This is a genomic window from Intrasporangium sp., assembly GCF_035688975.1.
In the GTDB taxonomy this organism is placed as follows: domain Bacteria; phylum Actinomycetota; class Actinomycetes; order Actinomycetales; family Dermatophilaceae; genus CALMNV01.
This window is the reverse complement of record NZ_DASSMH010000132.1, coordinates 1-49439: the sequence shown is the minus strand read 5'-3', so window position 1 is coordinate 49439 and position 49439 is coordinate 1. Positions and strand designations below refer to the sequence as shown.

Annotated in this window: 40 protein-coding genes and 1 riboswitch; of the genes, 11 read left to right on the top strand and 29 right to left on the bottom strand. The window is 73.8% G+C overall.

Annotated features, from left to right (window positions below; translation table 11 throughout):
• Together VFJ94_RS14225 and VFJ94_RS14220 are read left to right on the top strand one after the other, a co-directional pair.
• Window positions 1–181: hypothetical protein (locus tag VFJ94_RS14225; RefSeq protein ID WP_325004880.1), on the top strand; the 181-nt coding region annotated here is incomplete at its 5' end.
• Between the two features lie 33 nt (window positions 182–214).
• Entirely contained in the window at window positions 215–739 is a 525-nt protein-coding gene (locus tag VFJ94_RS14220; protein ID WP_325004879.1) for a hypothetical protein, read from the top strand.
• Between the two features lie 109 nt (window positions 740–848).
• Here the strand turns inward: VFJ94_RS14220 and VFJ94_RS14215 are convergent, their stop codons facing one another.
• Both VFJ94_RS14215 and VFJ94_RS14210 read right to left on the bottom strand, forming a co-directional pair.
• Window positions 849–1655: a TIM barrel protein gene (locus VFJ94_RS14215; RefSeq protein ID WP_325004878.1), complete on the bottom strand. Its 807-nt coding sequence runs from the start codon at window positions 1653–1655 to the stop codon at window positions 849–851.
• Window positions 1652–2671 carry a Gfo/Idh/MocA family oxidoreductase gene (locus VFJ94_RS14210; RefSeq protein ID WP_325004877.1) on the bottom strand — a complete coding sequence of 340 codons (1020 nt, stop codon included), beginning with the start codon at window positions 2669–2671 and terminating at the stop codon, window positions 1652–1654. Before VFJ94_RS14210 ends, VFJ94_RS14215 begins: the two co-directional genes overlap by 4 nt.
• Window positions 2672–2779: 108 nt before the next feature.
• Between VFJ94_RS14210 and VFJ94_RS14205 the strand changes: the two genes are divergently transcribed.
• Window positions 2780–3790 (top strand): LacI family DNA-binding transcriptional regulator, encoded by a 1011-nt coding sequence (locus VFJ94_RS14205; protein ID WP_325004876.1) that lies wholly within the window; start codon window positions 2780–2782, stop codon window positions 3788–3790.
• A gap of 244 nt (window positions 3791–4034) precedes the next feature.
• Here the strand turns inward: VFJ94_RS14205 and VFJ94_RS14200 are convergent, their stop codons facing one another.
• The 11 genes from VFJ94_RS14200 to VFJ94_RS14150 form a co-directional block, all read right to left on the bottom strand.
• Window positions 4035–5534: a CoA-acylating methylmalonate-semialdehyde dehydrogenase gene (locus VFJ94_RS14200; protein WP_325004875.1), complete on the bottom strand. Its 1500-nt coding sequence runs from the start codon at window positions 5532–5534 to the stop codon at window positions 4035–4037.
• Window positions 5535–5588: 54 nt separating this feature from the next.
• Window positions 5589–6470, bottom strand: coding sequence for a sugar phosphate isomerase/epimerase (locus tag VFJ94_RS14195; protein ID WP_325004874.1), 882 nt, complete (start codon window positions 6468–6470; stop codon window positions 5589–5591).
• The gene (locus VFJ94_RS14190; RefSeq protein ID WP_325004873.1) at window positions 6467–7507 is read right to left on the bottom strand and encodes a Gfo/Idh/MocA family oxidoreductase; all 1041 of its coding nucleotides are present in this window, start codon (window positions 7505–7507) and stop codon (window positions 6467–6469) included. The genes VFJ94_RS14195 and VFJ94_RS14190 overlap by 4 nt, the downstream gene beginning before the upstream one ends.
• A 7-nt stretch (window positions 7508–7514) precedes the next feature.
• Entirely contained in the window at window positions 7515–8426 is a 912-nt protein-coding gene (locus VFJ94_RS14185) for an ATP-binding cassette domain-containing protein (protein WP_325004872.1), read from the bottom strand.
• Window positions 8423–9475: an ABC transporter permease gene (locus VFJ94_RS14180; RefSeq protein ID WP_325004871.1), complete on the bottom strand. Its 1053-nt coding sequence runs from the start codon at window positions 9473–9475 to the stop codon at window positions 8423–8425. Before VFJ94_RS14180 ends, VFJ94_RS14185 begins: the two co-directional genes overlap by 4 nt.
• 6 nt (window positions 9476–9481) lie before the next feature.
• Complete coding sequence (locus VFJ94_RS14175) at window positions 9482–10480, bottom strand: substrate-binding domain-containing protein (protein WP_325004870.1); 999 nt, start codon at window positions 10478–10480, stop codon at window positions 9482–9484.
• A gap of 74 nt (window positions 10481–10554) precedes the next feature.
• A complete protein-coding gene (gene iolD / locus VFJ94_RS14170; protein WP_325004869.1) occupies window positions 10555–12495 on the bottom strand; it encodes a 3D-(3,5/4)-trihydroxycyclohexane-1,2-dione acylhydrolase (decyclizing) in 1941 nt (646 codons plus the stop codon).
• A complete protein-coding gene (iolB, locus tag VFJ94_RS14165; RefSeq protein ID WP_325004868.1) occupies window positions 12492–13409 on the bottom strand; it encodes a 5-deoxy-glucuronate isomerase in 918 nt (305 codons plus the stop codon). Before iolB ends, iolD begins: the two co-directional genes overlap by 4 nt.
• A complete protein-coding gene (locus VFJ94_RS14160) occupies window positions 13406–14302 on the bottom strand; it encodes a Cgl0159 family (beta/alpha)8-fold protein (protein WP_325004867.1) in 897 nt (298 codons plus the stop codon). Before VFJ94_RS14160 ends, iolB begins: the two co-directional genes overlap by 4 nt.
• Window positions 14299–15288 (bottom strand): 5-dehydro-2-deoxygluconokinase, encoded by a 990-nt coding sequence (iolC, locus tag VFJ94_RS14155; protein WP_325004866.1) that lies wholly within the window; start codon window positions 15286–15288, stop codon window positions 14299–14301. Before iolC ends, VFJ94_RS14160 begins: the two co-directional genes overlap by 4 nt.
• A 1-nt stretch (window position 15289) precedes the next feature.
• Entirely contained in the window at window positions 15290–16198 is a 909-nt protein-coding gene (locus VFJ94_RS14150; protein WP_325004865.1) for a TIM barrel protein, read from the bottom strand.
• A 153-nt stretch (window positions 16199–16351) separates the two neighbouring features.
• On the opposite strand from VFJ94_RS14150, the gene VFJ94_RS14145 reads away from it, so the two are divergent.
• The 3 genes from VFJ94_RS14145 (at window position 16352) to VFJ94_RS14135 (ending at window position 22096) form a co-directional block, all read left to right on the top strand.
• Window positions 16352–17092, top strand: coding sequence for a GntR family transcriptional regulator (locus VFJ94_RS14145; protein ID WP_325004864.1), 741 nt, complete (start codon window positions 16352–16354; stop codon window positions 17090–17092).
• Window positions 17093–17260: 168 nt separating this feature from the next.
• Complete coding sequence (locus VFJ94_RS14140) at window positions 17261–20974, top strand: S8 family serine peptidase (protein ID WP_325004863.1); 3714 nt, start codon at window positions 17261–17263, stop codon at window positions 20972–20974.
• A 123-nt stretch (window positions 20975–21097) separates the two neighbouring features.
• Window positions 21098–22096 (top strand): aldo/keto reductase, encoded by a 999-nt coding sequence (locus VFJ94_RS14135; RefSeq protein WP_325004862.1) that lies wholly within the window; start codon window positions 21098–21100, stop codon window positions 22094–22096.
• A gap of 22 nt (window positions 22097–22118) precedes the next feature.
• On the opposite strand, the gene selD is transcribed toward VFJ94_RS14135, so the two are convergent.
• Window positions 22119–23132 carry a selenide, water dikinase SelD gene (gene selD, locus VFJ94_RS14130; protein ID WP_325004861.1) on the bottom strand — a complete coding sequence of 338 codons (1014 nt, stop codon included), beginning with the start codon at window positions 23130–23132 and terminating at the stop codon, window positions 22119–22121.
• A 21-nt stretch (window positions 23133–23153) separates the two neighbouring features.
• Here selD and VFJ94_RS14125 point away from each other — a divergent pair, with 21 nt between their 5' ends.
• Window positions 23154–23828 carry a head GIN domain-containing protein gene (locus VFJ94_RS14125; protein ID WP_325004860.1) on the top strand — a complete coding sequence of 225 codons (675 nt, stop codon included), beginning with the start codon at window positions 23154–23156 and terminating at the stop codon, window positions 23826–23828.
• Here the strand turns inward: VFJ94_RS14125 and VFJ94_RS14120 are convergent.
• Window positions 23825–26389: an AMP-binding protein gene (locus VFJ94_RS14120; RefSeq protein WP_325004859.1), complete on the bottom strand. Its 2565-nt coding sequence runs from the start codon at window positions 26387–26389 to the stop codon at window positions 23825–23827. The genes VFJ94_RS14125 and VFJ94_RS14120 overlap by 4 nt on opposite strands.
• A gap of 127 nt (window positions 26390–26516) precedes the next feature.
• On the opposite strand from VFJ94_RS14120, the gene VFJ94_RS14115 reads away from it, so the two are divergent.
• From VFJ94_RS14115 to VFJ94_RS14105, 3 genes are read left to right on the top strand one after another with little or no spacing between them, the layout of a single operon-like run.
• Complete coding sequence (locus VFJ94_RS14115; RefSeq protein ID WP_325004858.1) at window positions 26517–27557, top strand: iron ABC transporter substrate-binding protein; 1041 nt, start codon at window positions 26517–26519, stop codon at window positions 27555–27557.
• A 1-nt stretch (window position 27558) separates the two neighbouring features.
• Window positions 27559–29100, top strand: coding sequence for an iron ABC transporter permease (locus VFJ94_RS14110; protein ID WP_325004857.1), 1542 nt, complete (start codon window positions 27559–27561; stop codon window positions 29098–29100).
• The gene (locus tag VFJ94_RS14105; RefSeq protein ID WP_325004856.1) at window positions 29097–30155 is read left to right on the top strand and encodes an ABC transporter ATP-binding protein; all 1059 of its coding nucleotides are present in this window, start codon (window positions 29097–29099) and stop codon (window positions 30153–30155) included. The genes VFJ94_RS14110 and VFJ94_RS14105 overlap by 4 nt, the downstream gene beginning before the upstream one ends.
• Window positions 30156–30164: 9 nt before the next feature.
• Here VFJ94_RS14105 and VFJ94_RS14100 read toward each other — a convergent pair whose 3' ends face one another.
• The 14 genes from VFJ94_RS14100 to cobN form a co-directional block, all read right to left on the bottom strand.
• Window positions 30165–30986 carry an adenosylcobinamide-GDP ribazoletransferase gene (locus VFJ94_RS14100; protein ID WP_325004855.1) on the bottom strand — a complete coding sequence of 274 codons (822 nt, stop codon included), beginning with the start codon at window positions 30984–30986 and terminating at the stop codon, window positions 30165–30167.
• Entirely contained in the window at window positions 30983–31561 is a 579-nt protein-coding gene (locus VFJ94_RS14095; RefSeq protein ID WP_325004854.1) for a bifunctional adenosylcobinamide kinase/adenosylcobinamide-phosphate guanylyltransferase, read from the bottom strand. Before VFJ94_RS14095 ends, VFJ94_RS14100 begins: the two co-directional genes overlap by 4 nt.
• Window position 31562: 1 nt before the next feature.
• On the bottom strand, window positions 31563–33062 hold the full coding sequence (locus tag VFJ94_RS14090) for a cobyric acid synthase (protein WP_325004853.1): 1500 nt from the start codon (window positions 33060–33062) through the stop codon (window positions 31563–31565).
• Window positions 33059–34024, bottom strand: a complete 966-nt coding sequence (locus VFJ94_RS14085; protein WP_325004852.1) for a cobalamin biosynthesis protein — start codon at window positions 34022–34024, stop codon at window positions 33059–33061. Before VFJ94_RS14085 ends, VFJ94_RS14090 begins: the two co-directional genes overlap by 4 nt.
• Window positions 34025–34084: 60 nt before the next feature.
• A complete protein-coding gene (locus VFJ94_RS14080; RefSeq protein ID WP_325004851.1) occupies window positions 34085–35176 on the bottom strand; it encodes a hypothetical protein in 1092 nt (363 codons plus the stop codon).
• 92 nt (window positions 35177–35268) lie between these two features.
• A complete protein-coding gene (cobA, locus tag VFJ94_RS14075; protein WP_325004850.1) occupies window positions 35269–36384 on the bottom strand; it encodes a uroporphyrinogen-III C-methyltransferase in 1116 nt (371 codons plus the stop codon).
• Window positions 36381–38120 carry a nicotinate-nucleotide--dimethylbenzimidazole phosphoribosyltransferase gene (gene cobT / locus VFJ94_RS14070; RefSeq protein WP_325004849.1) on the bottom strand — a complete coding sequence of 580 codons (1740 nt, stop codon included), beginning with the start codon at window positions 38118–38120 and terminating at the stop codon, window positions 36381–36383. The genes cobA and cobT overlap by 4 nt, the downstream gene beginning before the upstream one ends.
• A complete protein-coding gene (gene cobC, locus VFJ94_RS14065; protein ID WP_325004848.1) occupies window positions 38117–39187 on the bottom strand; it encodes an Rv2231c family pyridoxal phosphate-dependent protein CobC in 1071 nt (356 codons plus the stop codon). The genes cobT and cobC overlap by 4 nt, the downstream gene beginning before the upstream one ends.
• On the bottom strand, window positions 39177–40241 hold the full coding sequence (locus VFJ94_RS14060) for a HoxN/HupN/NixA family nickel/cobalt transporter (protein ID WP_325004847.1): 1065 nt from the start codon (window positions 40239–40241) through the stop codon (window positions 39177–39179). Before VFJ94_RS14060 ends, cobC begins: the two co-directional genes overlap by 11 nt.
• The gene (locus VFJ94_RS14055) at window positions 40238–40621 is read right to left on the bottom strand and encodes a cobalamin biosynthesis protein (protein WP_325004846.1); all 384 of its coding nucleotides are present in this window, start codon (window positions 40619–40621) and stop codon (window positions 40238–40240) included. Before VFJ94_RS14055 ends, VFJ94_RS14060 begins: the two co-directional genes overlap by 4 nt.
• Window positions 40618–42042: a cobyrinate a,c-diamide synthase gene (locus VFJ94_RS14050; RefSeq protein ID WP_325004845.1), complete on the bottom strand. Its 1425-nt coding sequence runs from the start codon at window positions 42040–42042 to the stop codon at window positions 40618–40620. Before VFJ94_RS14050 ends, VFJ94_RS14055 begins: the two co-directional genes overlap by 4 nt.
• Entirely contained in the window at window positions 42039–42653 is a 615-nt protein-coding gene (gene cobO / locus VFJ94_RS14045; protein WP_325004844.1) for a cob(I)yrinic acid a,c-diamide adenosyltransferase, read from the bottom strand. The genes VFJ94_RS14050 and cobO overlap by 4 nt, the downstream gene beginning before the upstream one ends.
• Window positions 42653–44701: a VWA domain-containing protein gene (locus VFJ94_RS14040; RefSeq protein WP_325004843.1), complete on the bottom strand. Its 2049-nt coding sequence runs from the start codon at window positions 44699–44701 to the stop codon at window positions 42653–42655. Before VFJ94_RS14040 ends, cobO begins: the two co-directional genes overlap by 1 nt.
• Window positions 44698–48330 carry a cobaltochelatase subunit CobN gene (cobN, locus tag VFJ94_RS14035; protein WP_325004842.1) on the bottom strand — a complete coding sequence of 1211 codons (3633 nt, stop codon included), beginning with the start codon at window positions 48328–48330 and terminating at the stop codon, window positions 44698–44700. The genes VFJ94_RS14040 and cobN overlap by 4 nt, the downstream gene beginning before the upstream one ends.
• Before the next feature lie 48 nt (window positions 48331–48378).
• A riboswitch (adenosylcobalamin (AdoCbl) riboswitch) is annotated at window positions 48379–48453 on the bottom strand.
• 97 nt (window positions 48454–48550) lie between these two features.
• On the opposite strand from cobN, the gene VFJ94_RS14030 reads away from it, so the two are divergent.
• Window positions 48551–49439: hypothetical protein (locus VFJ94_RS14030; protein WP_325004841.1), on the top strand; the 889-nt coding region annotated here is incomplete at its 3' end.

Genomic DNA, 49439 nt, shown 5'->3' with positions numbered 1-49439 from the left:
CACGCTGAGATTCGACCCGGTCGAGGCGGGCACCCGCATGCGATGGTCCGGACACGTGCGGCCGAAGGGTGCGCTCCGACTGCTGGGACCGCTGATCACGTGGATGGGTGTCCGCCAAGAGCACCGGATCTGGTCGAGCCTGAAGAGGCACCTCGAGGGCGCGCCGGTCGCTGGGGCGTAGTGGGAGATGGGGCCAGGTCCGTGGGCTGGAGGCGTGGCTGCGATCCTGGCCGCGGCGATGCTCCTCGCCGGCATCGCGGGCCTGGTCACCCGCAGTCCCCGTGGACGTCCCTGGTTGACCGTCCTCTTCGGCATCAACGCCGGGTACGGCGAAGTCTCTCCCGACACGTTGCGGACGGTCCAACCAGTCGACGTCCTGCTGCTGGTCCTTGCCGGGGTGACCTACAGCGGGTTCTGGCCGGGACCCGGTGCCGGCCACTTGGCGTGGATCGTCTTGGCAATCGCCCAGCCTGTGCTCGGCATCGCGATCCTGCTGGTCACCCGGCTGTGGGGTCGGTCAGGCCTGATGGGCGGCGCCCTCGTCCTGTCGTTCCTCATGCTGATCGACGACACCTGGACCGCTGCCGGCTGGCTGGGAGTGACCGCGAGCGTGCTCCTGCTGGTGGGCGACTTCGCCACAACCGGGGCCCCCCGCCGCCCGCTGGCGTGGGTCCTCGCGGCCGGCTACGCAGCGCTGACCCTCTGGTTTGGATGGATCGGGGGGATCCTGCTCACGTAATCGAGCTCGTGCCTGCCGCCACCATCGACGCGTGAACCCGAGCTGTGGTGCGCCCGTCAGGGCTTCGTCGGTCGGTCGTCGAGGCGACTGCTTCGTGCCTGATGCTCGACTAGACCGGAGGCAGATGCGGTCCCGCGACGCTGAACGCCTCGCGGAACCGGTGGAGCGCCGCCTCACTGTCGCCGGACGCGAACGCCTCGAGGCCGACGGTGCCGCGGTAGCCCATGTCCGCCAGCGCCCGCGCCACCGAGGGGTAGCTGATCTCGCCCGTCCCCGGCTCGCACCGTCCCGGCACGTCGGCGACCTGGACCTCGCCGATCGCCGGGCCGCACCTGCGGACGAGCTCGATGAGGTTCCCCTCGCCGATCTGGGCGTGGTAGAGGTCGAGCATGAGCCGCAGGTGCGGGCTGTCCACCGCCTCGACCAAGGCCAACGTGTCCTCGGCCCTCGCGAAGGGCACCCCGGGGTGGTCGACCGAGGTGTTGAGGTTCTCGAGGACGAACATCACGCCCTCGCGCTCCCCCAGCGCCGCGATCCGCTCCAGGGTCCGCGCGGCCGCAACCCACTGTGCGCCAGTCGGATCGGGGAGTGCCTTGACGGGCAGGCCCCGCCCGTCGAGCCCCGTGCCGTGCAGGTTGAGCCGAGGGATGCCCAGCTTCCTCGCGACGGGGATCGACTGCTCAGCCGTCCTCAGGAGCTCGTCGGAGCCGTCTCGGTCGACGAGGTCGCCGGTGACGTAGCCCGTCATCGAGGAGAACCTCGCTCCCGTCGCGACGAGGGCGTCGATGTCGTGCCGCGTCCAGTCCCAGATCTCGACGTCGAAGCCGAGCGCGTCGATCCGCCGCACGCGCTCGTCGATCGGCAGGTCGGTGAAGACCATCTCCGCACACACCGCGAGCGTGAACGGCGAGCTCATCGCAGCACCCCTGCCTCCGCGACCGGCGCGGGCCGGTGCGTCTGGACCGACTCGATGCAGGCGAGCGCGACGGCCAGCGCCCGCCGCGCGTCGGCCCCGGTCACCGACGGAGCGCGCCCTTCGCGGACCGCGGCGGTGAACTCGACGAACTCGGCGGCATACGCCTGCCCGAGCAGCTCGACGTCGCCACGCGCCGTGTCGTGCGAGAGCCCACCCGAGGTGTAGAGGCGCATGCTGCTGCGAGCGCCGTCACCGGCGGTGACCATGCCGCGCGAGCCGAACACCTCGCCGCGCACGTCGTAGCCGTATGCCGCCGAGAAGCTGGCCTCCGCGACGGCTCGGGCGCCGTTGTCGAAGGTGATGACGACGACGGCGGTGTCGAGCAGGCCCTGCTCCTTGAACTCGGGCGCGACGAGCGCATCTGCCGTCGCGTAGACCTCGACCGGCTCGGCCCCGGGGTTGAGCCACAGCAGCGTGTCGAAGTCGTGGATGAGCGTCTGGAGGAAGATCGTCCACGGCGGGACGGCGCCGGGGTTCGCCAGACCCGGGTCGCGGGTCAGCGACCGCATGAGCTGCACGGTGCCGACCGCGCCGGACGTCACGGCGTCGTGGGCGGCGCGGAAGCCGGGGTCGAAGCGGCGGTTGAAGCCGACCTGGAGGATGACGCCCGCCTCCTCGGCGGCGGCCAGGGCCCGGTCGGCGTCGCCGAGGGTGAGCGACATCGGCTTCTCGCAGAAGACCGCCTTGCCGGCCCGGGCTGCGGCGACGACGAGGTCGGCGTGGGCGTCGGACGAGGCCGCGATGACGACGCCCTGGACCGCCGGGTCGTCGATGAGGGCGAGCCCGTCGCTGAAGGCACGCGCGCCGTGCCGGTGTGCCAGCGCCTCGGCCGCTGCGGGCCGGGGGTCGGCGACGGCCACGAGGCGGGCACTGGGGACGTCCTGCGCGATGACGCGCGCGTGGGAGGTGCCGATGCGACCGGCGCCGATGAGGCCAAGCGAGACGGGCTCGTCCATGTGATAGTCCTTTCCGGGAAACTAGAGCGCTCTAGTATCCGCACATCGACGGGCCAGGGTCAAGGCCGGGGCGTCCAAAACATGGAGCGCTCTAGCTATGCTCTGTCCATGGCTCGTCCAGTGACGATGGAAGACGTGGCGGCGCGCGCCGGCGTGTCGCGCGCCCTGGTCTCGATCGTCTTTCGTGGGGCCCCTGGGGCTGCGGAGGCGACGCGAGAGCGGGTCATGGCGGCCGCGCGTGAGCTCGACTACCAGCCCGACACACGCGCGAGCCGGCTCGGCCGGTCGCGGACGCGCACCCGAACGATCGGGGTCGTCTTCGGGGTGGGCCACGACTTCCACGGCGACGTCATCGACAGCATCTACGCGGCAGCGGGACCGGCCGACTACTCAGTGGTCCTCAGCGGCGTGACCCGTCGGCGCTCGGAGGAGGCGGCCATCAGGGCGCTCCTGGCCGAGCGCTGCGAGGCGCTGCTGCTCCTGGGCAGCCAGCTGCCTGCGCTGGAGATGGGGCGTCTCGCCACGTCCGCTCCGGTCGTCAGCCTGCTCCGGCCCGTGCGCGCACCGGCGGTGGGCGTGGTCCGCAGCGACGACGCGGACGGCCTCGGGCAGGCGGTCCGTCACCTCGCCGGCCTCGGCCACGTGCGGATCGCCCACCTCTACGGCGGCAGGGTCGCCGGGGCCGCAGAGCGTCGTCGCGGCTTCCGGGCGGCGATGTCGAGGCTGGGACCCGCCGCGCAGCCGGTCGAGCTGCCCGGCGGCCTGACCGAGCGGGACGGCGCGGCCGCGGCCGAGGCATTCCTCGCGCTGCCACCGGGTCGCCCGACGGCGGTTGCGGCCTTCAACGACCGCTCCGCCCTGGGCTTCGTCGACGTGGTCCGGCGCGCCGGAGTCCGGGTGCCGGAGCAGGTGTCGGTCGTCGGGTTCGACGACATCGAGCAGGCGGCCTACGACCACGTCTCGCTGACGACCATCCACCAGGACGTCGAGGCGCTGGGCCGGGCGGCGGTCGAGCACGTCTGCGCCCGGCTCGACGGCGTGTGCGACCCCGTCAGGGAGACGGTCATCACCCCGACGCTCGTCGTGCGCGGCTCCACGGCGAAGGCGCCTTGCGGGTAGGGACTTGCCCCGGCGCCTGGACGGTCTTGCGTCACTCGACCCGCACACTCGAGTGGCCACTTGCGTGCACTCCCCGCCGTACCGAAGTGGCCACTCGACGGGGGCTTGAGGGACAGCAGGCACCTGGGACGGCGGCCGCGCGCCCCCTTCACTCGCCGGCTGTGGGGTCATGGGCACTCCGTCGGCCGGGCAGGGCGCAGGCCCGGCGGTCAGGAAGCCAGGCCGGGCCTGCGCGGTCGGGTGCTCAGGTGTTCTGCGGGAAGCCGAGGTTGATGCCGCCGTGGCTGGGGTCGAGCCAGCGGGAGGTGACGACCTTGCCCCGGGTGAAGAAGCTCACGCCCTCCATGCCGTGGGCGTGCGCGTCGCCGAAGAGCGAGTTCTTCCACCCGCCGAACGAGTAGTAGGACACCGGCACCGGGATGGGCACGTTGACGCCGACCATCCCGACCTCGACGCTGTGCTGGAAGCGCCGCGCCGCGCCGCCGTCGTTGGTGAAGATCGCCGTGCCGTTGCCGTAGGGGTTGGAGTTGATGAGCTCGAGCCCCTCGTCATACGACCTGACCCGCAGGACCGAGAGCACCGGCCCGAAGATCTCGTCGCGGTAGATCGACATGTCGCGGCCCACGCGGTCGAAGAGCGTGGGGCCGAGGAAGAAGCCGCCGTCACCGCCGTCGAAGTCGTCGTCGCGGCCGTCGACGACGAGCGTCGCCCCCTCGGAGACGCCCGCCTCGACGTACGACGCGACCTTGTCGCGGTGCGCCTTGGTCACGAGGGGCCCCATGTCGCAGCCCTTCGACCCGTCACCGGTGCGCAGCTTGCCCATCCGGTCCTTGATCTTCTCGATGAGCTCGTCCGCGATGGGCTCGACCGCCACGAGCGCCGAGATGGCCATGCACCGCTCCCCCGCCGACCCGAAGCCGGCGTTGACAGCGGCGTCGGCAGCGAGGTCGAGGTCGGCGTCGGGGAGCACCAGCATGTGGTTCTTGGCGCCGCCCAGCGCCTGGACCCGCTTGCCGTGCGTGGTGCCCGTCTCGTAGACGTACTGCGCGATCGGGGTCGACCCGACGAAGGAGACCGCCTTGACGTCCGGGTGGGTCAGCAGCGCGTCCACCGACTCCTTGTCACCGTTGACGACGCTCATGATGCCGTCCGGCAGCCCGGCCTCCTTCCACAGCGCCGCGATGGCGATGGCCGCCGACGGGTCCTTCTCCGACGGCTTGAGCACGACCGCGTTGCCGCAGGCGATGGCGATAGGGATGAACCACATCGGCACCATGGCGGGGAAGTTGAACGGGGAGATGACCGCCACGACGCCGAGCGACTGCCGCATCGAGTAGACGTCGACGTTCGTCGACGCGTTCTCGCTGAATCCCCCGCGCAGCAGATGCGGTATGCCGCAGGCGAACTCGGCCACCTCGAGGCCTCGGGTCACCTCGCCCAGCGCGTCGGAGAGCACCTTGCCGTGTTCCGCGGTGATGAGGGCGGCGATCTCCTCCTTGCGCGCGTCGAGGAGCTGGCGGAAGGCGAACAGCACCTGGGTGCGACGGGCGAGCGACGTGTCGGCCCAGCCGGGCCAGGCCGCCTTGGCCGTGGCGACGACCTCACCGACGAGCTCGGTCGAGGCGAGGTCGAGGACTCCCGTCTGCTCGCCGGTGGCGGGGTTGAAGACCGGGGAGGTCCGCTCGGCGGTGCCGGTCCACGACTGGCCGCCGATGAGGTGAGTGATGCGGGTGGGCGTGCTCATGGGGAGTTCCTTTGCCTTGCAAGTGAATTGAGAGGTATGCCGTCGAGCTGGCTGTCAGGGGGACTCGAAGGTGGGCGACGTCGACCACTTGTCGAGGTAGGAGCGGATGGTGTCGCGCATGAAGGTGCTCGACTCGCGAGCGCGCTCCTCCCAGGCGAAGACGCAGGTCGTGACGATGCCGTCGAAGCCGATGCGCTCGAGCCCGGAGAAGAACTCGTCGAAGTCCACCTCGCCCTGGCCGATGTCGAGGTGCTGGTGCACGGTGACCTGCGACCCCGGTGGGTTGACGATGTAGCGCAGGCCGGAGGAGCCCCGGTGGTCGAAGGAGTCGGCGACGTGGACCATCGTCAGCAGGTCGCCTGCCTTGTCCATGATCCCCGCGCAGTCGTCGCCCTGGTGGAACGTGTGCGGCGCACAGTAGAGGAACGACACGTCGGACGAGTTGATGCCGCGGATGAGGTCGACGGCGCGCTTGCCGTCCTCCTCCCAGTCGTCGGGGTGCGGCTCGAGGACGAGCCGGATGCCCTCCCTCTCGAAGAGCGGAAGGAGCTCGTCCATCGAGCGCCAGAACTGACGCTCGCACACCGCCGCCTCACGGGGGTTGCCGTTGAACTCGGAGTTCATCGTGTCGACGCCGAGATCCGAGGCGATCTGGATGGCCCGCCTCCAGTAGCGGACGGCCGCCTGGCGGTCCTCCTCGTCGGGGCCCGACCACCGGTAGAGGGGCAGCACCGACGCCACCCCGACCCCGGCCGACCGCAGCGCCTTCTTGAACTGGCCCACCGTGGCGTCGTCGACGCGGGGGTGGTTGAAGAACGGCGTGAAGTCCTCGCGGGGCGACAGCTCGATCCACTCGTAGCCGAGCTCGGCGACGAGGGCGGGGAGCTCGAGCAGCGGCGTCTCGCGGAACATGTAGGGGTCGAGCGCCAGCTTCATCGACGTGCTCCGTCCAGGAGGGCGGTGCGCTCGGCGAGCTGCACCTTCACCGGCTGACCGGTCGCGAGGGACTCCATCCCGGCCGTGCACACCGCTGTGGCGGCATACCCGTCCCACGTGCTCGGGCCCACCACCTCCCCGCGTCGGGAGGCGTCCACCCAGGCCTGCACCTCGAGGTCGTAGGCGCGCGCGAAGCGGGCCCGGAAGTCCGGGGGCACCTGGCCGCCCCAGTAACCGCCGTGATCGTCCGCGACGGTGCTGTAGAGGCCCGTGCTGTTGCGGCCTGCGACAACGGTGCCGCGCTCGGCCACCGCCTCACAGCGGACCTCGTAGCCGACCTGGCAGTTGACGAAGACCTCGGTGGTCGCCATCCCGCCGCCGGCCATCCGGAAGAGCGCGACCTGCGGGTCGAGGACGCCCTCGGCGGCCACGCCCGTCGGGGCCGGTGCGAGCACCGTGATCTCGGTGATCTCCTCCCCGAAGAGGAAGCGGGCGACGTCCACCTCGTGCACGAGCGAGTCCCGCACGATCATCTCGGAGCGGAACGACTCCGGCACCGCCTTGTTGCGGTGCGTGTTGTGCAGGAGGAGGGTCCGCCCGAGCTGCCCGCTGTCGAGCATCGCCTTCATCGCGGCATACTCCGGGTCGAACCGGCGCATGAAACCGACCTGCACGAGCGGCGGTCCGGCGGCGGCCTCGGCCTCGACGATCCGCAGCGAGGACTCGGCGTCCATCGTGAGCGGCTTCTCGCAGAGGGCGTAGGTGCGGTGCTCGATGCACGCGAGCACCTGCTCCTCGTGGACGAATCCCGGTGAGGCGATGACGACGGCGTCCACCCCGTCGTCCGCGATGAGCTCCAGCGGGTCGCCGACGCTGCGCACGCCGTCATACCGGCTCGCGAGCTCTGCCGCCCGGGCGGTGTCGGGGTCCGACACCGCCACGAGCCGCGCGCCGGCCGTGCGGGTGACCAGCCGCTCGGCGTGGTCCGCGCCCATCATGCCGACGCCGATGACGCCGACCCGAAGTTCCGAGGCCATGGGGCTGCTACTCCTTGTCGCTGCTGGTGACGTGGTCGGCATGGGGCTTGCCCGGGCCGGCGAGCTCGGCCTCGGGGTGCTCGGGGTCGACGACCTTGGCAGGGTCGATCCCGCGGAGCTCGTGGCTCAGCTCGGCCAGCTCGTTGCCCCCGGCCATCTCGGCCGTCAGCTGGTCCAGCGTCAGCTCGTCGCGGTGTGCGTCGAGGACGACGCGGCCCAGCTTGAGGATGACGAAGTGGTTGCCGACGAGGAAGGCGTGGTGCGGGTTGTGGGTGATGAAGACGACCCCGAGGCCCGCGTCTCGGGCCTTGACGACGTACTTGAGCACGACCCCGGACTGCTTGACGCCGAGGGCCGCGGTGGGCTCGTCGAGGATGATGACCTTCGCGCCGAAGTAGATGGCCCGGGCGATGGCGATGCACTGGCGTTGCCCGCCGGAGAGGCTCCCGACGGGACGCTCGAGGTCGGGGATGACGATGCCCATCTTCGTCAGCTCCTCCCCGCAGATGCGCTTCATCGTGTCGATGTCGAGGCTGCGCAGCAGTCCCCGGCGCAGCTCGTTGCCCAGGAAGAAGTTGCGCCAGACCGACATCAGGGGCGCGAGCGCGAGGTCCTGGTAGACGGTGGCGATGCCCGACGCCTGGGCGACCCGTGGGGAGCCGAAGTTGCGCTGTATGCCGTTGAGGCGCATGACGCCTTCGGTGTAGTCGTGCAGCCCCGCCATGATCTTGATCAGCGTCGACTTGCCGGCCCCGTTGTCGCCGAGCACGCAGGTGACCTCCCCCTGGCGGACCTTGAGCGAGACACCGCGCAGGGCGTTGACGTTGCCGTAGCTCTTACCGACGTCCTCCATCTCGAGGATGGGGGTGTCGGGGTGGTCGGGCCTGTCGACCGAGCGGTCGAGCGTCGTGGTGCTCATCGGGCGTCTGCCTTCCGCTTGACGTAGGAGTTGACGATCGTGGCGAGCAGGAGCATCACGCCGAGGAACGTCTTGAACCAGTCGGGGTTCCACCCGGCATACGTGATGCCGAGCTGGGTCATGCCGAAGATCAGCGCGCCGACCGACGCCCCGACGACGGAGCCGTAGCCGCCGGTGAGGAGGCAGCCGCCGATGACCGCGGCGATGATGAAGATGAACTCCTTGCCGACGCCCTCGCCCGACTGGATGCTGTCGTACTGGAACAGCAGGTGCATGCCGGAGAACCAGGCGCAGAAGCCCACCGCCATGAAGAGGCCGATGCGCACGCCCTTGACCGGCACGCCGACGGCCCGGGCGGCCTTGTCGTCGCCGCCCACGGCGAAGATCCAGTTGCCGATGCGCGTGCGCAGCAGGAGGTAGGTCGCCACGAGGGTGAAGATCAGCCAGTAGAGGATCGGGATCTTGAGGTTGATCGAGCCGACGGTGAACTCGGACGCGAAGACCGCCTTGGCCGTCGAGTAGCCGTCCATGTCGTCGAGCGGCGTGGAGGCGACGGTCCCGGACACGAGTCGGGTGACACCGAGGTTCGCCCCGGACAGGGCGAAGAAGGTGCCCAGCGTGACGAGGAAGCTCGGTAGTCCTGTCTTGTTCAGGAGCCACCCGTTGAAGGCGCCGATGCCGAGCGAGACGACCAGGGCGAACAGCACGCCGACCCAGACGTTGAGCCCGAAGTTCCACGACAGCAGCGCGGCCGACAGCCCGGACGTGGTGACCGCGACCCCGGCGGAGAGGTCGAACTCGCCGCCGATCATGAGCAGGGCGACGGGGACCGCCATCATCCCGATCGTCGCCGAGTTGTAGAGGATCGTGCCGACGGCCCCGGCCCCCCGGAAGCTCGGGGCGACGGCGACGAAGAGCACGGCGATGACGACCGCGCCGATGAGGGAGCCGACCTCGGGACGGCTCAGCAGGGTCGCGGCGAGCGACCGGTGAGCAACCCGGTCATCCCGCCCCGTCTCCTGCTTCGGCGCCGTGACTGTGGTGCTCATGTCAGCTCACCGCGTCCCACGCTTGGCGTACTCGTTGACCTTGTCGACGTTGGTCTTGTCGACGAACGACGGACCGGTGAGGACGATGTCCCCGCCGCCGAGGATGTTGCCGTTGGTCTTGTAGAACCACAGCGAGTCGATGGCCATGTAGCCCTGCATGTAGGGCTGCTGGTCGACGGCCCACTGGACGTCGCCGGCGGCGAGGGCCGCCACGAGCTGGGCGTTCGTGTCGAAGGTCGCCAGCTTGGCGGACGAGCCGGACTCCTTGATGGACTTGACGGCGGTCAGCGCGAACGGCGCGCCGAGCGTGACGACGCGGTCGATCGACTTGTCGGCGAGCTTGCCGGTGATCTTCGTCTGCACGTCGGGCATGTTCGTGCCCTCGACGTAGAGCTTCTCGACGGTGCCGCCGGTCATCCCCTTGGCCATCCCGTCGCAGCGGGCCTCCAGCTGGGACTGGCCCTGCTCCTGCTCCACGCACAGCACCTTCTTGGCGCCCTCGTCGGCGAGCCGCTTGCCGGCGGCCTCGCCGGCGACGCTCTCGTCCTGGCCGTAGTACATCAGCGCGCCGAGGCTCTTCCAGTCCTTGGCGCCGGCGTTGAACATGACCACGGGAATGCCCGCGGCGGTGGCCTTGGCGAGGACGTCCTTGACCGCGCCGGTGTTGGGGATGGAGACCGCGATGCCGTCCGGCTTCTTGTCGATGGCGGCCTGGATGAGCTTGGACTGCTCCGACGGGTTGCTGCTCGCGGAGTACTCGTAGGTGACGTTGTCCTTGCCCGCCGCCGCGTCGGCGCCCTTGCGGATGATGTCGAAGAAGGTGTCACCCTGCGGCGCGTGCGTGATCATGGCGAACTTCATCGCGGGGGTGCTGGCCTTGCCGGCGTTGCCGGCGCCGGCGTCGGCGGTGGTCGTCTTGCCGCCCGAGGAGGAGCAGGCGGTGAGCGCGAGCACGGCCGTGGCGCCGACGGTGACGAGAGCTGCACGGGAGGTGGTGCGGATCATTGCGGGTCCTGCCTTTCGGTCCGTCTCACCCTTGAGACGGGATGGATGTGCCGGGTCGCGGGATGCGCACCGGGTCAGGGAATCTGGTTTGCGGGAGCGACCAGCGGTCGCTGGGCGGCCTTGCGGGAGACGTACTCGGCGTATGCCGTCCGCGTGGAGTCGAGCTCGGACACGGCGCTGACGGGGACGTCCCACCAGCCGTGGCCGTCGGGCGCGTAGACCGTCGGGTCCGTCTCGACGTGGATGACGACGGGACCGCCGTCGGCGGGCGCCGCCTTCGCCTCCTTGATCGCCTGCTCCAGCTCGTGCCGGGAGTGCACCTCGATGACGTGTGCCCCGAGGCTGCGTGCGTTGGCGGCGAGGTCGACGGGCAGCCGCTCCCCCTCGAGCCTTCCGGTCGAGGCGTCACGGAAGCGGTACTTCGTGCCGAAGCGCTGGGAGCCGAGCGACTCCGAGAGGGAGCCGATGGAGTGGAAGCCGTGGTTCTGGACCAGCACGACGATGACCTTGAGCCGCTCCTGGACCGCCGTCACGAGCTCCGTTGGCATCATGAGGTATCCGCCGTCGCCCACCATGGCGAAGACGTCGCGGTCAGGGTGGGCGAGCCGGATGCCGAGCGAGGCGGGGACTTCGTAGCCCATGCACGAGAAGCCGTACTCGACGTGGTAGGCCTTGCGGTCGCGCACCCGCCACAGCTTGTGCAGGTCGCCGGGCATCGACCCGGCGGCGCACAGGACGACGTCGCGGGGGTCGCTCAGCTCGTTGACGGCGCCGAGGACCTCGCCCTGCGTGAGCAGGCCGTCCGCCAGCGCGCCGGTGACCTCGGCGGACGGGTGGTAGGCCGCCTCGACGTGCGCGTCCCACTCGGCCCAGAGCGCGGCCTGCCGCTCCCGGTAGGCGGGCTCGACGGCATACCCGGTCAGGGCGTCGGTGAGGGCGGTGAGTGCCTCGCGGGCGTCGGCCACCACGGGCAGCCCGGCGTGCTTGCCGGCGTCGAAGCGGGCGACGTTGATGTTGACGAAGCGCACGCCCTCGGCCTGGAAGGCGGTCCGCGACGCCGTCGTGAAGTCGCTCCACCGCGTGCCCACGCCGATGACGACGTCGGCCTGCGCCGCAAGGGCGTTGGCGGCCGACGTCCCGGTCGAGCCGATGGCGCCCATCTGCTGCGAGTGCCCGTGGGGCAGCGAGCCCTTGCCCGCCTGGCTCTCCCCGACCGGTATGCCGGTCCGCTCGCAGAGCACGCGCAGCGCCTCCTCGGCGCCGGAGTAGTGCACGCCTCCCCCGGCCACGATCATCGGGCGCGTCGCGGAGCGGATGAGCGCGGCCGCGTCGTCGACGTCGACCTGCTCCGGCACCGGGCGGGCGACCCGCCACACCCGGTCGGCGAAGAGCTCGACCGGCCAGTCGAAGGCCTCCGCCTGCACGTCCTGCGGCAGGGCGATCGTGACCGCCCCGGTCTCCACCGGGTCGGTGAGGACGCGCATGGCGCCGAGCAGCGCCGAGGCGAGCTGCTCCGGCCGGTCGACCCGGTCGAAGAAGCGCGAGAGCGGGCGGAAGGCGTCGTTGACCGTGACGTCGGCGGCATAGGGCTGCTCGAGCTCCTGGAGCACCGGGGCGGACACGCGGGTCGCGAAGGTGCCCGAGGGCAGGAGCAGGACGGGGATCCGGTTGACCGTCGCGAGGGCGGCCCCGGTGAGCATGTTCGTCGAGCCGGGGCCGACGGAGGCGGTGCACGCCCACGTCTGCAGGCGGTCCTTCTGCCGGGCGTACGCGACGGACGTGTGCACCATGGCCTGCTCGTTGCGGGCGAGGACGTAGGGCAGCCGCTCCGTGGCGTCGGCCTCGAGCTCGTTCTGCAGCAGCGCCTGCCCGATCCCGGCCACGTTGCCGTGGCCGAAGATGCCGAAGCACCCGGCGAAGAGCTTCTGCCGCTGGCCGTCCCGCTCGCTCCACTGGTGGGCGAGGAAGCGGATCACGGCCTGGGCGACGGTCAGTCGCATGGTCTGGTGGGTCATCGATGGCCTCCGAGCGGAAGTCGTGGGTCGAGGTGCTGGGCGGCCCAGGTCCCGCGCACCCAGGCATGGGCGGGGTCGTCGCAGATGAGCCAGGCGCGCTCGCGGCCGGGCCCGGCCATGACGTTGAGGTAGTAGAGGTCGTAGCCCGGGGCGGCCATGGCGGGCCCGTGCCACCCGTGCGGCACGAGGACGACGTCACCGGTGCGGACCTCGGCGAGCACGTCGATGGGACGCCCCTTGGTGCCGTAGACCCGCTGGTACCCAACGGGATCCGTGCCGCTGCCCTCAGGAGCGCCCGCCTCGGGGGCCAGCTCGAAGTAGTAGATCTCCTCGAGCTGGGTCTCGAGCCCGGGGCGCTCCTCGTCGTGCTTGTGCGGGGGCCACGAGCTCCAGTTGCCGGCGGGGGTGATGACCTCGCAGGCGATGAGCGAGTCGGCGTCGAGGACGCCCGGGGTGCCGAAGTTGCGCACCTCGCGGCTCGACTGGCCCGCACCGCGGAGCTCGACCGGCACCTCGTCGGCGCCGACGTGCCGGAAGGACAGCGCGCGCTCCGACGTCGTCCGGGCCCACACCAGCGCGACCCGAGCGGCGCCCCGGCCGGACAGCGACAGCTCGGCCCCCCGGGGCACGTAGGCGACGTCCGTGGGCCCGGCGAAGACCGAGGGCCGGCCGGCCAGCTCGGCCTCGTGCTTCTCGCCTGATGTGTCGACGCACGTGACGCCGACCGCACCGGACAGCGGGACGACGACCACCTCCCCGTCCCCGGTCTCCAGCGACCGCGTCTCCCCGTCGGCCAGCCACCCGGCATACAGGCCCGTGTGCTCCCAGCCCTCGTCGTCGGGGCTGATCGCCACGTCCCAGCCGTCCCCTCCGGCCGTCCCGAGCGGCCGGACCCACCGCGCGTTGTCGGTCACGAGGCGTTCCCGTGCACGAGCCCGGCGGCCACGTCGACGGCGGAGGCGACGTCGCCGTCCGGCGGGTAGAGCAGCGCCCGGCCGACGACGAGCCCCCGCACGGGCGGCAGTCGCAGCGCCCGGCCCCAGGCGGCATACGTGTCGTCGGGGTGACCCTGCGGGTCGCCACCGAGCAGCAGCGTCGGCAGGGTCGTCGCGTCCATGACCCGCTCGAGCTCGTCGACGACGGGCAGCTTGAGCCAGGTGTGGGCGCTCGACGCGCCGAGCCCGGCCGCGATGTGGATCGACTTGATGGTCGAGTCGGGGTCGAGCAGGTTCAGGACCCGGCCGTCGTTCCACACCGACAGGAAGGGCTCGACCATGGCCATCACCCCGAGCCGGGCGAGCTCGGTGACGGCGTGGGCGCTGGCCTCCAGCGTCGACGCGGTGCCCGGGTCGTCGAGGCAGATGCGGGTGAGCATCTTGCCGCCGTCGAGCCCGCACTCGGCGATGTCACGGGCGCCGTATGCCGTGAACCGGTCGTCGAGCTCGAAGGTGGCGCCCTGCAGCCCACCGCGGTTCATCGACCCGATCACCACCTTGCCCTCGAGCACGCCGAGGAGCAGGAGGTCGTCGAGGATGTCCGGCGTGCCGAGGACGCCGTCGACGCCGGGTCGGGAGACCGCCACCGCGAGACGCTCGAGCAGGTCGCTGCGGCTGGCCATGGCGGTCGCGCCGCCGCGCACCCCGAGCGCTCCCCGGGCGGGGTGGTCGGCCGCGACGATGAGCAGGCGCCCGTCCGCGCCGACGAGGTCGCGGCGGCGGCGGGAGCGCCAGCTCTCGGCGATCCGCTGCGGCTCGCGCACCCGGATGTCCGTGAGCCCGGCAACGGACACGGTCAGGTCGGTGGTCATCGCGCCTCCTCGGCGGCCGGCACGGCGACGCGGTGGGCGAGCCGCTGCTCGACCTCTGCCGTCGTGGGCATGGCGGTGGAGCACTCGAGCTTGGCGGCGACGAGCGCCCCCGCGACGTTGGCGAACTCGAGCACGCGGCGCAGGTCCCAGCCGCTCAGCAGGCCGTGACAGAGGGCCCCGCCGAAGGCGTCCCCGGCGCCCAGGCCGTTGACGACCTCCACCGGGAAGGGCGGCACCTCGACGCGCTCGTCGCGCGTCGCGGCGAGCACCCCCTTGGGGCCCTGCTTGACGACGGCGATCTCGACGCCGCGCTCGAGGAGGGCATCCGCGGCCCGCTGCGGGTCGCTCTCCCCCACGGCCACCTCGCACTCCTCCCGGTTGCCGACGGCGACGGTGACCTGCTCGAGGGCCCGCTCCACCTGGGCGCTCGCGTCGGCCCGGTCGGCCCAGAACATCGGCCGGTAGTCGAGGTCGAGCACGGTGTGCTGCCGACGCTCGCGGGCCCGCCAGGCGGCGAAGTGCGCGGTGCGGCTCGGCTCCTGGGACAGCCCGGTCACCGTGGCCCAGAAGATGCCGGCCTCGCGGATCGCCTCGAGGGGCAGCTCCTCGGCCTCGATGAGCAGGTCCGGCGCCGTGGGGTAGCGGTAGAAGTAGAGCGGGAAGTCGTCGGGCGGGTAGACCTCGCAGAAGGTCACCGGGGTCGGCGGGCCGTCGACGGCGGAGACGAACCGGTCGTCGACCCCGAAGTCGCGCAGCGCCAGGTGGATGTAGCGTCCGAAGGAGTCGCCCCCGGTGCGGGTGATGAGGGCCACGCGACGGCCGTGCCGGGCCGCGGCGACGGCCACGTTGGTGGCGCTGCCGCCGAGGAACTTCTGGAAGGTGTCGACGTGCTCGAGCCCGACGCCGTGCTGGAGCGGGTAGATGTCGACGCCCGTGCGTCCGATGGCGACGACGTCGTATGCCGTGTCGGTCGAGGTGGGTGCCACGTCAGATCCCCACACCGGAGCGCTGGGCGGCGAGGCCGAGGAGGTGGTAGAGGCTCGTGCGGACGTCCTCGACGGGACCACCGCCTCCGGGGTCTCCCGCGAGGACGGTGTCCTGCTCGAGGACGTACCAGCCGGCATACCCCTCGTCCTCGAGGGTGGTGACGATGGCGTCGACGTCGACGTCGCCCTCGCCGAGGGCGACGTACATGCCCGCCCGCACGCCCTCGGTGTAGGTCAGCTCACCGGAGCGGACGCGGTCGGCGACGTCGCGGCGGACGTCCTTGAGGTGCACGTGCGCGATGCGGTGCGGGTGGCTGCGGGCGACCGCCACGGGGTCCCCCCCACCGATCAGCAGGTGCCCGGTGTCGAGGCAGAGCCCGATGCCGCTGCCGGCGAGGACCCGGTCGGCGTCGGCACCGCTCTCGACCATGGTCCCCACGTGGGGGTGCAGGGTGGCCACGAGGCCGGCCTCGGCAGCCGCGGCGGCGATGCGGTCGAGGTTGCGCAGCAAGGTGTCCCAGCCCGCGTCGTCGAGGACGGGGCGCTCGTCGTAGCCCTCCTGCCCGGTCGCCGCTGCGAGCACGAGGGTCGAGGCGCCGGCGGCGACGAGGGCGTCCATGGTCGAGCGGAGCTCGGGCAGCGGGTCGTGGCCGCCGTCGTGGAGCACCACCGGCACGAACTGGCCGACGGCCCGCAGCTCATAGGCCGCGAGCGTCCTGACGAGCTCCTCCGGCCGGGACGGGAGGAAGCCCTCGGGGCCGAACTCCGTCGCGGCCAGGCCGAGGTCGCCCATCTGGCGCAGCACGGTGGCCGCGTCGTACTGCCAGCCCCAGCCGGGCACCTCGGACACCCCCCAGGAAATGGGGGCACCGGCAACGCGTTCCTCAAGCGGCGGGATGGTGATCCTCACGGCGGCTCCGTCTCGTCGGGTCGCACGGGCCCTGACGGCCCCGCGGTGGACAACTGCAGACCAGCCTGACGGCGACCGGCCGTCCTGTCAACCATTTGTTCTTACATTCGGACGTCCTATCCATCTGACACCCGGCCCGATACCCTGCTACGCATGGCGAAGCAGCTGGACGTGCGCATCGACCGGGACTCGCCGATCCCGCTCTACCACCAGCTCGCCGAGCAGCTGAGCGCCGCCATCAGCGACGGCGCCCTCCAGCCCGGGGACGCGTTCGAGAACGAGATCGCCCTGGCCGACCGGATCGGGCTGTCCCGCCCCACCGTCCGACGGGCCATCCACGAGCTGGTCAGCCAGGGGCTGCTCCTGCGCCGTCGGGGTCTTGGCACCACCGTCGCGCGGCGGCAGATCCACCGCCGCGCCGAGCTGACAAGCCTCTTCGACGACCTGACGCGAGAGCACGGGACCGCCCCCCGCACGACGGTCCTCTCCCACGAGGTCGTCTGCGACGAGGCTGCGGCGTCCGCGCTCGCGCTCGCGCCGGACACTCCCCTGCTGTCCGTCGTCCGGCTGCGGCATGCCGGGGAGCTGCCCCTCGCCGTCATGCACAACTGGCTGCCGCCCCAGCTCGGCGACATCACCGCGGACGAGCTCGTCGACCACGGCCTCTACGAGCTCCTGCGCGAACGCGGTGTCCGTCCGGTCGTCGCGCACCAGACCATCGGCGCGCGCATGCCGACCGCGACCGAGCGCAGGCTGCTCGGCCTGCGCTCGACGCAGCCGGTCCTCACGATGACCCGCAGCGCCTTCGACGCGGTCGGCAACCCCGTGGAGTACGGCGACCACTGCTACCGGGCCCAGGACTACAAGATCGAGGTCATGATCGACGAGCGGTGACATCCGGCGACTCGCCGGACCGTCAAGTTATCCGTTTTCGCCAGTTCTCCCTCCGCCGGGGGCTAGGTTCGCAGACGGCGCGGCAACCAGTGGAGGCGCGGGTCCTCCACGACCTCGGAAGGCACGGGGCCGGGGCCATGGTCGGGACGCCGCCCGAGGAGGATTTCAGTGTCGAATCGCAACTCAGGGCCACGCCGAGGGCGTGGCCTCGTCGCGGCAGTCGGCGTCGGGGCCATCTCCGCGCTCGTCGCCGCCACCGTGGGGGCCGCGCCGGTGTCGGCCAGTCCCACCGCGGCCACGCAGCAGCCCGGCCGGCAGCAGGTCCCGGACGGCGTGCACGGCGCCGGTTCCGTCGGGCTCGGCACCGTCCGCTCCGGCTCGGGCAAGGTGGACTCCGCCCTCGCCGCCGCGAAGGGCCGGGTCGACGTCATGATCGAGCTCGACGTGGCGCCGGCGTCCCAGGCCTTCGGCCTGGCTCGGGCGCGTGGTGCCTCCGCCGCGGCGGCGGCCGCCCGCAGCCAGACCGCCGCGGTCAAGCGCGCGCAGGCGAGCGTCGAGGCGCGCTTCGCTGCGCCCGCCACCGCGGCGCAGACGCTCTACCGCGCACACGCGGCCTACGCGGGAGTGGCCGTGCGCACCGACGCCGCCCGCCTCGCCGCCCTGGCCGCACTCCCGGGAGTCCGGGCGGTGCACCGCCTCATCCCCAAGAAGACGTCCAACAGCTCGTCGGTGCCGCTCATCGGCGCGCCCAAGGCCTGGAAGGCCCGTGGGCAGACCGGTCAGAACGTCCGCGTCGGCATCATCGACACCGGCATCGACTACACGCACGCGGACTTCGGCGGCCCCGGGACCGCTGCCGCCTTCGCCGCCGCCAAGGCCTCCCCCACCTTCACCCGGACCCCGAAGGTCGTCGGCGGATACGACTTCGCCGGCGACGCCTACGACGCCGACATCGGTGCGCTGCCGGACCCCGACCCGAACCCGCTCGACTGCAACGGCCACGGATCGCACGTCGCCGGCACCGCCGCGGGCTTCGGAGTGACGAGCACGGGCGCCACCTACCGCGGTGGCTACGCCGTCGACATCGACCCGGCGAGCCTGCGCATCGGTCCCGGCGTGGCCCCGAACGCCCTTCTCTACGCCCTCAAGGTCTTCGGCTGCGAAGGGTCGACGAACGTGGTGACCCAGGCGCTGGACTGGGCGGCCGACCCCAACGGCGACGGTGACGTCTCCGACCACCTCGACGTGGTCAACATGTCGCTCGGGTCGAGCTTCGGATCGCCCCAGGACCCGGACGCGACCGCCTCCAACAACCTGGCCGCCCTCGGCACCGTCGTCGTCGCCTCCATCGGCAACTCCGGAGACGTCTACGAGGTCGGCGGCTCCCCGGGCAACGCGACCCGCGCGCTGGCCGTCGCGGCGTCCGACGACGGCAACGACGTCCTCGACGGGCTCAAGGTCGACACGCCGCCCGGCATCGAGCCGGCCGACACCATCGACGGCAAGCGGGACAACGTCTTCGCCGCGATGAAGTCCGTCGCCTACGACTGGGCCACCAAGCCCGGGGTCACCAACACCCCGGTCGTCGAGGTCGGGGACTGGTCCAAGGCGCCGTCGGACACCAACAACATCGACGGCTGCTCCACCTACTCGGTCGCCGACGCGGCCAAGGTCAAGGGCAAGATCGTCCTGCAGATGTGGCTCGACGGCGAGGGACGCCGATGCGGCTCGGCCACCCGCACCGCGCGGGCCCGCGAGGCGGGCGCGGTCGGGGCCATCCTCGGCAGCGACGTCAACTCCTTCTCGGCCGGCATCACGGGCGACACCGATCTCCCCGCGATGCTCACGATCAACCAGGCCACGAAGGCGATCCGGGGCAAGCTGGAGGCCGCCACCCCCGTCGAGGTGCGCGCCACCCTGACCAACGCGCTGCGCAACTCGGTGCAGCTGCGCAACCGGGCTGCGGTGGACCAGCTCGCGGGGTTCTCCTCGCGCGGTGTCGGCGTGGCCGGGGGCGTCAAGCCGGACGTCGCAGCTCCCGGGGTGACCACCTTCTCGGTCGCGGTCGGCACCGGCAACGAAGGCACCTCCTTGAGCGGCACCTCCATGGCCTCCCCGCACGTGGCCGGTGAGGCCGCGCTCGTGCGCGGCGCCCACTCGGGCTGGACCGTCGAGGAGGTCAAGGCGGCGATCATGAACACCGCCACCCAGGACGTCTTCCTCGGCCCCAACCACACCGGCGCCGTCTACGGTCCTGAGCGGGTCGGCTCGGGCCGGGTCGTCGCGGACCAGGCGGTGGCGACGACGTCGCTCGCGTATGTCCAGGAAGACGCGGGCGCCGTCAGCGTGTCCTTCGGTCCGGTCGCGGTGACGGAGGAGACGACGACCCTGACCAAGACCGTGGCCGTGGTCAACAAGCGCCCGGTCGGATCGGCGTCCTACACGATCGCCTACCAGCCGGCGCACCCGACGCCGGGCGTGACGTACTCGTTCAGCCCCAACGAGCTCACCCTGCCTCCGGGCGGGAAGGCCAACGTCAAGGTGACCGCCACCATCACGCGGTCCGCGCTGCGCGCCGTCGCCGACCCGACGACCTCGACCGACCCGCTCCGCATCGGGATCAAGCGGAGCCTGCGCACCGACGCCAGCGGCCGGATGGTGCTGACCCCGGTGGGCGACACCCCCGGTGGGGCGCTGCGGGTGCCGGTGTGGTCCGCGCCGCGGCCGGCCTCGAAGCTCGCCGCCCCGGCGTCCGCCACCGTGACCGGCACGGGCCCCGTGAAGACCGGCAGCCTGCGGCTCGCGGGCGTCGGCGTCGCCCAGGGCACGGGGACGGTCCGGTACGAGTCGAGGGTCTCGGCCTTCCAGCTGCAGGGCACGAGCCCGGCGTTGCCGGCCTGCTCCCCGACTAAGGTCACCGGGTGCGTCGCCACGAGCGACAACCGGTCCGCGGACCTGCGCTACGTCGGTGCCGCCTCGGACGCGCCGACGGTGGACGCCCTCGGCGCCGCCACGCTGTCCTTCGGGATCGTGGCGCACGGGCCGTGGCGCACCCCGGCCTTCAACAGCGAGTTCGACGTGTCCCTCGACACCAACGGTGACGGCACGGCCGACGCGGTCGTCTACAACACCCGCGTGGTGACGACGGGCTTCTTCGACTACTTCCTGTCCGAGCTCGTCGACCTGCGGCCCGGCCGCGTGGGGACCGTGCTCGACGACCAGCTCATCAACGGCGTGGACGGGTCGGTCGACACCGACCTGTTCAACAGCGACGCGATGGCGCTTCCCGTCTCGGTGGGCGTCCTCCAGCGGGAGGGCCTCATCACGGACGGCAAGGCCAAGGTGCGCTACTGGGTCACGTCGTTCGGCAGCGGCGGGCAGGTGGACGCCCTCGGCTCCCCCACGGCGCCCATGACGATCACGGTCGGTTCGCCGGCCCTGACGGCATACGGCCCCTGGGGCACGCTGCTCAACCCGAGCGGCTCGGGGACGACCCTGACCGTGCGGCGCGACGACGCGTCGTATGTCAGCGACAAGCCCGCGGGGCTGCTGCTCCTGCACCACCTCAACACCAACGGGCTGCGGGGCCAGGTCGTCACCGTCAGGGCGACGTCGACGACGACGCTCAGCACGACCGCGTTCAGCTTCCCCTTCGGTGGTCGGCCGATCCTCACGGCCACGGTGTCCCCGTCCATCGCGACGGGCACGGTGAGCTTCAAGGACAACGGCACCGTCCTCGGCACGGCGCCGGTCTCCGGGGGCAAGGCCGTGCTGCGGGTCGGCCCGCAGCCGCGTGGGTCGCACACCATGACGGCCGTCTACAACGGCGACGGCATCACCCTGCCGAGCACCTCGCCCGAGCTGCTCATCAGGGTCCGCTGACCGAGGCGACCCCCTGCAGTGCCGGGGCCCGGGCCGACACGGCCCGGGCCCCGGCGTGTTCCCCGGCGGAGCGGACCGTGAGGCAGACTGTGGGGTCGGCGCGGTCGTTGGAGAGGTGGTCGTATGGAGGAACGCACGCTGGGTCGGGCGGGCCGTCAGGTCTCGGTCGTCGGGCTCGGGACGTGGCAGCTGGGCGCCGACTGGGGCGGGGTGTCGGAGGAGGACGCGCTCGCCGTCCTCGGCGCCTCCGTGGAGGAGGGCGTGACGTTCCTCGACACGGCGGACGTCTACGGCGACGGCCGCAGCGAGCGGCTCATCGGACGCTTCCTCCGCGAGCGCGGTGGCGCCGACGGTCTCGTCGTGGCCACGAAGATGGGTCGCCGCGCGCCGCAGGTGCCGGAGAGCTACGTCCTGCCCAACTTCCGCTCCTGGACGGACCGGTCCCGGCGCAACCTCGGCGTCGACCGGCTCGACCTCGTGCAGCTGCACTGCCCGCCCACCGCGGTGTATGCCGACGACGCCGTCTTCGACGCGCTCGACACGCTCGTCGCGGACGGCGCCATCGCCGGCTACGGCGTGAGCGTCGAGACCGTCGAGGAGGCCCTCGCGGCCATCCGCCGACCCGGCGTCGCCACCGTGCAGATCATCCTCAACGCCTTCCGGCTCAAGCCCTTCGACACGGTCCTGCCCGCGGCCGCGGCCGCCGGGGTCGGCATCATCGCCCGGGTGCCGCTGGCGTCCGGGCTCCTGTCGGGCAGGTACGACGCGAGCACGACCTTCGCACCCGACGACCACCGCAGCTACAACCGGGACGGCAGCGCCTTCGACGTCGGCGAGACCTTCTCCGGAGTCGACTTCGCGACCGGCGTCGCGGCTGCCCGGGAGTTCGCCGAGCTCGTCGAGGCGCAGGCGCCGACGGGCACGACGGTGGCCCAGGCGGCGATCGCCTGGATCTGGCAGCACCCCGAGGTCTCGACGGTCATCCCGGGCGCCCGCAACGTCGAGCAGGCGCGCTCGAACGCCGCGGCCGGCCGCGTCCCGGCTCTGCCCGACGGCTTCGACGCGCACGTGCGCCGGATCTACGACGAGCGCTTCCGGGCCGCCGTCCACCCGCGCTGGTGACCCTGCCGGTGGCGCTGGTGGCTCAGCGGACGAGCACGACCGCCTCACCGCGGGGGACGAACTCGCCGATGACCACGCCCGCCGGGATCTCACCCGCGACGAGCAGCCCCCCGCTCGTCTGGGCGTCGGCGAGAAGGAGCAGCTCGTCCTCGCCGGCGGCAGCGTCGAGGTGGGGCCTGACCCAGTCGAGGTTGCGCCGGCTGCCGCCGGGGACGTAGCCCTCGGCGAGGGACTCGCGCGCTCCCGCCAGGTAGGGCACCGCGGCCGCCTCGACGACGACGCTGACGCCGGAGGCGCGCGCTACCTTGTAGAGGTGGCCCAGCAGGCCGAAGCCCGTGACGTCCGTGGCCGCCTCGATGCCCGCGTCGAGAGCCTGCGCCGCCGCGTCGCGGTTGAGCGTCACCATCGTGGCGACGGCCTCGGGGAACACCTCACCCGTCGCCTTGTGCCGGTTGGCGAGCACCCCCAGGCCGAGCGGCTTGGTCAGCGACAGCGCCTGACCGGCCCGCGCGGCGTCGTTGCGCAGCAGCCGCCGGGCGTCGGCCACGCCGGTCACCGCCATGCCGTACTTCGGCTCCGGGTCGTCGATGCTGTGACCGCCGGCGACGGGGCAGCCTGCCTCGCGGGCGACGTCGAGTCCACCGCGCAGCACCTCGCGGACGAGGTCGGCCGGCAGGACGTCCCGAGGCCAACCGAGCAGGTTGACGGCGACGATCGGCCGGCCACCCATGGCGTAGATGTCCGAGAGCGCGTTCGCGGCCGCGATGCGGCCCCAGTCGTACGGGTCGTCGACGACCGGGGTGAAGAAGTCGGCCGTCGCGAGGACGACGGTGTCGCCCTCAAGCCGGACCGCGGCCGCGTCGTCACCGTCGTCGAGGCCCACGACGAGCTCGGGCGACGGGACCCCGACGAGGCCCCGGACCACGTCCTCGAGCTCGCCCGGCGGGATCTTGCACGCGCAGCCGCCGCCGTGGGCGAACTGGGTGAGCCGGTAGCTCGTCGTCGGGCTCGTCGAGACGGTGGTGGGCGCGGTCATGCCGACACTGTATGCCGCGGTGTGGCGGCTCCCCGGAAGGCCGAGGCCCCACGCTGGGCGACCTCGCTCGTGGGCGCGCTCGTCGCCGCGGTCCTGGTCGCGTCGTGCTCGAGCACGATCGGCTCCGGGCGGGTCCTCACGGAGTCGCGCGAGGTGCGCGGGTTCTCGCGGGTCGAGCTGAGCGGCATCGGCGACGTGCGGGTCCGCCAAGGGGATTCCGAGTCGTTGTCGATCACCGCCGAGACCAACCTCCTGCCGCTGCTCACCAGCGACGTCTCCGACGGCACGCTCCGCCTCGAGACCCGGTCGGGGGCCGTGCTGCGTCCGACGCAGCCGATCACGTACGACGTGACGATGAAGGACCTCACCGGGGTGGCCGTCTCCGGGTCGGGGAGCGTGGCCGCGACAGCGGTCCGGACGCCGCGGCTCGAGGTGGAGATCAGCGGCTCCGGGACGGTCAGCGTGGACGGGGCAGTCGAGACCCAGGACGTGTCGGTCTCCGGCTCGGGCCGGTACGAGGGCGGGCGCCTGGCCTCGACGACCGCCTCGGTGCAGCTGTCCGGCAGCGGCAGCGCCGACCTGGCGGTCCGGGAGCGCCTGCGCGCCGAGGTCAGCGGGAGCGGCACCGTCACCTACTCCGGGGACCCCCGCGTCACCCAGGACATCTCCGGCTCGGGCAGCCTGCGGAAACGCTAGGGCCGGCGCATCGCCACCCGGCGGCATACCGCCCAGGACCGGGCAGAGAGGGCGCGCCCGAGCCTCGTCCACACCCACCAGTAGGCGATGCCCGCGAGGAGGGAGCCGGCCGTCGCGGGCAGCGGTGCGCCCCAGAGGCCCTCGAGGACCTGCCAGTGGATGACGTAGATGTAGAGCGAGCTCGCGGCGAGCACCCGCACCGCGGGCAGGAGGAGTGCCGGCACCCGGGAGACGGGCTTCCACACCACGAGGAGCACCACGGACAGCGAGAGCAGGTCGCGGGCCGGGTTGCCGGAGAAGGTCCCGACCGTCGCGACCGCGACGACGGTCACCACGACGCGGTGGCGGTGCGTGCTCGCGCGGGCGGCGGTCCAGCCGAGGAAGAAGAGGAAGAGCACGACGAGGGCGGAGCCCTGCATCCTCGGCGTCGGCAGCTCGAAGAGGTCGAGGCGGAGGGTGAACGACACCGTGGTGAGCGCCAGGGGCACGGCGAAGGGGAACCGGCGCTCGGCGCGGTTGAAGGGGGGGACGGCGCAGAGGCCCGCTGTGACCGCGAGGGCGAGGACCAGGGCCTCGATGAACCAGAACCGCCACGGAGGGCCGAGCTGCGCCTGCCCGAGCGCCCAGTTGAGCAGGAAGAGGTTGCGGGTCTCGTAGTAGCCACCGAGGAAGTGCGCCGCGGAGATGACGAGCAGGGCCGGGGCGGCGACGCGGGCGACCCCGCGCAGGGCCCGCGTGACCCTGGCCCGGGCACCCGGGTGGGCCAGCTGGAAGCGGACGAGGTGGTATCCCGCGAGGACGAGCAGGGCGTGCGCCGTGCCCTGCAGGGAGAAGACGCCGGCATGGGTGCCGACGATGAGGACGATGGCCAGCGCCCGCAGCCAGATCCCGGTCTCGACGGTATGCCGTGCGCGCCACCCTGCCTGCCACCCCGCCCGCTCCTCGTGCGCGGGAGGCGGTACCTCTCGCTCGAGCTCCTCCACGGTCGCGAGGTGCCAGGACGGGGGCAGCCGTCCCAGCCGCTCCTCGAGCCGGATGGAGACCTCGACGTAGGAGAGCGAGTCACCGCCGAGCGAGACGAACGTCGACCCCGGCCCCACGTCCGCCCGGCCGAGCAGCGCGGCATACAGCTGCGCCACGGAGCCCGCGGCGCCGGGGGCATCCGCGGCCTCGGCCGGCTGCGGGGCCAGCCGGGTGATGGCGCGGTAGTCGGGCTTGCCGGTGGGCAGCATCGGGTGCTCGTCGACCACGACGGCCCGGACGGCGTGGCGCGGGCAGGACGAGGCCGCGGCCACCCGGTCCCGGGCCTGGCGCGCCAGGCCCCGTGCGGGGGTCCGGGCACCCGGGCGCACGGTGGCGACGACCAGGCCGTCCTCGCCCGAGCACCGGACGTCGATGCCCTCGGCCCGCACCGTGCCTTCCACCATGTCGAGGTCGATGCGGTGGCCGAGCACCTTGACGAAGCGGGCACGCCGTCCGAGGACCTCGTAGAGCCCGTCGTCGGTCCGCCGGCCGAGGTCACCGGTCCGCAGGCTCTGCACGGTCCGCCCGGACGCGAGGTCGGCGGCCGAGGTGGCGTAGCCGAGCATGACGTTGGGTCCGCGGTAGACGAGCTCGCCGTCCTCGACGGCCAGGTCGCCACCCGGCACCGGCACGCCGACCGACTCCGGGTGCTCCAGGGCCAGGTCCGGCGGGAGGTAGGCCATCCGGGCGGTCGCCTCCGTCTGGCCGTACATCACGAAGAGGTCCCAGCCACGCCGCCGTCCGACGCCGGCCCAGTGCCGGACCCGACCGGCGTCCATGCGCCCGCCCGCCTGGGTCACGTAGCGCAGCCGCGGCAGGTCCATCCGCTCGAAGCCCACCCGCTCGAGCAGCTCGAAGGTGTGCGGGACCCCGGCGAAGGTCGAGGCACCCGCCTCGCGGAAGAGCGTCCAGAAGCACTCGTCGACGACGGACAGCTCGGTCAGGAGCAGCGACGCACCCCGGCTGAGGTGGCTGTGCAGGACGGACAGGCCGTAGCAGTATCCGAGCGGGAGCGTCGTGGCCGCACGGTCGCTGTCGCGGATGGCGAGGTACTGCGCGATCTGGTCGGCGTTGGCGGCGAGGTTGGACCACGAGAGGCGCACGAGCTTGCCCGACCCCGTGGACCCGCTCGTGCTGAGCAGCAGGGCGAGCTCGGGGTGCAGCTCGTGCCGGGAGCGGACCCGCAGGACCTCCGGGGTGCCGTCGGCGCCGACGACCACATCCGGGTCGTAGACGCGACGCAGTGCCGCGGTCAGGGCGACCGAACGCTCGTCGACGAGGGCCACGACATGTCCTGCCGTGAGCGCGCCGAGATAGGCCACGACCGTCTCGACCCGGTTGCGCGCCTCGACGAGCACGAGCCGCCGGTCACCGGCGAGCCGCCCGGCGAAGGCGTCGACCCGAGCGGCGAGGGCCCGGTAGGTGACCGTCGCCTCGCCCGTGACGAGGGCGGGCCGGTCCCCGTGCTGGGCGAGGTCGTGCAGCCACGGCAGCGGGACCACGGGGGTGGTGGGGCGGTCGATCGGCGGACTCGTCACGGGCGTAGTCAATAAGGTAAGCCTAACCAAATGCAAGCGGCGGGGGGCCGATTCGGCTCCGGGAGCCTGGTTGGGTAGCCTGACCCCGACTTAGGTTTGCCTTGCCTACTGCCCAGGGAGTCTCCTCGTGACGTCCAGACGCTCCGCGCTCACCGTGCTCACCGCGGCGGCGGGCATCCTCGTGACGCTGACCCTCTCCGCGTGCGGAGGAAGCCTCAAGGCCGCGGAGACGCTCGACCCCGACAAGCTGACGATCTACAGCGCGCAGCACGAGAACCTCACCGAGGCGTGGGCGCGGGCCTTCTCGGACAAGACCGGCGTCGAGGTCCAGATCCGCTACGGCAGCGACTCGGCCATGGGCGCCCAGCTCGTGCAGGAGGGTGCCACGTCCCCGGCGGACGTCTTCCTCACCGAGAACTCGCCGGCCATGACGACCGTGCAGAACGCCGGGCTGCTCGCCACCCTCGACCCGGCGACCATCGCCCAGGTGCGCCCCGGGTACGCGCCGTCGACGAAGGCATGGGTGGGCATCGCCGCCCGCTCCACGGTGCTCGTCTACAACCCGAGCGTCATCTCGGAGTCGCAGCTGCCCCGCTCGATCCTCGACCTCGCGGACCCGAAGTGGTCCGGCCGCTGGGGCGCCGCGGCGAGCGGCGCCGACTTCCAGGCGATCGTGTCCGCGGTGCTCGCGACGCGCGGGGAGGACACGACCCGCACGTGGCTCGCCGGGCTCAAGTCCGGCGCCAAGATCTACCAGAACAACATCGCCGTCATGAAGGCGGTCAACTCCGGTCAGGTGCCCGTCGGCATCATGTACCACTACTACTGGTATCGCGACCAGGCGCAGAGCAAGGCCGGCAGCGAGCACACCCGCCTGCACTACTTCCGGGGCCAGGACCCCGGCGCGTTCGTCAGCCTCTCCGGAGGGGGCGTGCTGAAGTCGAGCAAGCGGGCGGCGCAGGCGGGGCGGTTCCTCGCCTTCGTGACGAGCAGGGAGGGTCAGGAGCTGCTCGCCGGCAGCGACGCCAAGGAGTATGCCGTCGGCGTCGGCGTCCGCTCCGACCCCGCGCTCGAGCCCCTGGAGTCCCTGCAGGCGCCGGACATCGACCCCTTCACGCTCAACGGCCCCCGGGTCATCGAGCTCATGACCGAGGCGGGCGTCCTCTAGCGTGGGCCGTCCTGCCCGTGACGCCCCGCGCTCGGCGCCGGCCCCGCTCCGCGCCGCCGCCCTCCTCGTCGCGGCGCTCTGCACGCTGCCCCTGGTCGTCGTGGTGGTGGGCGCCGCCGACGCCGGGGCCGCCCAGGTCGCGCAGGTCCTGTGGCGGCCGCGGGTGGCGGAGCTGCTGGCCAACAGCACCGCCCTCGTGGTGCTCACCGTCGCGGTCACGACGGCGGTCGGGGTCGGGGCGGCCTGGCTGGTCGAGCGCACGACCCTTGCGGCCGCCGGCTTCTGGCGGGTCGCCCTCGTCTGCCCGCTCGCTGTCCCCGCGTTCGTCAACAGCTACGCCTGGATCTCCGTGTGGCCGCAGCTGGAGGGGCTCGCCGGTGCGGTGGTGGTCACCTCGCTGTCCTACTTCCCCTTCGTCTTCCTGCCCGTCTCCGCCGTCCTGCGCGGACTCGACCCGGGGCTGGAGGACACCGCCCGGGCGCTGGGGCTCGGCCCGTGGCGGGCGTTCGGCCGGGCGGTCCTGCCGCAGCTGCGCCCCGCCGTCCTCGGCGGCATGCTGCTCGTGGCCCTGCACCTGCTCTCGGAGTTCGGCGTGCTCGCCATGCTGCGCTTTCCCACGTTCACCACCGCCATCCTCGAGCAGTACCAGGTGGCGTTCAACAGCACCGCCGGAAGCCTGCTGGCCTGCCTGCTGATGACCATCGCCCTGGGCCTGCTCACCGCCGAGCTGCTCCTGCGCGGCACGGCCCGCCACGCCCGCGTCGCGCGCGGGTCCGCCCGGCGCCAGGTCCTCGCGCCGCTCGGTCGCACCGCCCCCCTCGCCGTGGCGGCCCTCGCCGCTCTCACGCTCCTCTCGCTCGGGGTGCCGGCGGTCAGCCTCGCGCGCTGGCTGCTCGCCGGCGGGGCCGACGCGGAGGCCGCCTCGCTCGCGCGCACGCTGTGGGGCACGGTCCGCCTCGGCCTCGTGGCGGCGCTGCTCGCCACGGTGGCGGCGTTTCCCATCGCCTGGCTCGTGGCGCGCTCGCGCACGTGGCTGGCCGTCGCGGCGGAGCGAGCCATCTATGTCGCGTCGTCGCTGCCCGGCGTGGTCGTCGCGCTGGCGCTGGTGACCCTCGCGGTCCGCTTCGCGCGGCCGCTCTACCAGACGAGCGTCGTGCTCGTCATCGCCTACACAGTCCTCTTCCTCCCCCGCGCGACGGTGGCCATCCGCGCGGCCATCGCCCATGCACCTCCCGAGCTCGCCGAGACCGCCCGGTCCCTCGGCGACGGGCCGCTGCGCACGTTCGTGCGGGTGCAGCTGCCCCTGACTCTGCGGGGAGTTCTGGCCGGTTTCGCGCTCGTCTTCATCGCCGTCGCCACCGAGCTCACCGCTACCCTGCTGCTGGCGCCGACGGGGACCGAGACGCTCGCCACGGCGTTCTGGAGCGCGAGCGAGTCGCTCGACTACGCGGGGGCGGCGCCGTATGCCGCCGCCATGGTCCTCGTCTCCGCTCCCGTGACCTACCTGCTGCTGCGCCGTGGCGAGGAGGAACAGCTGCCGTGACGTCCCTGCGCATCTCCGGCATCTCCGTGTCCCACCGGGGCGAGCCCGTCCTGCGCGGCATCGACCTCGACGTCGCCGCCGGCTCGACCACCGCGATCCTCGGCCCGTCGGGGTGCGGCAAGACGACCCTGCTCCGCGTCGTCGCCGGCTTCCAGAGGCCCGACGCCGGTCGGGTGGAGATCGGTGGCCGCACGGTCGTGGACGCCGGCGTGTGGGTCGCGCCCGAGCGCCGGGGCCTTGGCTACGTCGCCCAGGAGGGCAACCTCTTCCCCCACCTCAGCGCCGCGGAGAACGTCGTCTACGGCCTGGCCCGTCGCGAGCGCCGGGCGCGCGCCCGGGTGGGCGAGCTGCTCGAGCTGGTCGGCCTGCGCCCCGAGCTCGCGGAGCGCCACCCCGACCAGCTGTCCGGCGGCCAGCAGCAACGGGTCGCCCTCGCCCGGGCCCTGGCCCGTCGACCGGCCGTCGTGCTCCTCGACGAGCCCTTCTCCTCCCTCGACGCCGGCCTGCGTGCGTCCACGCGGGACGCGGTCGCGACCGCCCTGGCCCACGAGGGCGTGACCGTCGTCCTGGTGACCCACGACCAGGCGGAGGCGCTCTCCTTCGCCGACCAGGTCGCCATCATGCACGAGGGGCGCTTCTCCCAGGTGGGTCCGCCGACCCACGTCTACGAGGCGCCCGCCGACCCGCAGTCGGCCTCCTTCCTCGGAGACACCGTCTTCCTTCCCGGGCGGCTCGAGGGCGGCGCGGTGAGCTGCGCCCTGGGGCGGCTCCCGGTGCACCGGCCCGCCCACGGCGTCGGACCGGTCGACGTCCTCATCCGCCCGGAGCAGGTCCGCCTCGTCGACGTCTCCGAGGGCCGCTCCGCGCGGGTGACGTCGGTGGCCTACTTCGGGCACGACGCCCTCGTCTCGCTCGCACTCACCGACGGCGGGCAGGCCCCTGCCCTCGGCGAGGTCGGTCTCAGCGCTCGGGTCGTCGGGACCGAGGCGCCACCGGTCGGGACCGTCGTCGGCGTCGCGGTCTCGAGCCGGGTGCGCACCTTCCCGAGCGGGTGACCGGCTGGGTCAGCGCTGCAGGAGGGCGGCCACGACGAGGGCAGCCGTCAGGCCGACCTCGACGCCGGCGCCCAGCACGTCGCCGGTGATGCCGCCCAGCCGCCGGACGCAGCGCCGCCGCAGCGCGAGCGCGGCGAGCAGTCCTGCCGCCCCGGTGAGCACCGCCCCCAAGGACGCCCAGCCGGCGGCCGCACCGAGCACCGCGGCGGCCGCCGCAGCGACGGCTGCCGAGCCGAGCAGCAGGACGAGGATCGCCAGCCCGCAGGAGACCCTCCCGACGGAACCGGCGACGAGGGCACCCAGGCCGTGCGGCTGGGCAGCGGGAACTCCTTGCCGGCACGACCACGCCAACGTCGACCGGGACGCGAGCAGGGCCACGCCGGCGAGCACCGCCCCGGGGCCGGTCGGCAGGAGCACCGACAGTGCGGACACCTGCAGCAGCAGGGCGAGCACCACGGACGCCACCCCGGAGGGGCCGACATCCGAGGCCTTCATCGCCCGCAGCGACGTGGCGGCGTCATACCCGGCCGAGAGCCCGTCCGCGGTGTCCGCGAGGCCGTCGAGGTGCATGCCCCGGGTGTAGAGCACCCCGGCCGTCACGACGAGCCCGGACAGCAGGAGCGCAGAGGTGCCGGCCCGGACCGCGGCGTGCCCGACCCAGAGCAGCCCCAGCAGCGGCCCTGCCGTGATCGGCGCCAGGAGCATGGCCGCGCCCGCCGAGCGCCGGTCGACGGCGGGGAGCCGACCCACCCGGACCGCGGTGAGCAGGCCGAACGCGAGCCGCAGGCCGTTGCCACCGGGCGTGTCTCGATCCGACGGGCGTGCGGTCACGGCAGGACGACGGCCGCGCCACTGAGGTCGAGGACCCGGCCCGCGACGACGAGGGCGACCTGGTCGCTCATGGCCGCGATCGTCGCGTTGAGCCGGCCGAGCTCGTCGCGGAAGAGGCGCCCGGAGGCGACCGGCGGCACGACCCCGAGGCCGACCTCGTTGGTGACGGCGACCACGTCGGTCGGGGCCTCTCGCCAGGCGTCGGCGAGCTCCCGGGTCGCCCGTTCGACGGCCCGGGACGTCTCCTGCGGGGTGTCCCACCCGCCGATGCCGTCGATGAGCCGGGTCAGCCACATGCCGAGGCAGTCCACCAGCAGCGGAGTGCTCGCCTCCCGGATGACCGAGGCGACGTCGGCGGTCTCGACCGTCAGCCATCCCGCCGGTCGTCGGGAGCGGTGCCGCCCCACGCGGGCCGCCCACTCGTGGTCGGCGCCGGCGGCCGGGTAGCCGGGGGCGACGTAGGTGACGACCGGATGAGCGCTGAGCAGCTGCTCGGCATACCGGCTCTTGCCGCTGCGGACGCCGCCGAGGACCAGCGTCGTGGTCATGGCGCCGGGCGGGGTCGGCGAGTCCACCTCATGACGGCACCGTAGACCCCGGGCCGTCGACCATCGCGAGCAACGCGGCGGTGTCCAGGTGCTCCTCGACCGCGTCCGCCAGCCGGTCGAGCATCGCCTCGCGGCGCTGGGCGAATCCGGGGGCGCCGGGCGCCGGGGTCCACGACGACCCGGCCGCGGCTGCGACGCGGGCGAGGAAGGCCCTGCGGAACCCGTCGTTCTCGAAGGCGCCGTGCCACGTCGTCCCGTAGACGACGCCGTCCTCGAGCCCGTCGAGGAAGGGCCGCGCGCCGTTCGGGTCGCGCCACGCCGCGACCCCGTGGTGGATCTCGTATGCCGTGACCACCTCACCGCACCACGAGCCCGTCGGGGTGCCGAGGCGCTTGTCGCGGTGGAAGCGGACGGTCGTCGGCAGCAGGCCGAGACCGCTGCGCCACTGCGGGGTCGGGGCCTCGACGCCCAGGTCGTCGACGAGGTCGCGGGCGAGCATCTGGTAGCCGCCGCAGATGCCGAGCACCGGCCTCGAGCCGGCGGCCCGGGCGGCGAGCGCCGCGTCGATCCGGCGGGAGCGCAGCCAGGCGAGGTCGGAGAGGGTGGCCCGGCTTCCGGGCAGCACCGCGAGGTCTGCCCCCTCCACCACCAACGGGTCCGCGGTGAGGTGCACCCGCACGCCCGGCTCGGCGGCGAGGGCGTCGACATCGGTGGCGTTGGAGATGCGCGGCAGGCGCACGACCGCGACGTCGAGGGTCCCCGAGCCGGGCGGCTCGTCGGTGGAGCGCGCGGCCTCCCGCCACCCCGCGAGCGCCAGGGCGTCCTCGGAGTCCAGCCACACGTCGGGGAGGAAGGGCAGCACGCCGAGCACCGGACGACGCGTGCGCTCCTCGAGCATGGTCAGCCCCGGACGCAGCAGGTCGAGGTCCCCGCGGAACTTGTTGACGACCCAGCCACGCACGTGGGCCTGGTCCTCGGCGGAGAGCAGCGCCAGGGTGCCGTACATCGCCGCCAGCACGCCCCCGCGGTCGATGTCGCCGACGACGACCACGGGGAGGTCGACCGCCCGGGCCAGCCCCATGTTGACGTAGTCGCCCTCGCGCAGGTTGATCTCGGCCGGGCTGCCCGCACCCTCGGCGATGACGACGTCGTAGCGGCTCGACAGGTCGCCGAAGGCGGCGAAGGCCGCGGCCGCGAGGGCCCGGCGACCGGTCGCCCACTCCCCCGCCTCCAGCTCCCCCCACGGGCGGCCCAGCAGCACGACGTGCGAGCGCCGGTCCGACCCGGGCTTGAGCAGGACGGGGTTCATCGCGGCCTCGGGCGGCACGCCGCAGGCGACGGCCTGCAGCCACTGGGCCCGGCCGATCTCGGCGCCGTCTGGGCACACCATGGAGTTGTTGGACATGTTCTGCGCCTTGAAGGGAGCGACCGAGACGCCGGATCGGGCGAGCCACCGGCACAGGCCGGCCGTGACGAGGCTCTTGCCGGCATCCGACGTCGTGCCGGCCACGAGCAGCCCCCGCGTCATCGGGCGCCCACCCGCCGCCGGCCCGGCCACCGGGTCGCGAGCACCGACGCCGCCGCGAGGGCGGCGCTGCCGGCCCCCACGAGTCGGGAGAGGCTCGACGCCCGCGCGAGGTCGTGCGCGGTCGCCGTCCGTCCTCCGTCGAGGACCCCCCGGTCCTCGCGGTGACCGGCATACACGCTCGCCCCACCGAGCCGGACGCCGAGCGCCCCGGCGAACGCGGCCTCCACGCGGCCGGCGTTGGGGCTCGGGTGCGCCGGGGCGTCCCGGAGCCAGACCGTCCACGCCGCCCGTCGCACGCCCCCGACCACCGGCGCGGCCAGCACGCACAGGGCCGCGGCCACCCGGGCGGGCACCCAGTTGGCGACGTCGTCGAGCCGGGCGCAGGCCCAGCCGAAGTTGGCGTACCGCGAGGTGCGGTAGCCCACCATGGCGTCCAGGGTGTTGACGGCCCGGTAGCCCAGCAGGCCCGGCACTCCCGCGACGGCACCCCACAGGAGCGGCGCGACGACCGCGTCGGACGTGTTCTCGGCCACCGACTCCAGCGCCGCACGGGCGAGGTCGTCGGCGCCGAGCGCGGACGCGTCACGGGAGCAGAGGTGGGACAGGCGCCGCCGCGCCCTCGCCACGTCGTCCGTGGCGAGGAGAGCACGCATCGCCTCGGCCTCCACGACCAGGCTCCGGCCGCCGAGGACCGTCCACGTCGCGACGGCGGCCAGCACGGTCTGGGCCCACGGCGACCTGCGGACCGCGCGCTGGGCCACGGCGCCGAGGGCCGCCGTCCCGCCGACGAGCAGGATGGCGTGGCCCGTCCCGCGAAGTCGACTGTCCCCGTAGGTCACTCGTTCGCAGGACCGAGCCAGCCGGCCGAAGGCCGCGACCGGGTGGCCACGGCGTGGGTCGCCGAGGAGCGCGTCCGCGGCATACCCGAGGAGCAGTCCGGCCGCGCGGGCACTGCGCGCCATCAAGGTCCTTCCTCTGGAGGTCGCGGTGGTGTCACGGGGGCAACGCTAGGCCGTCGCCGGTCAGGGGACGTAGCCGACCGACCACCTGACGTCCACGCCGTAGTGGAAGTCGTCTCCGGTGGTCGTCGGGGGGCAGTCCAGAAACAGCGGCGCGTTGGAGACGCTCTCGAGGTTCTTGCCGGCCGGCAGCGGCAGCCGCACCCCGAAGTTGCCTGCCCCTTCGTCGGATTCGAGGAACCCGTCCTCCTCGGTGCCCCACGAGGCGACCCACACCTCCTGCTCCTCCACGTGCACGGTGGTCGGCGCGCCCACGTGGGCGAAGCCCAGGGAGTAGGGGCGGTCCGTCTCGCCCCAGTCGTCGATGTCGGCCGTGGGCCGGTCGAAGTCCTGGATCACCTTGGGGCTCTGCGGGCTTCCGTGCATGACGCGGAAGGTGAAGTGCGCTTCTCCATGGGACGAGGAGTCGCCGTCGTTGAAGACGTGCAGCGTGGGGAACTCGACGGTGAGCTGGCGGCGCAGCGTGGTGAACTGGCGGGCCATCACCTCCCAGTTGCCGAAGGTGTCGGTGACGAGTGCCGTGAAGAAGTAGTGGTTGCCCGGCAGGAGCGGCCGCAGCTCGACCACGTGGTCGATGCCGAAACCCGCCGGGAAGGCCGGTCCGCCGTCGGCGCCGACCAGGTGCGGTATGCCGTTGGCGTCGAGGAGCGGCGGCGTGCGGCTGGCGCCGACGACGGCGAGGCTCGTCGCGACGTTGGTGTGGATGTGGTGCCCGTGCCACGTGCCCCCGGTCTCGCTGTTCTCGTCGGTGACCAGCGTGCGGTTCTCCGGCTCCTTCCACAGGCAGAAGACCTTGAGGAATGCCTCCGCCCGGGTCTGCACGACCTGGTCGTCGATCGGCACGCGGTCCCGCTGGAAGATCGCGACGTCGTGGATCTGTCCCGGCGTCAACGTGACGACGAACGTCCCCGTCCGATCGGCGGTCGGCTGGCCGGTGAGGACGAACGGGTTGGGGCTCGTCCAGCCTCCGCCGGGCGGCCGCAGCCACAGCACCTCGTCGTCGAGCTTGTCGTACGTGATCGTCGTCGACGCGTCGGGATCGCCCGCCTCCCGGTCGACGATGAGCGGGTTGGTCTGGGCCTCCAGCTTCGCCATGAGTCCTTCTCCCGTCTTGGCGCTCGCTCTGACCGGGCCAGGAGGCACCGGTGACCCAAAGAGGTCGCACGGCCGGCGGTGATACACGCGAATCACCTTGAGAGCGTGACGAAGGCGGCGGTCTGGCCGATGACGATGATGGCGGGCGGGCGCAGCCCTTCGGGCCGCCCCCTCTCGACGACCTCACCGACGGAGGTCAGCAGCGAGCGCTGGCTCGGCAGCCCCGCGTCCATCACGCCGGCGAGCGGAGTGGACCGGGACAGCCCGGCCGTGACGAGGGCGGCCGCGATGTCGGGCAACGTGTGCACGGCCATGAGCAGGACCAGGGTCGTCCCCGTCCGGGCCACGGCGTCCCAGTCCACGGTGCTCAGCGGGTCGCCCGGCGGCACGTGGCCGGACACGACCGTGAAGCCCTGGGACACGCCGCGGTGCGTCACCGGGATCCCGGCGAGGGCGGGGCCGGCGACGGCAGAGGTCACCCCCGGGATGACGTGCACCGGGACTCCCGCCTCGGCACAGGCCTGCGCCTCCTCCATGCCGCGACCGAACACGTAGGGATCCCCGCCCTTCAGCCGAACGACCCGGCGACCGGCGCGGGCGCGCTCGACGAGCACGGCGTTGATGTCCTCCTGGGCGGTCGAGCGGCCCCGGGGGATCTTCGAGACGTCCACGATCTCGGCGTCGGCGGCCACCGAGTCGAGCAGGGCGAGCGGCGCGAGGCGGTCGACGACGAGCACCTCGGCGGCCCGCACGGCCCGCGCGCCGGCGACCGTGACGAGGCCCTCGTCACCGGGCCCGCCGCCCACCAGGGTCACGCTGCCGGGCGCGAGGCCGGGCCACCCGTCGACCGGCGCGGTTGCCGCACCCACCTCGTCGAGCGCGCCGTGCCCCGGCGAGATCGCCCACCGGCCGGCGCTCTCCGCCTCCGCCACCACCCGCTCGTCGTCCTCGGCGTCGCCCGTGGCCGCGACGACGAGCCACGCGTCGTCGAGGTCACCCGGCCGCAGGGTCCGCGGGTGCCACGCCACCTCGCCTCGGGCCGCGAGGTCCTCCAGCGCCGCCTCCACGCGCGGGGCCACGATCTCGACGCGCGCGCGGGCACGCAGCAGCCGGGACACGCGGCGCAGCGCCGCCGGCCCGCCTCCGACGACCACCACCCGGCGCCCCGACAGGGGAAGGGTCAGCCGGACCTCCTGCCCGCCCCTCATGCCTTGCCGGTCACGCCCGCGGAGTCGAACGTCGCCATGTCGCGCAGGACGCGGGCCGCGGCCTGCACGGTCGGGACCGCGAGGAGGGCTCCGGAGCCCTCGCCCAGCCGGAGACCCAGGTCGACGAGGGGCTCCAGCCCGAGTGCTGCGAGGGCGGCAGACGCGCCGGGCTCGGACGAGCGGTGACCCGCGATCCAGTAGTCGGCGGCCGTGGGGGCGACGGCACGAGCGACGAGTGCCGCGGAGCAGGCGATGAGCCCGTCCAGGACGACGGGCGTCCGCAGGGCGGCCGCCCCGAGCAGGAAGCCCACGATCGCCGCGTGCTCGAGCCCGCCGACGCAGGCCAGGGCTCCCAGCGGGTGCGCTGCGGTCGGCCGGTGGAGGTCGAGGGCGCGGCTCACGACGGACATCTTGTGCGCCAGGGTCGCGTCGTCGATCCCCGTGCCGCGGCCGGTCACCTCGTGCACGGGGCGGCCCGTGAACACCGCCACCAGCGCGGCGGAGGCGGTCGTGTTGGCGATGCCCATGTCACCGGCGACGAGGAGCCGGTTGCCCTGGGCGACGAGGTCGCGCGCCACGTCGATGCCGGTCTCGATGGCCTGCTGGGCCTCCTCGGCGGTCATGGCCGGCGCGGCCGTGAGGTCGGCGGTGCCACGACGGACCTTGCGCCGCACGAGACCTGGCGCGTCGCCGAGGTCGACCGCCACCCCGACGTCGACGACACTCACCTCGGCGCCGCACTGGCGCGCGAGCGCGTTGACCGCCGCGCCGCCGGCGAGGAAGTTGGCGACCATCTGACCGGTGACCTCCTGGGGCCAGGGCGACACGCCCTGCGCGTGGACGCCGTGGTCCGCCGCGAAGACGGCGACGGCCACCGGCTCGGGCAGCGGAGGCGGGCAGGCGGCATACATGGCACAGAGCCGGTTGCCGAGCTCCTCCAGCCTGCCGAGCGCCCCCGGCGGCTTGGTGAGCGAGCCCTGGCGCTGCTGCGCCTCGGCCAGCGCGGACGCCGAGACCGGCTCGATGGCCGACGTGGTCTCCTCCAGCACGGTCACAGGTTCTCCTCCGGGTCGGCGGCGCCGCCCCCAGGCGCCGTGGTGGACGGCCCAGCCGAGCGGCCGGGTCCGAGCCCACCCCGCGAGGGCGAGCTCGGGGGCAGGGGGGAAGTGGGCGACGTGGCCCACGCACAGGTAGGCGACGACCTCGACGTGGGCGGGCAGCCCGAGCAGGTCGGCGAGCTCGACGGGGTCGAAGAAGCTCACCCAGCCCACGCCCAGGCCCTCGGCGCGGGCAGCGAGCCACAGGTTCTGCACGGCCAGGGCGGCCGAGAAGGAGGCCATGCGCGGGTCCGCGTGCCGACCGAGCGTGAACGGCCCACCGCGGGTGGGGTCGCACGTCACCACGATGTTGAGGGGGGCCTCGAGGATGGCCTCGACCTTGAGCCCGTCGAACATCCGCGCCCGAGCCCCCGGCAGGCTCGCCGCGAACCGGTCGCGCTGGGCGGCGGCGAGCCGCTGGACGCTCCTGCGCTGCTCCTCGTCGGTCAGCAGCAGGAAGTCCCACGGCTGGCTGAGGCCCACGCTGGGGGCGCGGTGCGCCGCGGTCAGCACCCGGGTGAGGACCGGCTCGTCGACGGGCTGCGGGGTGAAGCCACGGCGGATGTCCCGGCGGTGTCGCAGGACGTCGTGCAGCGCCTGCCGGGCCGCCTCGGGGAACACGTGTGGTGGCAGCGTCATGTCGTCTCCTCCGGTCGGGTGGCCTGCCGCAGCCCGGCCAGGAGCCGGTCCAGGTCGCCGGGCCCACGTGCGGCGAACCGCAGCCACTGCGGCCCCAGCCCGGGGAACGTGTCGCCGCGGCGGACGGCGATCCCCTTGTCCCGCAGGCGTTCTCGCACCACGTGGCCCTGGGGGTGACGGGCCAGGACGAAGGGTGCCCGCGGCTCGCGCACCACGTGCAGCCCGGCGCGGGTCAGCCCGCCGGACAAGGCGTCGAGCCGTGCCGGGAGCGCCCGCCGGTGGTCGGCGGCGTGCCGCTGGCCGTCCTCGCCGGCGCAGGCGACCGCGGCCGCGCAGGCCAGGGAGCCGACCGCCCATCGCGGCTGCCGCCGGCGAAGGGCCCGCAGCACGTCCGGCCGGCCCACGACGTAGCCGACCCGCAGGCCGGGAATGGCGAAGGTCTTCGTCAGGCTGCGCACCACCGCCACGCCGTCGGCCCGCGCCGCGCGTGGCACCAGGCTGCTCACCGGCCGCTCGGGCGGCTCGACGGCATCCAGGAACGCCTCGTCGACGAGGAGCAGGCGCCCCGGGGCGCACAGCCTCAACAGGTCCGGCGCGGCGTGCACGCGGGAGGTGGGGTTGGTCGGGTTGCCCACGACGACGAGGTCCGCCAAGGGGTCGACGGCTGGCTTGCCGTGCATGGAGAAGCCGTCCGCGGGGTCGAGCAGGGCCCACTCGACGTCGTGGCCGTGGGCGCGCAGGGCGGCGTCCGGCTCGGTGAACTGAGGGTGCACCACGACGGGCCGGCGCCAGGGCAGGCCGGCGACCAGGGTGAACGCCTCGGCCGCGCCCGCGACGACGAGGACGCAGTCCTCCGGTATGCCGTGCAGCGCGGCCAGCGCCCGCCGGGCCGGCCGGGGGTCCGGGTAACGGCCGAGGCCGTCCACCGCAGCCCGGAGGCGGTCGGCGAGCCAGGCCGGGGGGCGGTGCGACGAGACGTTGACGGCGAAGTCGAGCAGCCCCTCGGCGGCCTCGTCGTCACCGTGGTGGAGCAGGTCGACCCCCGCGGGCGTCGTCTCAGCGCTCACGTGCGCTCCATCGCCAGACGCCGAACGCGGCGAGCCAGGTCAGCACGAAGGCCCCGGCGATGCCGTAGCCGAGCAGCTCGAAGTCGTCGCCCACCGCGGCCAGGGGCGCCAGCGCCTCGACGCCGCCGTAGTCGACGAGCGCCCCCGCCAGGTAGACCACGGCGACGAACCCGGCGATGAGCACGGTCATGGCCGTCGTGGCGATGTTGAACAGCAGGGTGCGCGCCGGCTCCCGATAGCTCCACGAGTAGATGCGCGTCATCACCAGCGAGTCTGCCGTGTCGAACATCGACATCCCGGCGGCGAAGAGCAGGGGCAGGCTGAGCACGGCCGTGAGCGGCAGCCGACCGCCCGCCGCCGACGAGGCGGACAGCGCGAGCAGGGTCACCTCACTGGCCGTCTCGAGACCCAGCCCCATGAGCAGCCCCACCGGGTACATGTGCCACGAGTGCTGGATGAGCCCCCGGATGCGGCCGCCCAGCAGCCGGTTCAGCACCCCGCGGGAGAGGAGCGCGTGCTCGACCTCGTCCGCGGCGTCCACGCCGGAGCGAAGGCGGCGCCACAGCCGCACGAGGGTGCCGAGCACGCGGGCGTTGAGGCTGGCCACCACGAGCAGGAAGAGCATGGCGACGACCACGGCGACGGCGCCGCCGATGCTGCGCAGGGAGTCGACCCCCGCCTGCGAGAGGCTTCCCGCCGCCGCGGCCACCACGAGCGCCAGCACGACGACCACCGTCGAGTGGCCCATGGCGAAGAAGAACCCCACCCCGACGGGCCGCCGGCCGCGCAGCAGCATGACGCGCGTGGTGTCGTCGATGGCGGCGATGTGGTCGGCGTCGAAGGCGTGGCGCATGCCGAGGACGTAGGCCAGCGCCCCGGCGCCCGCGACCCCGCCGGCGCCCGCGATGTCGCCCTGGTAGGCCAGGTAGAGGCTCACTCCGGCGACGTGCAGCGCCGTGACGACGCCGAGGATCGCGGTGAGCCGCACCCGCTCGGCAGGCGTCCACCGCCCTGCCGCGACTGCTCGCTCCGACACGGCGTCGTGGGTGCTCATCGGTCCTCCTCGGTGGTCTCGAGCCGGCCGACGGCCACGGTCCAGGCGGCGGAGCGCCGCTTGGAGGCGAGGAGCCGGGCCCCCACCGCCAGGACGGCTGCCTCGGCGACGCCCGATGCCGCCGTATGCCGCCGGACCAGCTCGCTCGGATGTGGGACGTCCTGCGCCGCCAGGGTGTGGGGGTCGACCGCGACCACGCGTGCGCCGAGCCGGCCGGCCACGTCGCGCACGCCCGGCTCGGCCGCTCGGCGGTCGAGCGTCGCCACGACGCTGACGTCACCGACCGCGAGGTCGAGCCCGACGAGGCACGTGCGCACCAGCGCGGCGAGCTCGTCGGCGTCGCCACCGGGGCGGCCGCCGACGCCGAGGACGACTCTCATGCGGCGGCCTCCCCTGCCGAGGCGGCGGCCGCCTCGACGAAGCGCCGGGCAAGGCGGGGGTGCCCAGCCCAGTGGACGTGCAGGTAGGAGGCGTGCAGGCGGTCCGTCGCGAAGCCCTCCCGGACGGTGGTGCCGTCGTGTGCCGTCCAGGCCCAGGGCGCCCCGGCGTCGAGGTGCTCCGCTGCCGGTGCGAGGGGGAGCGGCTCGATGACGGTGCGGTGGAACTCGTGGCCGGTGACGCGCTCACCGGCCCGCGTGAGCAGGGTGTCGACGGTCGCCACGGCGGCGCGGTAGCCCAGCGTGAGCCGTGGCCCCAGGGCCGCGGTGAACGGCAGCACCCCGCACATCGGCTCGCCCTGCAGCGCCCGGCCGAGGTAGAGCAGCCCCGCGCACTCGGCGGCGACGACGCCTCCGCGGCGCACCAGCGCCGTGACGCTGTCGCGCAGCGAGGCGTTGTGCGACAAGGCGTGGGCGTGGACCTCGGGGAAGCCGCCGCCGATGACCAGGCCGGCCGTCCCCGGCGGCAGCACCGGGTCACGCAGGGGGTCGAAGGCCACGACGTCGGCGCCGGCGGCCTCGAGCAGCTCGGTCGTCTCGGCATACCCGAAGGTGAAGGCCCGCCCGGCGGCGACAGCCACCCGGGGGCGGCCCGGCACCGGCTCCCCCACCGCCGCGGCGGCCGACCACGGCGCGGCGTCGAGACGGGGCGCCGACGCGGCGAGGCCGCGGAGCGCGTCGAGGTCGACGTGCGCCTGCACGAGCTCGGACAGGGCGCCCACCGCGTCGTCGGCCTCTGGTCGGCGCTCCGCCGCGGGGACGAGCCCGAGGTGCCGGCTCGGGACCACGACGTCGGGCCGGCGCGGCACGCAGCCGAGCACGGGCACCCCGGTCGCCGCGACGCCGTCGCGCGCCTCCTGCTCGTGGCGGGCCGAGGCGACGTTGTTGAGCACGACCCCGGCCACGCGCACCGCCTCGTCGAACCGGGAGAAGCCGTGCACGACGGCGCCCACGCTGCGTGCGGTGGCCGTGCAGTCGACGACGAGGACGACCGGTGCCTGCACGAGGCGGGCCACGTGGGCGGTCGAGCTGAACCCTGCCGAGCCGATCAGCCCGTCGAAGAGGCCCATCACGCCCTCGATGACGGCGATGGTCGCCGGCTCGGGCGTCAGCGCCGCGTGCGCGAGCAGGGGCGCGACCAGGTGCTCTCCCTGCAGGTACGGGTCGAGGTTGCGGCCGGGGCGGCCCGCGGCGAGCGCGTGGTAGCCCGGGTCGATGTAGTCGGGGCCCACCTTGTGCGGGGACACCACGTCGCCGCGGGCCCGCAGCGCGGCCATGATGCCGGTGGCGAGCATGGTCTTGCCGTGGCCGGACCCGGGCGCGGCGACGACCACCCGGGGCAGGGCGAGGCCCGGTCCGGTCACCACTCGATCCCCCGCTGCCCCTTCTGTCCCGAGTCCATCGGGTGCTTCACCTTGGTCATGTGCGTGACGAGGTCGGCCGCCTCCACGAGCGCCTCGGGCGCGTCGCGTCCCGTGATGACGACGTGCTGGTGCCCCGGCCGGTCGCGCAGCGTGGCGACGACCTCGTCGGTGTCGACCCAGCCCCACTTCAGGGGGTAGGTGAACTCGTCGAGGATGTAGAGGTCGTGGGCCCGGGCGGCGAGGCGTCGGGCGATCTCGCGCCAGCCCTGCAGGGCCGCCTCGGCGTGGTCCTGCTCGTCGCCCTGCTTGCGGGACCAGCTCCAGCCCTCGCCCATCTTGTGCCACTGCACCGGCCCGCCCTGGCCGGTCCGCTCGTGCAGGTCGCCCAGCGCCCGGAAGGCCGCCTCCTCGCCGACCCGCCACCGCGCGGACTTGACGAACTGGAACACGGCGAGGTCCCAGCCCTGGTTCCAGCCGCGCAGGCCGAGGCCGAAGGCCGCGGTCGACTTTCCCTTCATCTCGCCGGTGTGCACCATGAGCAGCGCCCGGTTGCGTCGCTGCCGGGTCGTGAGACCGTCCTCCGGCACGGCGACCGGCTGTCCCTGGGGCATCAGGCCACCCTCCTGCCCGTGGGCCGCCCGGGCCGGCGGCCGCGCACGGTGCCCGCGAGCCGCGCGGCGGCGACCTCCCCGAGGTCCAGGCAGTCGGCGCCCAGCGCCGCCGCGACGGCGCGGGCGAGCCCGAGCCGGACCGGGCCCGTGGCCTCGCAGTCGAGCACGACCCACTCCCCGTGGCCGAGCCGGGACCGCTCCGCCGTGGCCAGGGCCCGGCGCAGCGCGTCCGGCCCGCTCGTGGCGCGTCCGTCGGTGAGCAGCAGCACGAGCGGCCTGCGGTCGGGGTCCCTGGCCTGCTCGCGGGCGACGAGCTCACGGGCGGCGGCGAGGCCCTCCGCGAGCGGGGTGCGGCCCCCGGTCGGCACCTCGGCGAGCAGCCGCTCGGCGCGCTCCACGCTGGACGTCGGCGGCAGCACGACCCGGGCGGTGCGGCCGCCGAAGGCCACGACGGCGACCTTGTCGCGACGCTGGTAGGCGTCGAGGAGCAGCGACACGACGGCCGTCTTGACCTCCCGGACCCGCCGGGCGGCGCCCATCGAGCCCGACGTGTCGACGGCGAAGACGACGAGGTTGCCCTCCCGCCCGAGGCGCAGGCTGCGCCGCAGGTCGGCGCCGGTGAGGCGGACCGGCCCGGCGAGCCCCGGATTCCGCCCCGCCGCGGCCGCCTGCCGGCGCACCGAGGCGCGGACGCTGCCGACGACGGAGACACCCTGCCCCCGCGGGTCTCCCGGGAGGACGTCGCGGACGTGGCGGCCGACCGCGGTCACCGCCAGGGACCGGCGGCCCGCCACGCCCCGGCCCGCGCGCCGCACCTGCAGGAGCCGGGCGGCATACGGGTCCCCCGCTGCCTGACCGCGCGTCCGGGGTCCGGGCCCGGGACCGGGCTCCCCCGGCGGGGACTCGTCCTGCCCAGGCGCCTCCGCCTCCGACGGGCCGGCGTCGTCCTGCGCTGGCGTCCCCGTCTCCCGCCGGTCCGGCCCCTGCGGGCCGGGCCCGTCGGGCGGCTCGGGCTCGTCGTCGGGCGGCGCGTGCCGGTCGAGGACCTCCTCGAGGGAGCCGTCGCCGCCCTCGCCCTGGCTGTCGAAGGGGCTGCGGCGCCGGCGGTGCGGCAGGGCGAGGCGCGCCGCCGCGCGGACGTCCGCGGGCCCGACGACGTCCCGCCCCGACCACGCGGCGTGGGCGACGGCGGTCCGGGCCATGACGATGTCGCCGCGCAGACCGTCGAGGTCGTATGCCGCGCACACCTCGGCGATGCTCACGAGCGCCGAGTCGGGGAGCGTGACCTTGGCGACGTGCTCGCGCGCGTCGGCGATGCGCTGCGCCAGCGCGGCATCCGCGGCCGCGTGGTCCGCGGCGAAGGCCACCGGGTCCGCCTCGAAGGCGAGGCGCCGGCGCACCACCTCGACCCGCCGGCCGGGCTCACGGTCGGCCACGACGTCCACCGCCAGGCCGAAGCGGTCGAGCAGCTGCGGTCGCAGCTCGCCCTCCTCGGGGTTCATCGTGCCCACGAGCACGAAGGAGGCGGCGTGGCTGACCGAGACCGCCTCGCGCTCCACCTGCACCCGCCCCATCGCGGCGGCGTCGAGCAGGGTGTCGACGAGGTGGTCCGGCAGGAGGTTGACCTCGTCGACGTAGAGGATGCCGCGGTTGGCCTGGGCCAGCAGACCGGGGTCGAAGGCGACCTCGCCGTGGGCGACGAGCCGGTCGAGGTGGAGCGATCCGACGACCCGGTCCTCGCTGGCGCCGAGGGGCAGCTCGACGAGGCGGACGGGGCGGCGGGCGCCGGTCCCGTCGGCCGCTGCCGGGTGCGGCCCGTCGGGGCACGCGGCGTCCGGGGCGAGCGGGTCGCAGCTGAACCGGCACCCCGCGACCGTCTCGAGGGGGGGCAGCACCGCCGCCAGGGCGCGCACCATCGTCGACTTGGCGGTGCCCTTCTCTCCGCGCACGAGCACCCCGCCGATCCGGGGGTGGACCGCGCAGAGGCACAGCGCCAGGGCGAGGTCGTCCATGCCGACGACCGCCGAGAAGGGATAGGTCGTCGTCATCGGGAACCGCCCTCCAGCTCGCCCTCGGTGTCGAGATAGACCTCCTGCAGCCGGGCCACGAGGCCGGCTTCGGGGCGCTCCCACAGGCCGCGTGAGACGGCCTCGAGGAGGCGCTCGGCCATGCCGTGCAGCGCCCACGGGTTGCTGGCCTGCAGGAAGGCCCGGTTGGTCTCGTCGAGGACGTACTCCTCGGTGAGCCGCTCGTACATCCAGTCGTCCACCACCCCGGTGGTCGCGTCGTAGCCGAAGAGGTAGTCCACGGTGGCCGCCATCTCGAAGGCGCCCTTGTAGCCGTGGCGGCGCATCGCCTCCATCCAGCGCGGGTTGACGACCCGGGCCCGGAAGACCCGCGACGTCTCCTCGTGCAGGGAGCGGGTGCGCACCGTCTCGGGCCGGGTGCTGTCGCCGACGTAGGCGGCCGGCGCGGTGCCGGTGAGCGCGCGGACGGCGGCGACCATGCCGCCGTGGTACTGGAAGTAGTCGTCGGAGTCGGCGATGTCGTGCTCGCGGGTGTCGGTGTTCTTCGCCGCGACGGCGATGCGCCGGTATGCCGTCTCCATCTGCTCGCGGGCCGGGGACCCGTCGAGCCCGCGCCCGTAGGCATAGCCCCCCCACACGGAGTAGACCTCGGCGAGGTCGGCGTCGGTGCGCCAGTCCTTGGAGTCGATGAGCTGGAGCAGGCCGGCGCCGTAGGTCCCCGGCCGCGAGCCGAAGATCCTCGTCGTGGCCCGCCGCTCGTCGCCGTGCGACGCGAGGTCGGCCTGCACGTGGGCGCGCACGTGGTTGTCCCGCGGGTCCTCCTCGAGGCTCGCGGCGAGGCGCACCGCGTCGTCGAGCAGCGCCACGACGTGGGGGAAGGCGTCGCGGAAGAAGCCGGAGATGCGCAGCGTGACGTCGATCCTGGGGCGCCCGAGCTCCTGCAGCGGGAGCGGCTCGAGGCCGGTCACCCGGCGCGACGCCTCGTCCCACAGCGGCCGGATGCCGAGCAGCGCCAGCGCCTCCGCGATGTCGTCGCCCGCGGTGCGCATGGCCGAGGTGCCCCACATCGACAGGCCGACGGAGGCCGGCCACTCGCCGGTGTCGGCCCGGTGCCGCTGGAGCAGGGACTCGGCGAGCAGCTGCCCGGTCTCCCACGCCAGCTGGCTCGGGATGGCCTTCGGGTCGACGGAGTAGAAGTTGCGCCCGGTGGGCAGCACGCTGACGAGCCCCCTCAGCGGGGACCCGGAGGGCCCGGCCTCGACGAAGCCGCCCCGCAGCGCGCGCACCGTGTTGTCGATCTCCTGGCCGGTCGCCGCCAGGCGAGGTGCCACCTCACGGACGGCGAAGTCGAGCACCTGGCGCACCGCGTCCGCGCGCTCCGGCGGGACGAGGCTGACCGCCTTGTCGACCGCGCCGTCGTCCCACCCGCCCGCGTCCAGCGTCTCGACGAGCTCGCGGGCAGCATGCTCGGCGCGGTCGGCGCCGGCGCGGTCGGTGCCGGACTCGTCGTGCCCGAGCGCCTCTCGAAGCCCGAGCACGGGAGCGGCGCCGCCGAAGAGCTGCCGGGCCCGCAGCACCGCCAGCACGAGGTCGACCCGGGCGCCGCCGGTGGGCGCCTGGCCCAGGACGTGCAGGCCGTCGCGGATCTGGGCGTCCTTGATCTCGCAGAGCCAGCCGTCGATCCGCATGATCATGTCGTCGAAGCGCTCGTCGTCGGGCCGGTCGCGCAGGCCGAGGTCGCGGTCCATCCGCACGGCCTGCAGCAGCGTCCAGATCCGCGCCCGCACCGCCGGCAGCTTCGCCGGGTCGAGCGCCGCCACGCTCGCGTGCTCGTCGAGCAGCTGCTCGAGCCGGGCGATGTCGCCGTAGCTCTCGGCCCGGGCCATGGGCGGCACGAGGTGGTCGACGAGGACGGCGTGGGCGCGGCGCTTGGCCTGCGTGCCCTCCCCCGGGTCGTTGACGAGGAAGGGGTAGACGAGCGGCACGTTGCCCAGCACGGCGTCCGGGGCGCACTCGGCGGAGAGCCCCGCGTTCTTGCCGGGCAGCCACTCGAGGTTGCCGTGCTTGCCGAGGTGGACCATGGCCGTGGCGCCGAACCCGCCCTCCTCGCGTGGTGCCGCGATCCAGCGGTATGCCGCGAGGTAGTGGTGCGAGGGTGGCAGGTCCGGGTCGTGGTAGATGGCGATGGGGTTCTCGCCGAAGCCGCGGGGCGGCTGCACCAGGACGAGGAGGTTGCCCGCCCGCAGCGCGGCGAGGACGATGTCGCCGTCGGGGTTGGCGCTGCGGTCGACGAAGAGCTCGCCCGGGGGCGGTCCCCAGTGCCGCTCGATGTCGGCGCGCAGGGACTCGGGCAGCTCGGCATACCAGCGGCGGTAGTCGGCCGCCGGGATGCGCACCGGGTTGGCCTTCAGCTGCTCCTCGGTGAGCCAGCTCTCGTCGTAGCCACCGGCGTCGATGAGGGCGTGGATGAGGTCGTCCCCGTCGCCGCTGGCGAGCCCGGGCAGCGCGTGCGGCCCCTCCACCGGGCCGAGGTCCCAGCCCTCGTCGCGCAGCCGCCGGAGCAGCGCCACGGCGCTGGCGGCGGTGTCGAGGCCGACGGCGTTGCCGATGCGCGCGTGCTTCGTGGGGTAGGCGGAGAGCACGAGGGCGAGGCGGTGCTGGCCCGGTGCCACGTGCCGCAGCCGGGCCTGTGCGACGGCGAGCCCGGCGACGCGGTCGGCGCGCTCGGCGTCGGGCACGTAGGCCGGCAGCCCCTCGGCATCGATCTCCTTGAAGGAGAAGGGAACCGTGATGAGGCGACCGTCGAACTCGGGCACCGCCACCTGGGTGGCGGCGTCGAGGGGGCTCAGGCCCTCGCCGCTGGCGGCCCAGGCCGCGCGGCTGCCGGTCAGGCACAGCCCCTGCAGGACCGGTCGGTCCAGCCGGGCGAGGGCGCCGGCGTCCCAGGCGTCCTCGGCCCCCCCGGCGTGCGCGGCGGCGGGGACCGAGCCGCCGGCCGCGAGGACCGTGGTGACGATGGCGTCCGCCTCGGCGAGCGCCTCGAGCAGCTGCGGCTCGGCTGCCCGCAGGGACGCGCACCAGAGCGGCAGCGGCCGCCCGCCGGCCCGCTCGACGGCGTCGCAGAGCGCGTGGACGAAGGCGGTGTTGCCCGACAGGTGGTGGGCCCGGTAGTAGAGCACCGCCACCGCGGGCGCCTCGCGCGGCAGGGCCGACGCCGGCCGCTCGAGGCGCCCCCACGACGGCGCGGGCGCGGGCGGGTCGAAGCCCTCACCGGTGAGCAGCACGGTGTCGGAGAGGAAGCGCGCGAGCTGGGAGAGGTTTCCCGGGCCCCCGTGCGCCAGGTAGGCGTGCGCCTGCGCGGCGACCCCCGCGGGCACGGTGGACAGCGACATCAGCTCGGCATCGGGCGCCTGCTCCCCGGTGAGCACCACGACCGGACGGGGTCCGGCCAGCAGCGCCGCGAGTCCCTCGGGCCACGCCCGCCGGCCGCCGAGCAGTCTCACGACGACCAGGTCCGTGCCGTCGAGCAGCACCGGCAGGTCCTCCACGTCGACCCGGGTGGGGTTGGCGTAGCGCCAGGCGACGGGTCCGTGTGCCGACCGAGCGCTCAGCAGGTCGGTGTCGGATGTCGACAACAACGCCAGCGTCACGCTGCACCTCTTCCTGGGGTGACCGCGCCCCGGGCGAGCGAAGTGAGCGGGAGTTCCTGACTTCCACGGCGGGGCCGTGGTCACAGTGGCGGGACCGTGCCGGAGTCGAACCGGCTTCCTCCCCTGGTGCTCTCTCCGTGTGGAGTGACGTCCTCGTGGACGCCCCGGCGAGCATAGCGGCACCCCCGGCCGGGTCCGCAAGGTCGGTATGCTCCGCGGCGTGTCACCCGTCGAACCCCCTCGCCGCTCCTGCGACCGGCCTGCCGCCGACCCCGCCGGCCGTCTCCGGGGTGGACAGGACCGCTGCCCGGGCACCCTGCGGCTGCATCCCGCGGACGACGGCCACCTCGCGCGGGTGCGCGTCCCCGGGGGTCGGCTCACGGGCCAGCAGCTGGCCGAGATCGCCTCTGTCGCAACGGATCTCGGGGACGGGGCGCTGCACCTGACGTCTCGAGGGAACCTGCAGGTCCGGGGGCTGCCGGCGACGGCGGGGCAGGCCCTGGCCGACCGGCTCTTCCACGCGGGGCTGCTGCCGTCCGTCGAGCGTGACCGGGTCCGCAACGTGGTCGCGTCGCCGCTTGCCGGTCTCGACGGCACCGGCTGTGCGGACGTGGAGGGCGTCCTCGCGGACCTCGACCGTCTGCTCTGTGAGACGCCGGGCCTCGACCGGCTCTCGGGCCGGTTCCTCTTCGCGGTCGACGACGGGCGGGGGGACATGCTGGGCGCCGGTGCCGACCTCAGCGCGGTCGCCGAGCCCGGGAAGGGCTTCCGCCTCTGGGTCGGCGGCCGGGCATCAGCCCTCAGCGCCCCGGCCGCAGGGGCCGCCCGCCTGCTCGTCGAGGCCGCCGCGCGCTTCCTCGCGTGCGCCGAGCCCACGGGCGCCTGGCGCGTCGCGGAGCTGGACGCCCCGGAGCGGGTCGCACCGCTCGGCGCCAGCATCGCGCCCGCCGCGACGCCCGCCCCGGGCCGGCCCCCGCTCGGCACCGTGACCGGCACTGGCGCGCTCTGCGCCGTCCACGTCCTGCCGCCGCTGGGCTCGGCGAGGGCTGCCCAGTGGGCCGTCCTCGCCAGCCTCGCGGGGGGCCCCAGCGCGGCGCCGCCTCGGATCC

Coding starts and splice junctions, on each gene's coding strand:
- VFJ94_RS14215 (WP_325004878.1), bottom strand. CDS start 1,655: ATGAGCTCGCCGTTCACGCTCGCGGTGTGTGCGGAGATGGTCTTCACC.
- VFJ94_RS14210 (WP_325004877.1), bottom strand. CDS start 2,671: ATGGACGAGCCCGTCTCGCTTGGCCTCATCGGCGCCGGTCGCATCGGC.
- VFJ94_RS14205 (WP_325004876.1), top strand. CDS start 2,780: ATGGCTCGTCCAGTGACGATGGAAGACGTGGCGGCGCGCGCCGGCGTG.
- VFJ94_RS14200 (WP_325004875.1), bottom strand. CDS start 5,534: ATGAGCACGCCCACCCGCATCACTCACCTCATCGGCGGCCAGTCGTGG.
- VFJ94_RS14195 (WP_325004874.1), bottom strand. CDS start 6,470: ATGAAGCTGGCGCTCGACCCCTACATGTTCCGCGAGACGCCGCTGCTC.
- VFJ94_RS14190 (WP_325004873.1), bottom strand. CDS start 7,507: ATGGCCTCGGAACTTCGGGTCGGCGTCATCGGCGTCGGCATGATGGGC.
- VFJ94_RS14185 (WP_325004872.1), bottom strand. CDS start 8,426: ATGAGCACCACGACGCTCGACCGCTCGGTCGACAGGCCCGACCACCCC.
- VFJ94_RS14180 (WP_325004871.1), bottom strand. CDS start 9,475: ATGAGCACCACAGTCACGGCGCCGAAGCAGGAGACGGGGCGGGATGAC.
- VFJ94_RS14175 (WP_325004870.1), bottom strand. CDS start 10,480: ATGATCCGCACCACCTCCCGTGCAGCTCTCGTCACCGTCGGCGCCACG.
- iolD (WP_325004869.1), bottom strand. CDS start 12,495: ATGACCCACCAGACCATGCGACTGACCGTCGCCCAGGCCGTGATCCGC.
- VFJ94_RS14160 (WP_325004867.1), bottom strand. CDS start 14,302: ATGACCACCGACCTGACCGTGTCCGTTGCCGGGCTCACGGACATCCGG.
- VFJ94_RS14145 (WP_325004864.1), top strand. CDS start 16,352: ATGGCGAAGCAGCTGGACGTGCGCATCGACCGGGACTCGCCGATCCCG.
- VFJ94_RS14135 (WP_325004862.1), top strand. CDS start 21,098: ATGGAGGAACGCACGCTGGGTCGGGCGGGCCGTCAGGTCTCGGTCGTC.
- selD (WP_325004861.1), bottom strand. CDS start 23,132: ATGACCGCGCCCACCACCGTCTCGACGAGCCCGACGACGAGCTACCGG.
- VFJ94_RS14090 (WP_325004853.1), bottom strand. CDS start 33,062: ATGACGCGGGGGCTGCTCGTGGCCGGCACGACGTCGGATGCCGGCAAG.
- VFJ94_RS14085 (WP_325004852.1), bottom strand. CDS start 34,024: ATGGCGCGCAGTGCCCGCGCGGCCGGACTGCTCCTCGGGTATGCCGCG.
- VFJ94_RS14080 (WP_325004851.1), bottom strand. CDS start 35,176: ATGGCGAAGCTGGAGGCCCAGACCAACCCGCTCATCGTCGACCGGGAG.
- cobA (WP_325004850.1), bottom strand. CDS start 36,384: ATGAGGGGCGGGCAGGAGGTCCGGCTGACCCTTCCCCTGTCGGGGCGC.
- cobT (WP_325004849.1), bottom strand. CDS start 38,120: ATGACGCTGCCACCACACGTGTTCCCCGAGGCGGCCCGGCAGGCGCTG.
- VFJ94_RS14060 (WP_325004847.1), bottom strand. CDS start 40,241: ATGAGCACCCACGACGCCGTGTCGGAGCGAGCAGTCGCGGCAGGGCGG.
- VFJ94_RS14055 (WP_325004846.1), bottom strand. CDS start 40,621: ATGAGAGTCGTCCTCGGCGTCGGCGGCCGCCCCGGTGGCGACGCCGAC.
- cobO (WP_325004844.1), bottom strand. CDS start 42,653: ATGCCCCAGGGACAGCCGGTCGCCGTGCCGGAGGACGGTCTCACGACC.
- VFJ94_RS14040 (WP_325004843.1), bottom strand. CDS start 44,701: ATGACGACGACCTATCCCTTCTCGGCGGTCGTCGGCATGGACGACCTC.